Origin of the sequence: uncultured Lacinutrix sp. (genome assembly GCF_947500325.1) — a bacterium.
Taxonomy (GTDB): domain Bacteria; phylum Bacteroidota; class Bacteroidia; order Flavobacteriales; family Flavobacteriaceae; genus Lacinutrix.
The window spans coordinates 230686-288356 of the sequence record NZ_CANMRQ010000004.1; the positions used below are offsets into that span (position 1 = coordinate 230686).

The following is a 57671-nucleotide window of genomic DNA, read 5'->3' on the forward strand; positions in this document are numbered from 1 at the left end:
GCTGATTTAATTTTATTTGATAAAAATCCTTTTGATGATATTAATAATGTACGTTCAGAAAAAACTATAATTAAAGATGGTACTGTCCATATACCAACAAAATCTATAGGTCATGAGCTAAGAGCTGTTTTATTAAATGATGGAGTAGAAGCGGGGAATATTTGGTTTAATAATGCTACAAAAAGCAAAGCATATCCAGATGTTAAGGTGAGTGAGTTAAAAAATACAGTTAGAGAATTATTTGCAGGAGAAAAGCTAACTGAAGCAATGGCTGCTTTTAAGCTTTTTAAAAGTCAGTTTCCTAATAAATCTTATACAATGGAAAGTGCTGCTATAACCAATACAGCATACAGTTTAATTAGAAAAGGAAAAACTCATGAGTTAAAGCATTTTTACAAATTTTGTGATACAAATTTCACCAATGCTAAAAAGTATATTGGATTAGGATTATATATGACTATTTTAGAAAAAGGACTTCCTGCAGCCAAAACTTATTTTGCAACTAATAAAACAGATTCTAATTATATTTTAGAAGAAAACGAAATAAATGGACTTGGCTATTTATACTTACAATTTGGCAACATTAAAGAAGCTATAGCTGTTTTTGAAATGAATGCTAGCGCGTTTCCTAAATCATGGAATGTGTATGATAGTTTAGGAGAAGCTTACTTAGCTCAAGGTAATACTTCCAAAGCAAAACTTAACTACAAAAAATCTATTGTATTAAATCCTGATAATGAAGCTGGTAAAGCCGTATTAAATCGAATATAAAATTCTAATCTTAATAGTTAATATTTTTTATAAAGAGAAAGAACTGTTCATAAAACAGAACTTTCTCTTTGTTTAAAATTTACTTTTTAGTTTATATTAATAAATTCAGTAACTCCTAATACGTTGTATAACTTTGCAGTTATACTTAATTGCTTAATAAGTAATTTATTCTCTTTAAGTTGTGCATCTATTAATTTTTGCTCTCTTGAGTTAATTAAAAATAATGAACTCTCTCCTAAAAAAAATTTACGCTCTTCTGCTTTTACTAATGTTTGATAGTCTGACACAATAGAACGCATCAAATTATTTTGAACTGTTAAAGATTCCATCTCAGAATTTACATCAGAAATTTTATTTTTAATATATAAAGTGAAAGAAAGGCGCTCATAGTTGACTTCTTGGAGTTTAAGTTCTGCCAGTTTTAAATCACCACGTTCCTTTCTTAAAAAAAGAGGAAAACTAAAGTTAAGACTAGTTTTATAATTAGAAGTATTAAACGTATTAATTTGATCTATTTCTGGAGATAGAAAATTATATTGTAAATCTATTTTTGGCAATAATTTATTCTTTTTTAATCTTTTGTCTATAGTTAGTCTATCTATTTTAGCATCCAAACTAATCAGTTTGGGATGAGTATTAACTAAATCAGATATATTATCTATACTATTATTAATAATTAATGACGATTGTATACTTGAAAACTCTGGAACTATAGGTAATATATTATCTTCTATTTCCATAGGTATGTTGTTAAACCATAGATAATTACTCACTACTAACTCTGCTTTTCTCTTTTTTAATTTTGCTTTCTCAAAACTAAGTTGTCTACTCTGTAAAGTAATACGTGCTTCTGTAATATCTATTTTGGCTTTTTCTCCCAGATTAACACTTCTTTCTATAGCTTTAAGTCTTATTGAAGCATTATCTAAATAAGTATTATAAATACGTAACTCGTTTGTTGTTTCTATCCAATCAAAATAAGCCATACTAGCATCAAATAATATATTATTTACCATTAAATCTCTATCTGCTTTCGTTTGTTTAATAAAAAAACGTGCTTTTTTTATTGAAGCCATCCGTTCATTTATCAAAAAACCCTGTGCTAAAGACAATGAAACACCAGCGCTATATAACCCATTAGTTGGGGTATTAAGGTTAGGGTTTAAAAATTCGCCAGCATTATCTTCAAAATTTGCTTTAAATTCTATGCCATACCAGACTGGTATTTTAAAACGTGTATTAAACTCATCGAAATACTCGGTTTTTTTAAATTTCTTACGATTGTAGTCAACTTCTACCTTGGGATCAAAACCACCACGAGCTTTTAATAAATTAGCTTCTCCTGTGCTTAATATAAGTCCTGCTTGTTTTATAATTGGATGGTGTTGCTTTACATACCCTAAATATTCTTCAAAAGACAGAGTCTTATTTGTTGTATTCTCTATATTTTGTGCAAATCCTGTTTTAAAAAAAGCAAACAAGATAAACACTGAAACCTGTTTAATTATCCTTCTCATTTGCTATTTCTTTTTTGATGATATATTATTATTTGGAATGTAATAATTAGGAGGAAAGCCATTAAGTTGCCTCCATAATTCGTACCAAATAGAAACATTGTCTAATAATGCTATCGTGTAAGCACCAGAACCAACACGTACATTTTTTGGCCATGGACTACTGTCTATATCTGGAGCAATTAATATTCTAAATTTTCCATTGTTACTTATAAAAGTTTCTATTGCTACAACTTTTCCTGCATAAGTTCCAAATGAAGCATTAGGCCAACCGCTAAAAAAAATAGCAGGCCAACCATCAAACTGAATACGCACACTTTCTCCTATATGCATTAAAGGCAAATCTATAGGATCTACATAGGTTTCTACGGCAAGATCATAATTTGCTGGCATGATGCCAACTAATTTTTCTCCAGCTTTAAAGGTTTCTCCTAAACCACCTTTAATAGCTTTATTAATATAACCGTTTTGAGGTGCCGTAATATAATACATAGCATTTCTTATCTTATAACTAGATGATTGATTATCTAATTTAGAGACTTGAGCTTCTGCCTCAAATTGATTAGATTCTGCTGTAAAACGATCGCTTCGTGATTTTGCAATTTTATTAGAATATTCTGCCATTACACGACTTATTTCTAATTGTGCATTCACTACTAAGTTTTTACTAGATAATAATTTATTTTCTTGAGAAATCAACTTTGCTTCAGTCTCTTGTAACTTTAGACGTTTTGTTTCTACATCTGCCACAGATTTTAAACCTTCAATTTCAAGTAATACAGTTCTGTCATATTGTTTTTGCGCTATATTTAAATTAGTGCTAGCAGCTTTAAAATCAATACTATCACTTTTCACTTTTAAACGAGATTGTTTCAACTTGTTTTCCACTTGAGAAAGTTTTAAACTTCGTTCTTTTGTTAATGCAGATACTTGATTTTCAAGCACTTTTATTTTTTCTTGATAAGATAAAACAGAACGCCTTTTTGCATCACGTTGCTGGTTAGTACGCTCTACCAAACGTGGATCTTGGTATTCAGTTTTTATTTCTGAAATAAATAAAATAGTATCTCCTTTAGTAACAAAATCACCTTCTTTAACATACCATTTTTCAATACGACCAGGAATAGGTGATTGTATTGTTTGGGGGCGTTGATCTGGTGTTAATGTTGTAACATAGCCATTACCACTAACATTTTGCGTCCATGGTAAAAAAAGTATTATAACAAGTATTAGCGCAAATACTCCTAAAAAACGATTAAAATACCTATTATGTTTTGTAACAAACACTTTCTTAAAAGCATTATACTCCTTGAGAGATACTTTTTTATTTAATTGATTATGAGAGATATTAAGCATTGTTCTTGTTTTTTGCGTTTATTTTTCCTTCTGAAATTTTAATAGTTTGATTGCAATGTTTTTTCCAATATTCATTTCTACTAGAAACAACTAAAGCCCATGGTCTTTCTACTGCTGTTAAATATTTAACTATCTGTTGCGCCTCTTTTTTCTCAAAATGCTCTAAAGGATCTTTGAGTAAAAGTAATTTAGGATTATGTACTATAGCTCTAGCTAAAACAATGCGTTTAGATACTGTAAAAGGAATTTGTTGTCCTTCTGGATACAACATAGTATTAACACCATTAGGTTGTTTTTTTATAAATGCAAGTAATCCTAGTTCTTTAAGTACTGTATTAAGATGTTCTTGTAGAATATCTTTTCTACCAAATGTTATATTTTCAAGTATAGTACCTTCAAACGGATTTTGTGAAGGAAGTACTTGTCCAACATGTGCTCTATATTTATTTGGCCATATACCTTTAATGGATATATTATTTACATATAGAACACCATTTGAAGGTGTTAATAAGCCTGATAATATTTTTAATAATGTTGTTTTACCAGAACCAGAAGCGCCATCAAAAAGTATTCTATCTTTTTGTTCTATATTAAAATTTATATTGCTTAGTACCTCTTGACCTTCTTCTGTACTGTATTTAAGGTTATCAAGCTCTATATGTAAATCGGTATTATGTAAAAATGGATTTTCACCATCTTGAACTTCTAATTTTTTATCTACTACTTGACCTATCTTTTCCAATGAGGTTAATACATCATAAAAAGACTCTAATCCTTTTATTAATTTCTCTACAGAACTAATAACCAATAGGATAATGATTTCCGCAGCTACAAATTGTCCAATATTCATTTGCTGGTTAAGTACTAACAAACCGCCAATAATTAAAAGACCAGCAGTTACTAGAACCTTAAAGCCAATAAGCTGAATAAATTGAGTCACTAAAATTTTGAAATGACTTTCTCGCGCATCAAGGTAATTAGTCGTTAAATAATCGTTTCGTTCCATGGCAAGGTTAGTATTGCCTGACAACTTAAAGCTAATAAGCGCGCGCGATACTTCTTGTATCCAATGTGCTACTTTATATTTACTTTTAGATTCTACAAGACTTGTTTCCAACCCTTTAGTTGCTGTGAACTTAAATAAAATATAAATTAATAAAACCAGTAAGAATCCATAAATAATAAAAAATGGATGATAAAAAGAAAGCAACATTAAACCAAAAATAATTTGCAAACTTGCGGCAGGGAAGTCTATCAAAATTTTTGACAATCCTTTTTGAATAGTTAATACATCAAAAAAACGATTTGCTAACTCTGGTGGATAATAATTACGGAGTTGTTCTATTCTTATTTTTGGAAATCGGTACGCAAATTCAAAAGAAGCTCTTGTAAAAATCTTTTGCTGCATATTTTCTAAAATACGAATTTGCATTAGTTGTAAAATACCTTGAAAAGCAACACCAAGAGTTACTAATACAACAAGTACCATCCAAGATGTAGATACTTGAGCACCTTGTATTAGATTAATAATTGCTTGTATTCCTAAGGGTAATGTTAAGGCTACTAAACCAGAAAATATAGCATAGTAGAATATTTGACGAATGTCTTTTTTATCGAGTTGTAATAAGCCTGTAAAGCGTTTCCATGGGGACATAATTCCTTTCATAGTTACTTAGCCCGATTAAGTCGGGATATCTATTTAATAAGTGTGATTTTTGGACTAATTTTTAGTTAGTCTTAATATATTTTAGGTTTGCATCGCTAATAATAGCGTACAGTTGTGGAGTATATTTACCTAAAATCTGGAGGTGGAATATTGATTTTCATATTGAAATCACTATATATTGATAAGTAAAAGGCATCATTTAATTTAACACCTACATTAGATTCAAAATATTGATTAAAATCTATTATTACTATTTCTACTTTTTCTTCTTTAGTATTTTCTTGCTGCTCTTCTTCATCAGAATCTTGTTCATTATTTACATTAACACAGTTATAATCAAGATCCGATATAATAGCAAAAACTTGAATAGATGATTGCCCAACCATTGCAAAAAGCATTACTACAAAAGTAATGTGCTTAAAAATTGTAAATATTGAGCTGTTTACAAGATTCATTTTATAGTTTTAAATACTAAGTCTGTATAAAATCTAACAATGTTATTTTTACCATCTTCAACATCGGTTAATGCAGGTAAATGTTTTGAGAAATAACGTTGGTGATGAGCACCTTCAATAACAGTTGATACTAACATATGCGGAAATTCAAATGTTGTATTTATTTCAAGTACAATATCACTTACGCGTTGTACAACTCTTTTATACGTTTTATAATATCCTTTTTCATTTTCTTTATCTATATCTTTTGTATGGTATGCTTTAGAAGATTCTGCAATAATTATTTGATGCAATAGTATCTCGTTTATAAATGAAATAGAATTGTCTTCAGAAATATCTTCAGTTAATAACATAATACAACGTTTTAATCTTTCTTCTGCATCATCAATATTCATAATAGTAAAGACAATTTTGTATTCAATCCAGCTCCAATACCAACTTATTAAATACACTAATAGCGAATGTTTACTCTCAAAATAACGGTAAATAGAACTTTCATTAGAACCAATAGCTACACCAAGTTTTTTGAATGTAAAACCCTCAAATCCAAGGGTATTAATCATCTCAATACTTTTACTCACTATTTTCTTTCCAAGATCTGTAGACTCTGGATTTTTTAAATACAGATCTGAATCAATAGTTATATTTATTGGTAATTGTTTCATAATCAAAAACAAATATATAATAGTATTACTATTAAAAATAAAAGTTTAACATTTTATTCTGACAGTAACATGTTTATATATTAAAAAACCTCCAAATAGCGTAAACTATTTAAAGGCTTTAATTGTAAATAAACTTAAAACTATACTAGCAACATACAGTGCCTTGACATGTTCCTTGCATATAACGATAACCACAACTTGCGTGATGTGCATTTGCAATTTCATCTATATTACCAGTAAATAATTCGTACATAATATCTGCGACTCTTATAATCATAGGAGTAGCAGGAGATAGAATATGCCCGTGACTATCTATATATTTAAGTGTTCCTACTGGTTCATAATCCCATGATTCTGCACTTTTAAGCATTCTTTTTAATAAAGCAGGTAATGGTAATAATTCTAATTCTTTTATAAAAGATGTAGATGGTGGCATAAGCGGTACAATATCTAAATAATTTTCATAACGTAAATCATTAGTAAACATACGATTATAATATGATGCGAAATATAGATCTCCAGGTTTAGGGCCTGCAAATGTTACTGTTTGCGCTATTTTTAGCTTGTACCTATTTGTAAAATACATAGCCGCAATAGGAGCCATGCCACCACCTTTGCTATGGCCAGTAATATAAATAGGTGAATTATGTTCTTTCTGTAAAGTTTTTATTGCTTTAACAACGTTTTTAGATAATAATTTTAAGGCCAATAAAAAACCTGAATGGACTTTACCATGTATATAGGGATCTGTTGTTGGTACTGCAAAAAAATCTTGTAACCAATCGAAAAACGAATCCCAGTTTTTAGCAGGAGGTAAGGTGCCTCTAAAAGACACTATAATTTCACTTTTAGTTACACCAACTAAACACGCTTCAATTTGAGCAGCAGTGATAACGTAGGGATCTTCAACAAAACCAACGGCATTATATTGCTTAATCATATCTGGAGTAACATTTGGGTTGTTATCACATGGATTGTATTTACCAATTGGGTCTGTAGTTTGAATACAGTATGCTGCTTCTGCAGCACATAATAATTTACATGAAAGATCGATACCACTCATAATATTCTATATTTTAATTTACTCAAAAATAGATCAAATACGAAGTGTTTAACAGGGTATATATACGGGTTTAAGAATATAAGTATTTATAACATATACAGGAAAAACACCTAAAGTAAAAACAGGACTTTTCCTTGATATAAATAAGGGAATACCTGTTAATTTGAAGTAGTAGTTTTCTATAATTTTGCATAATAGCTACAAAAGAAATTCGCTATTAACTTCCTACATACTACTACATACTATTTTATAAACGTAAAAATAGAGTAGTAGTTGAGTAGGAAAAAAATTATCTATTATGAAAACAAATATCCTATTAATCGTAAAAACGATAGTCTTATTATTTCTCGTTCAAAGTTGTTGTACACCAAGTACAACAATAGGAAGCGTAAATAACACTTTAAGACCTCAAGAAACTAATAATTGGTGTTGGGCAGCCGTAACACAAATGATCGCTGAAAATGAAGGGCAAATTGTAACACAATGTGATCTCGCAAATCATAGGTTTGGTAAAACAAATTGTTGTGATTTTCAAAATGATGGCCAACCATGTCCAAAAACAAGTGACTGTAATAACCCAGGTTGGTTAGAATTAGATTATGCTGGCGTTAAGTTTACTGCTGTAGATGATGCTTTAAGTTTAAAACAGTTACGTAAGAGTATATATTGTTCTAAAGATGTGCTAGGTTATGCATATGGAACACCTGGAGTTGTTGGCCATGTTGTAGTTATTAAAGGCTATGTTACTGTTGCTGGCACAAATTATGTGGTATTAAATGATCCTTGGTCACCTTGTGTTGGTTCTGAGCGTTTAATTACTTATGACGAATATGTAGATCCAGCAGGAGCGAGGACACATTGGAAAACCTGGTACAACACAAGTAAAAAATAAGATTAACTTTATAATATAGAAATAATGAAACATTTAAAAACATATATAAGCATTTTAGCTATCATTTTAGCAATATCTACAAATGCACAAGATAACGACAGTTCTATACAAGAAGCTGTTAATAAAGGAAAAACAGATCTTATAGATGTACTATCTAAAGCTGGTAAGGATTTTAATTTTGGTATAGATGCAGAAAGCGTTAAAAGCGCAACAATGGCATCACCAATATCATATCAAGAAATGGATTTTAACAGGTTATTAAATTATAACCAACAAGGCCTTAACGGAACATTAAATAGTGAATTAAAGAAAATTGTGCCATTAGTAAATGGTAATAAAGTAATTACAACTATTGGAGTTTCTAATGCTAAACAAGGACGTTATCAAGTAACAGATTTAATTAATCATCAATATCATAATGAGTTAAATCAATTACCAAATGCTATTAAGCAAAATAACTTTAGCAATCTTAAAATTGTATATGTACCAAATTTAAATACTGTGGTGTATAGTTTTAATGGAAAAAGTTATACTTCTTATAAAGGCCGAAGCGTTAGACAAGCTATAGATGATGAAGCACTTTTACAATTATTAAAAGCTGATGCAGTTGCATTTCAAAATAAGTATGGTAGTCAATTAGGAGATAAACGATTACTTAATTAATATTTAATATAACAGATCTAGGAAAAGAGGTCTGTTATATTACTTTGAATCCTATTTTACAAGTATTTACTGTTGTTTGTCCATATAACTTTAAATACCCTATAAACAAAAGGAAAAAAATATAATATTAAAAAAAAGGTTCATAGTTTATGTTCATAATTAATTATGAATATCTTTTCTATGTAACCATAATTAGACCTACAACCCAAATTTTTTCTCTATCCAGTTAAAAGGTTTTTCAACTATTTTTGGAGCATTAAATCTATATCCAAAATAAATTTTGGCAAATACACTATCATTTGTAATATTGGTCATACTATCTTCATTGTACCAAGTATTTTGAAACTTAAGATTGGCTCCATAAATAAATTTATTAGAACTATAACCTAATTGTAATCCACCATCAAATGCTGCAGGCCAATACACATTTCGCTCTTTAATATCTGTTCCATCTTCTCCATCATTAGAAAAGCGAATACCAAAAGAAGGAGATGCAAAAAAGGAAACAAACCAATTTTCATGTATCACTAAAGTATAATAGTATTCAGGAGCGACGCTTATATTGAAACTATTTTCATAGGATTTAGAATCTTCTATAATTCCTGAGAAACGCGTGTAGCCATAACGTAGAGTAGGAATAAAACTTCCAGCACTTTTACGTTGCCATTCTGTATTGTAAACTACATTTCTTAAAGAAAAATTAGGGTTTAAAACAAAGGAGGTTGAGCCTCTCCAAAAAATAGTTTTAAAATCGGGAAACTGAATATATGCGTCTTGACCATCTATCCAATTTGGGATAAAATCGTTTGTATTTTCAACATAAAAACTTTGTACTTTTTTATATTGAATTTCTTGTGTCCACTTTCCAAGAAAAAAACGAAAAGTATAGTCTTGGAATGAAGATTCACCTTTTATGTTATTATCGTTATTACCTGGAAAGAATTTTGGAGAAAACCCAATACCAAAACCAATAAATTTATAATCTAATGATATTCCTAGTCTAAATTGATTATTTGTAGAAAGATTAAAATCTGAATCGTTTTCAGATTGAACAAAATAGGAGTCTGTTTGGGTATCAATATTAGCTTTTATAATAAGTTTGTCTGTAAATGATAATATTGATGTAAAATCTTCGCTTGTTTTGTTTTGACTTATTGCATTCGAAATATTCAAAAAAAAGATTATTAAAAAGCTTATTTTATTCAAATGATATTCAGTTTTCAAATTAATACTAACAACTATATATTTAATAAATATAGAAAAGACTGCTCAATGCTTACACAGAATTCATAATTAGTTTTTGTAATAATATTCATGTTAATGAATTTATTATGAGATGGTCTGTTTGATTTTTAATAGCTATATTTAGAGCGCAATTAATCTTAAGTATATATGAAAAGCACTTTTGTATCTATAATATCTCTTATTCTTCTATTTCAATTTAGTTACGCTCAAGACATAACAATAGGAATATTAACAGATAAAGATTCACCACAAGTTCAACCTTTATTAGAACAATTAAAAACAGAAATTAGAGCAGTTGTTGGACAAGATAAAGTGGTAGAATTTATAAAGCCACTACAAAATAACTACAATATAGAAATTGCAAAAGCTAATTACCAATCTTTGGTAAATGGAAGCGCAGATATTATTTTGTCTTTTGGTGTAGTAGATAATATTGCGCTATATCAGCAAAAAACATACGCAAAACCAACCATTGTTTTTGGATCAGTAAATTCAGACTTTATAAATCTTCCACCTGAGCAAAAAACAAGTCAGGTTAACAATATCACATACATTATAACACCATTGTCATATAAAAAAGACTTAGAGGCGTTTAAAACCCTTTACGATTATAAAAATATAGGAATTATAGTTGATGATTATGTTGCGAAATCGCTGCCTTTAAAAACACTTTTTAATTCTTATTTTGCTAGTCAAGGAAAGCAATACAAACTCATTACAATTTCAGAAACAGGTTTGCAGTCTCAACCATTGGTTGGTTTAGATGCCATATATTTAGCTGGTGGTTTTCAATTAAGTGATGCGAATTTTGACGATTTAGTAAACACAATCAACTCAAAAAAATTGCCTTCATTTTCAGCGAGTAGAATAGAAGATGTAGAGCGCGGTATTTTAGCAACCAACCAACCACAAACAAACCTCGAACAGTTTTTTAGACGTATAGCTTTAAATATTGAAGCTATTTCTAGCGGTACCAATGCTTCTGAATTACCATTGTTTTTAGAGTATAAAAATAAAATGACGATTAATTTTGAAACAGCTAAACAAATTGATTTTCCGTTGCGATATGCCATGTTAGGTTCTGCAGACTTTATTGGCGGAAACTCTAAACCAAATATTCAAGGAGCGATGTCTATTCTAGATATTATGAATGGTGTTTTAGATAAAAATCTTAGTTTATCTTCTACTAAAAAAGCAGTAGAGTTAACAGAACAGGATGTCAAAACAGCAAAAAGTGGTTACCTTCCAAATATAGGAGCTAGTGTTAATGGTTTGTATTTAGATCCAAGAGTTGCTGAAATTTCTAATGGAACAAATCCAGAGTTTTCCACATCGGGAGCTATTGTGGCTGAACAACTTATTTATTCTGAAAGCGCTTCAGCTAATATAGACATACAACAGGAATTACAGAAAGCGCAACAAGCTACTTATAATGCTAGTGAATTGGATGCTTTACTAAATGCTTCGGTAGCATATTTTAATGCTCTAATATTAAAAACAAATACTACCATTCAAAATCAGAATTTACAGTTAACAAAGCGTAATTTAGAATTGGCAGAACAAAATTTTGAAGGTGGTGCTTCGGGAAAATCTGATGTGTTGCGTTTTAGAAGTCAATTAGCACAAAACACGCAAAATCTTATTGATGCAGGTAATCAGTTAAGGCAAGCCTTTTTTACTATCAATCAATTAATGAATACTTCCATTAATAAAGAAATTGATATTGAAGATGCTGTGCTTTCCGAAGGTGTTTTTAAAAATTATAAATATGAAGATTTCTATGATATTTTAGATAATCCAAAACTACAATCGGCACTTATTGAGTTTTTAGTAGAAGAAGCAAAAAAAAATGCACCAGAACTTAAGAATATAGATTACAATTTAAATGTCACTAAGCGCAATTACAGGTTAAATGATACCGGTCGTTTTATTCCAACGGTTGCATTACAAGGCCAATATAATTTAGCATTGTCGCAATCTGGAAAAGGTTCAACGCTTCCTGTAGGTTTTCCAAGTGCTCCAGATGGTACTTATAATATAGGTTTAAACATATCATTACCAATTTTCAATCAAAATCAAAGAAATATTAATCGTCAAACTGCTAAAATTCAAAAAGAGCAATTGGGTTTTGAAAAGAAAAATATAGAATTAAATATAGAAAAGAATGTCAACGATATTATTCTCGATTTAATTAGCGAGATAGCAAATATTGAAATTTCTAAAGTAGCAGAAGACACGGCGAAAGAAAGTTTAGACTTAACACAAAATGCATATAAACAAGGTGCTGTTCCTGTGATTCAATTGATTGATGCACAAACCAATTATCTACAAGCACAATTAGGAAGAGCAACTGCCAACTATAATTATTTACTAACATCAATGCAGTTAGAACGTGCTATTGGGTATTTCTTCTTAGTACATACCGAAGCCGAAAACCAACAATTCATTCAAAATGTGAATGCTTATATTTTAAGCAAAAACTAATTCAACGACTATTATGAAAATAAAAAAGTATACACTAATCACACTATTAAGTTTAATCGCTTTTGTGTCTTGTAAAGAAGAAGAAAAAGTAAAAGAAACAGTATTAAGACCAGTTAAGTATGCTGTAGTTGGTGATGTAAATACTCAAAAAATTAGAACGTTTAGTGGTGTTGCCAAAGCTGGTGACGAAATAGGGTTGAGTTTTAGAGGCAGTGGTGTTATTACTAAAGTTAATTTTTGGAAAGGAGAAAAAGTAAAAAAGGGAGACATTATTGCTAAGCTAGATAATGTAGAAGCAAGCTTGGCTTACGAGCAAAGTGTTTCAGCCTTGAAAAGTGCTCAATCTTCTATGAACACATCTAAGTCTAACCTAAATCGTGTGAAGTCTTTATACGAAAAAGGAAGCAATTCTTTAAGTGATTATGAAAGTGCAAAAAATTCGTATCAAACCGCTTTAGACCAATTTGAATCAGCTAAACGAAATAAAAGTATCCAAGCCACACAATTAAGTTATGGTATTATTAGAGCACCAAAAGATGGGCTAATTGCAAGTACTGATGGAGGCGTTGGTGAACGTGTGAGTGCTGGTCATCAGTTTGCTGTTTTAAATGCAGGTAAAGAAATGAAAATAGATGTAGGTTTACCTGAATCTGTAGTTAATAAAGTCTTTATTGGAATGGAAACTAAATTAGAGTTTTCATCAATTGAAGGAAAGATAATGGATGGAAAAGTGATTGAGTTATCACCAAATATAGATCCAGATTCTGCAACATATAACACATCAATTGGAATAGATTCACCAGCAAAAGAAATTAAACCAGGAATGGCAGTTAGTGTAACATTCGACTTTACAGATGCTAATGCTACCGCTGATAAATCATTAATTATACCATTAAAGGCAGTAGGAGAAGATGGAAAAGGACGATTTGTATTTATAATTACAACTAAAAGTGAAACTACAGGAACAGTAAATAAAAAATATCTTGAATTAGGAGAACTCACAACAGATGGTTTTAAAGTAAAAAGCGGATTAGCTAGCGGTGATAAAATTGCTACTGCAGGTCTACAAACGTTGCTTGACGGTCAAGATGTAAGATTAAAATAATAACTACCAACCAAAACATTAAAGTATGAATCTAACCGAATTTTCAATAAATCGTAATCGTGTTGTTTTAAGTATTCTAGTTGTAGTTATGGTTATGGGTGCTCTTTTTTATGCGTCACTGTCTAGAGATAGTATGCCGCCTTATACTATTAGAGTAGCTTCTATTGTATCCTCTTTTCCTGGCGCAAGTCCGGAACGTGTTGAAGAATTGGTTAGCGATAAAATTGAAAAAGTTGCACAGGAACTACCAGAATTAAAAGTTGTAAAAAGTACCTCGCGCACAGGGCTTTCTGTAGTTCAAGTAGAGCTTAAAATGGAAGTGTCACCAGAAAAACTACAGGCTGTTTGGGATCGTTTACGTCGCAAATTAAGTTCAGTACAAGGTTTACCAAATAATGTAAGTCCTCACTTAAAAGATGATGGTATTGGTGAAGTTTTTGGTATTGCTGTAGGTTTAATTTCTGACGGATTTGCCTATGCTGAAATGAAAGATTATGCAGATGATTTAAGAGATGATTTAATTAAATTAGAAGATGCTGCAAAAGTAGAATTGAATGGAGTACAGTCAGAACGTGTCTTCGTGGAATTTGAAAACACTAGACTAAAAACCTATGGTTTAACAGCGAATAAGCTGCAAAATATTATTTCAGGAACTAATATTCTAAGCTCAGGAGGAACAATTAATGTAGAGGCAGAACGTATTATTTTAGAACCAACAGGAAATTTTAATGATGTAGAATCTATACGTGAAATGTTGATTCCAGTTGGTCAAAATGGGCAAGTAGTGGCATTAAAAGATATTACTACCATTAATAAAGGGTACATTAATCCACCAACGCAAAAAGTACGTATTAATGGTAAAGATGCTATTTCATTACATGTATCACTTAAGGAAGGAGCGAATATCATTAAACTAGGAGAGGAGATTGATGTCGTTCTAGGCGAATGGAAAGACAAATTACCTGTTGGCTTGGAAGTTTCTCGTTTAGCATCTATAGATCAATACATAGACTTGAAAATTAGCGATTTCATTGGTAATTTATTACAAGCCATAGCAATTGTATTGGCAGTCATGTTATTCTTTTTAGGTATAAGAACAGGATTAGTTATCGCCAGTTTAATTCCAATTGTGACCATTACAACCTTAATGATCATGGGATTAATTGATGTTGGATTAAATCAAATTTCATTAGCAGCATTAATTATGGCATTAGGTATGATGGTAGATAACGCCATTGTGGTTGCCGAATCTGTAATGGTGAAAATGGAAGCTGGTATTCCTGTGAAAAAAGCAGCCATAGATTCCTGTTCAGAATTATTTACGCCACTACTAATTTCAACACTAACCACCTCTGCAGCGTTTCTAGCCTTTTTTATGGCAGAATCCGTTATGGGAGATATTATGGGACCTATCTTTGTAGTTATTACGATAGCATTATTATCATCTTGGGTAATTGCTCTAAGTATTATCACATTATTTTGTGTGTTTTTCTTAAAAGTAAAACCAAAAGAAAAAGGTAAAGTTAGTTTTTTGGATAAGTTAATCAATGGATTAAAAAATAAGTACAAAAACCTTATTTTGTTTGCCTTATCGTGGAAGAAATTGGTTTTGTTACTAATTATTTTTATGTTCTTTTTATCCATTTTTGGGTTCGGATTTCTAGGTTTTGTATTTTTCCCAGATAGTGATCGTAATATGATTACGGTTGATGTAAATCTGCCAGAAGGAACTAATATTGAAAGCACAACTACTGTTGTAAAATCACTTGAAGACTTTATGCTTTTAGAGTTAAAAACAACAGAGAACAAATCCGATGGTATTGTAGATTGGTCAGCTTATATAGGCGAGGGACCTTCCGCTTATGATTTAGGTTATAATGCAGATGAAGCAAATTCAAACTATGCACATATTTTAATAAATACTTCTTCGTTTTTGGTGAATAATCAAATGGTTGAAAAATTAGACGCTTTTGGTTTTGAAAACTTCCCTAATGCAGATATAAAGGTTGGATTGCTAGGTTCTGGTGGTGGTGGAACACCTGTAGAAATAGAAGTATCTGGAGATAATCCAGATAAATTGGCAAGTATTGCCGAAGCGATAAAAGCCAAGCTATTCACTATTTCTGGCACAAAAAATATTAAAGATGATTGGGGACCAAAAGGGAAGAAGCTTGTAATTGATATAGATCCGAATAAAGCACAAACTGCTGGCGTTACTAATCAAGATATAGCAACTTCTTTACAAACGGTTTTAGATGGTTTTCAAGCAGGAGAATATAGAGAAGGTGACAAATCTATTCCTATAGTTATGAAGAGTAACCAAAGTAAACAACAATCATTGTCTTCATTAGAAACACTAAATGTTTATGCACAAAGTTCAGGTAAAAGTGTACCATTGTTACAAGTAGCTTCAATTGTTCCTGAGTGGCAATATTCTAAAATTAAACGTGTCGATTTAACACGTACCATTAAAGTATCAAGTGAATTAACGACTACAGGAAATGCTTCAGAAGTAACTGAAGCAATTACACCTTGGTTAGAAGAGCAAAAAGAGATTTGGGGAAAAGACTATAGTTACGAATTAGGAGGTGATGCTAAAAGTTCAGCAGAAAATATGGGTGCAGTTGCTAGTTATTTGCCATTATCTGCTTTTATAATTGTGATGCTTTTAATTATTCAGTTTAATTCGTTTAGAAAAATGATAATGATTGTATGTACCATTCCACTTGGTATTATTGGTATGGTTTTAGGCTTACTATTGTTTGGCGTTCCATTTGGCTTTATGGCATTTTTGGGTGTCATTTCCTTAGCAGGAATCGTTATTAATAATGCTATTGTTCTAGTAGATAGGATTGAAATTGAAGAAAATGAACTCAAACGAAAACCTCAAGATGCTATTATTGCTGCTTGTTTGCAACGTTTTAGACCTATACTATTAGCAACATTCACCACAGTATTAGGTTTAGTGCCATTATATCTTGGTGGAGGCGAAATGTGGGAGCCAATGGCAGTAACTATCATGATTGGATTATTATTTGGAACAGTAATTACATTATTGTTCATTCCAGCTTTTTACAGTGTAATGTATAAAGTAGATTATAAAGAATATGAGTTTAATGAAGAGCTATTAGATTAAAAAAATGCTAAAGAAACTATTTCCATATCGCTTTGAGGTTTTCTTTTTTAGTCAAATAGCAATACTTTTTGGTTCACTTATAGTGCCATCTTTTGTATTTGAAACCTATCTATCTCCACTACTTTTTTTAATTAATCTTTTTGCTGGAATTGTACTGTTATCAAAACAGAAAAAAACAATGTGGTTTTTAGTTGCTTTACTTGTTATTAGTACAGTAATACTTGGTTCGGAATTAATAGAAAAAACAAATGAAGCACTTATAGGTCCAATAAAAATGTTAACTTATTTTTTGTTTTATATAGTGGTGACTATAGAAATTATAAAACAAGTCTGGAAAGCTAATAAGGTTAATAAAAATGTGATTTTCGGATTAATAAGTGGTTATGTTTCGTTAGGATTAATAGGTTTTTTTATTTGCTTGAGTATCGAAATGGTATATCCTAATTCGTTTTTGGGTTTAATTGAAGGTATTTCAATTACAGAAAACTTAATGTATTACAGCTATATAACCTTATTGACTATAGGATATGGTGATATATTACCAGTTAGTGCTTTAGCACATAAAGCAGCTATTTTAATTGGCTTAATTGGGCAAATGTATTTAGTAGTATTAACAGCTATTGTGGTAGGTAAGTATATTAATCAAACAACTGTTAAAAATGAATAATTAAAATTAATAATCTGTATCTTTAATTTATTCAAAAACTCAAAATAGATCAATCAAAAAACACAGGTTATTCTTTAGAAAAATTATGAAGAAATTAAATAAAATTATTGTTTTAATAGTATTAAGTATTGTACTAACAAATTGTGCGACTGTTAAACTTTCAAACACTTGGTCTTCTGAAGATTTTCAAGATGCAAAAACTAAAAAAGTATTAGTTGTCGCTAGATCAAATGATAAAGAGGTACAAAAAGCTTATGAGAATGAATTAGTTTCAAAATTGAAAAATGAAGATATAAATGCCATATCAGCGCATAAATTATTTCCAGATTTAAAAGAAAAATCTAATCGCAGTCAAGAAGAAATAAATACTATTGTTAAGGACTTTTCTAAAGAAGGTATACAAAGTATATTGTTAACAGCTTTAAAAGGGACTAAAGTAGAAGAATCTATACCAGAAAAGGAAGATACGAATGCAAGTTCTATTGTTAATAGAGGACGTTATGGTTTTACTTTTACAGATTACTATAATGTACATTCTATAGAATACCTAAGTAGAGATTTAAGACCTAATTATAATGAAAATGATCAAGTTTCAAGTCAATTATTAAGTTCTACAACATATACCTTAGAAGCTGTATTCTATGATTTAACATTAGAAAAGGACAAACAATTTACAGGGTTTTATGAAGTAAAAATTACTGATCCATCGTCAGCAAAACAAATACTAAAAAAGTTCAGTAATATTATAATCAAGCAATTTAAAAAATAAAAATATGGAATCTAAAAGCCAATATTATGATGCTTATGCAGCAGTAATGAAAATTACGCTTAGAGACAATAACGCATCTGATGAAGAAAAACAATATTTACAAGCTTTCGGAAAGAAATTAGGAATAACCGATTCAGAATATTTTGAGGTCATTGAGAGTTATATGGAGTTTGATATTGTAGCTCCTTATACATATAATAGCCGCCTAGAGAACTTCTATACACTTACTACTGTTGTCGCAGAGGATCATAAAATGCCTCATAAAGATCAAGTGAAATGGCTAGGGCGTATGGCTACAGCTATGGGCTTTAATCCAAGTAATGTTAAATATATTGTTGCAAAATCTTTAGATTTAATAAATGCTGGAAAAGATATGAATGCATATAAAGAAGGAATAAAAGGCATTAATTCTTAAACGTTTCATAACACTAAGTAGGTTAAAAGAAGAGCAATAATTTAAAATCATTTAATGAATCAAATTAGAAAAGAATTAGTATTATTAATTCTACTCGTTTTAATATCAGGTTGTTCATCTGTAAAGAATACAAGTATTCAGAGCTCTAAAGATACTATTGAAGTAAACAAAGATACATTAAGCAAGTTTGAAAGATATAGCCAAAAGGGAGAAGCTTTGTTTAAAATTTTGCCTGTACCTGTACTTGCATATTCTACTGAATCTGGAACTATTTTTGGTTTAGCTAAATACAATTTATTAAACCTAGTGAAGAGTGATACTATTTCTCATGATTCTAAATTTGATGCTCTAGTTAGTTATGCCACAAAAGGGCAATATAAAGGTGTCATTTCTGGTGATATGTTCTTTAATGAGAATAAGTTAAATGTAACAGCTGGTGTTAGGTATATTAAGTTCCCATCTTTTATTTTTGGTGTTGGAAATACAATTTCCGAAGATAATATAGAAAGTGTAATTACTGAAAGTTTTGAATTTGACATTGGTGTATTACGTAGTATAAATCAGAAAAAAACATTATACGCTGGAGCTTTAGTGCAATTTAAAAATTACACAGCTATAGATACTGAACCAGATAGTTTTATTACAAGAACAAATTATCCAGGAGTTGATGGTGGAGTTTCATCAGGTTTGGGTTTAGGTATTATTTATGATACTAGAGATTTTAGGTTTAATGCTAAAAATGGGTTTTATCTTAAAACAAATTTCTTTCTTTTTAATAAGGCTTTTGGAAGTGATTATAAGTACAACTCATTTGAATTAGATATTAGAAAATATTTTAACCCATGGTTAGAACATGTAATCGCACTTCAAGTTTATACTCAAGCCAATTCAGGAAATGTTCCTTTTTATTCACTAGCACTTTTAGGTGGAGATCAAAGAATGAGAGGTTATTATAAAGGAGCGCTTAGAGATAAAGTTATCGGTGATGCGCAAATAGAATATAGGCTACCAATATGGTCAATTTTTGGAGCGACTGCTTTTGCTAGTGCTGGTAGAGTTTCTGCAGATTATAAATCGTTTGATTTTAATAATCTTCGTTATGGAGCAGGAATTGGATTACGTGTTTTGTTAGATAAAAAAAATAGAGGGAATTTAAGATTCGATTTTGGATACGGAGCTGGAGATGCTCAAACATTTTCTATTGGTTTTACAGAGGCTTTTTAATAAGACAAATTAGCCTATTTCACAAAACAAAGAGACCTAAATTTAATTTAGGCCTCTTTGTTTTTACATTTTCTTAAGCAATCTTAAAATTCACTAAAGAGCTAATTATAGGGTTATTCTTTTTTTGATTGCAGTTTATTGGTAAGAATTTTTTCAAATTCTGCCATTAACTCTAAATGTCTTTTATTTTGATCTATAGATAGAATAGGTTCTACACTCGAATTTAGTTTACTAATTTGTACTTTAATACTTTTTAAATATTCTGTTTTTGGTAAAACTTTTTCTTTGTTTTCTTTTTCCTTAAAGCGTCCTATTTTACCTAAATGAAAACCAAATAAGGTGTCATATTCAGTTTGCAATTTATCTCCCAACATCATTTTTTTTACTTGGTTGTCTACCCATATATGTAAATTTGAGAATTCTTCCATTGAAAAAATACCGTATCCATATTCCACTTTTTCATTCTCCTTTTCGGTTTGACCTTGAGCATTTAAACTTGATATTGCAAAAATGCAAACTATAATAATTAATGCTTTAATACTTTTCATAATTTTAATCTTTATTGAGTTAAAGTTTTAAGTTTCAGTTTATATTTATAGTATTACATTTTAAAAGTTAATACAGGTAATTTGGAATGATTTACAACATCTTCAGAAATACTACCACCAAAGAAATGACTTAAACCTTTTCTGCCATGAGTAGTCATTGCTATTGCTTTTGCTCCAGTTTTACTTGAGTGATTTAAAATACCGTCTTCAATAGAATAATCTGCAACATAATTAATTTTATCAGACCAATCTTTAGCATCTGCTTTTGCTAAGAAATTATTCACATTGCTTTCAATTTCTTGAGTACTTCTAAATTTAGCAGCACTTGGCGTATTTACATGTAATAAAGACGTATTACTTCCTAATTCTTTTAATAATTTAGACGCTTTTTTAAAGGCAGGCACGCTTTCTTCAGAAAAATCTGTGGCAAAGACCACATTATCAAAATCAATATTAGTGTTTTTGCCTTTAACAACAAGCACTGGAGTCTCACTATATCGTACTACTTTTTCAGTATTAGAACCCGTAAAAACACCATCGTGATTACTATGCCCACGAGATCCCATTACAATTAAATCGGCACCTTCCGCTTTAGCAACTTCGTCAACTTCTTTTAACACTTTATGATGCTTAATCATAGCTACAACATCTACGCCTTTTAAATAATCTTTATCTAAAAACTCCTCAAATTCTTTATTAGCAGATGCCAGCATAAACAACATTTCATTCTGCCTATCTGAAGATGATTCAGAAAATATAGATTCAGATAATTCTAGCATGTTCATAACAATAAGTTGAGAATTATGTTTTTTTGCTAATGCCGCAGCCGCTTCTAGAGCATATTCAGAATGCTTAGAGAAATCAACAGGTAAGATTATTTTTTTCATATCTTTTAAGTTGTTTTATTATACTATAAATTTACAAATAAATGAGTTAATATTAACTTTTAAAGTATCATTAATAGAGGTAATCTGCATAAATTTAAATGTTTGCAATACACATTGTTAATACTTGTCTTGATTCTTGAATTATCATTTTGAAGATTCATAATTATATCAAAATTGGTTATCTAATGGTTTTCTTTAAAATTAAAAAGGCCAAATTAAAGGCACTAGAACTAAAGATAGTATGAAGAATGACAGCAGTAATGGAGTTCCTACTTTTAAATAATTCATAAACTTATAATCGCCAGCAGCCATTACCATTGCGTTTGTGGTTGTTCCAACTGGTGTTAGAAAGGCAGTAGAAGCACTGATAGCAACAACAATCATAAAAGGCTGCGGAGAGATATTTAAAGACGTTGCTGCAATAATAGCTATAGGAGCCATTAAAACAGCAGTAGCAGAGTTATTAATTGCTTGACTAAAGCCTGTTGTCAATAAGAATATTCCACCTAATAAAACTATAGGATGTATGCTCCCTAAATTTGAAACCAAGCTATTGGCAGCAAGTTCTGCAATACCAGTTTTTTGAAGAGCAAGACCCATTGGGATCATAGCAGCAATCATAATAACACTTATCCAACTAATGCCTTTATAGGCTTTCGCCATAGGCACACCTCCGGTTAATAAAATAACGCCTGCACTAATCATAGCAGCAATTGCTCCAGGAACAATTTTAAAGACGAGTAATGCTATCATTACTAAAAGCATAGTTAATGCTATATATGACTTATATGTAAGCTTATTTACATCTTTAGCCATATTCTCTGGGCTTCCAGAAATAACAAGATTTTTATACACGCTTTTTAAATGTTCGATACGTTCCCACGTGCCACGAATAATAAAAGCATCACCAGCTTTTACAGCAATATTTTTATCTTTTAGAGGTTTGTTGTTTCTTGAAGCAGCTAATAATTGAATACCAGCTTGTTCTAAATACAATCCCATAGGAATATTGTGCCCTAAAAAAAGTGATTTTGGTGTCACAATCATTTCAGCCATACCAACTTCTTGATTAATAAATTCTTCTTTTAAGTTGTCGTCTTCATTTTTAAAAGGAATAATCCCAAGTTGAAAATCTATAATAAATTTATCAATAGCTTCAGTTTCTCCTTTAACAGTAATGATATCGTGGTATCTCATTTCAGTATCTATAGACGGAAATTCAACATATGTCTTAATACCTTTTAAAGGATTAGTTTTTCTTCTTTTTAATCTAATAATTGAAATATTATATTTCTCTTCAAAGTTCCATTCTCCTATTGTTGTGTTTAATAGTGGAGACATAGAGCGAATGCGCAAGCGATAAATATTTTCATCGATACTATAGTTTTCAATCCATTCGTGCATTTCAGAATCGATGTTTATAGGCTGATTTTCGGTTGTATTTTCTGGAAGTAATTTAGAGCCTATAAATCGAAAATATAAAACAGAAATTAATAACAATGGTATTCCAATTAAAGCAAACTCAAAAAATGAAAAGGCTTCAAAACCATTTTCTACTAATGCATTACTAGCAATAATATTTGGAGGTGTTCCAGTTAAAGTCAATAAACCACCAGTATTCGAACCAAATGCAACAGGCATTAATAATTTTGAGGGTACCGTTCCAATTTTATATGCTGCAGAAACTGTAACTGGTAATAGAGTTGCAACAGTTCCAGTGTTGCTTACAAAACCAGATAAAACACCAGAGCCTAATGTGACTAATACTAATAGTTTTGGAACACTTTTACCAGCCCATTGTACAAACTTTTGTCCTGCTAAAGCTGTCCAACCCGTTTGAGATAATCCTTCTCCAATAATAAAAAGGGAAGCAATCATTATAACTGTTGGGTTACTAAAACCGCTTAATGTTTCGTTTAAATCTAATATGCCGAATAAAAATAAGCTTAGCATTGACATTAAAGCGATAATATCTGGCGTAAATTTTCCCCAAACAAAAAGAATAATGGTTATTGTTAGAATAATTAAAACAGTAATCATAACTATACTTTTTTAGTTTGAAATTTTTTCGTTCTAATATAAGCCAAAACCGAAACTAGAATAACAATAGCTACTAACACATAAATAAACTTTGGAATAGGAATTGGGTCTCCAGCAGCATAACTGTGTAGACCAGATAAATAGTAATTTACTCCAAACGAGGTCATAATAATCGAGCCAAATGCAAATACACTAGCTGTGTTTAAAACATAGCGACTTTTTAATGCAGGAATAAAACGTAAATGCAAAACAATCACATAGACTATTATACTAATAAGTGCCCAAGTCTCTTTTGGGTCCCAAGCCCAATAACGCCCCCAACTTTCGTTTGCCCAAATACCACCTAAAAACGTGCCTACTGCTAAAACGAATAAACCTATCGTCATTGAGATTTCATTAATGTATGTGAGCTCTTTAATACGAATATTGATAGCGTCTTTCGTTTTTTCTGTTCTAAAAACATATAGCAACAATGCCATAAAACCTAAGACAGCAGATAGAGCTAAAGGAGCATAGCTACTAACAATAGTTGCTACGTGTACTTTTAACCAAAACGACTTTAATACAGGCATTAAGTTGGTTATTTCTGGACTCAACCAATCTAGATAGCTAACAAATAATAAAGCGCCAGAGAATAGCGTAGAAAGCGGTAAGGCAAAATCCGATTTTCTAAATGTCATTAAACCACAGAGTAGTAAAACCCAAGCTACAAATACCAACATTTCGTAACCGTTACTCCAAGGTGCGTGCTGCGCCACATACCAACGTAAAATGATGTTTCCTGTAAATAGAATAAAACTAATGAGTGTTAATAATATGAAGGTATTCCAAATGATTTCAACAGCTTTTTTCTGACTAAAAATTCTAACTATGGATAACACTAAAAGAATAGTGCCTAAAGTGAAAAACACCTGAAACAACCAGAAGTTTAGGTTTAACTGATTGTACCATAATTCGGCTTCTACACGTTTTCTACTCGGAATAATTTCTTTTCCTAAAACATCTTGAAACGTTTTAATATAGTCAAGTTTCTCACTAGCATCTACCCAGTTTTTTTCGTTGACGTCTTTAAAATAATTCGGAATTATTTGCTTTGCAAACTGACCGTCTTCAGCTGGGAAATCTTCAAAATGATGCGTTTGACTGTACCAAGTATTATTGTCATCATTACTATTGGGAAACACTTTTAAATAATTTCCAGAACAAACATTAAATAAAATATTAAAACGCTCGTCTACTTTTATAACTTCTTTGTCAAACTCACTGCGCTCGGCAGGTTTCTTTTTATTGGCTTGCTCAACAACTTCTCCTAAAAGGTATTTTCCTTTATCATCTAATAACCCAATAAAAGACACTAATCCATCCTCGCTAATGTCTAAATCTTTAAAAAGCACACCACCTTTTTTAGCATCTACTTTTATTATCGGAATGAATTGCCAAACATTTGCTGACGATTGCATTGCTAAAAAAGCTTGATTAGCAGTCAAGCGAATACTTTCTCCGTTTTTAGTGAATTTGAAATACGGTTTACGAGACAGCTTTCTTAAAAATTCAGAAGCCAGTGTATTAATTGGTTTTATACGTCCGTCTAAATCTTGAACCATCAAGCGCCCAAACAATTCGGCGTGTTGTACGTTAACCGTTTGTTGTTTTATAGTTTCAATGGTTATTTCTGGAATTTCAGGTTTTTCATTTTGTGAAAATGAAATACTTGAAATACTAAAAAAGAGTAGCAATAGAGTAGCGCTTTTAAGCTTCTTTAATTTCTTATTAATTAAAGTGAAACGCGAGGTTTTTCCGAAGAGTGTAAAAAACATACCTATCATCATTAAAAAATAACCTAAATACGTCACGTTTGTGCCTAAAGCATCGTGATTTACAGCCAAAACAGTTCCTAATTCATCAGTATCGTAACTGGCTTGAAAAAAGCGATAGCCTTTATAATCTAAAACGTTATTCATAAAAATACGATGTGGCGTTTCGGTATTATTATCAATCACTTTTACTTCACTTGCATATGCTGAAGGACTTGTAGAACCTGGATAACGCTCCAGTTGAAAATCGTCTAAATGAATAGAAAAAGGTGTGATTACAGGTTCTGCACCATAGGATAACGATACTTTAATATTTTCTATTTCAATATCGTGCATTGTTGGTAAAAAACCTTGTCTGTATAATAAAGTCGATTCTTTTTCGGTGTTATTTACTTTCACGTTTACAACTAAAGCATCGTCTTTTTGCTCGTCGTTATCTTTTGGTTTTTCTGCTTCGCTAATTAAACCAATAGTTGCTTTTGGATGAAATGATAAAGGCACAAAAGAGGCATCGCCATCACGATATAAGGTGCGTAATTGAATGGTATGTACGCTGTCTTTTTTAATCGTTCCAGCAGTTTCAGTAGCCATAACGAAAGTGCTTAAATTTCTAGGTGACAGAATACTAAACAGACCGTCTTTTTCCATGATATTAATAACACCTGGTTCATCAACTTCAAAACCAACTTTGTGTTGGTGTTGTCCAATAGCTTCAATTTCTCCTTTTTCTAAAAACACAGATTCTCGTCCATTTCCTGCAGAAACTACCATTTGAATCATCGGTTTTCCGTTAGGTTGATCGTCTTTTATCTGCGGAATCGCATCTGCTACAAACTCGTTATATGATACTGTAATTGATGTATTGTTAAATTCTGTAGTAATACTAAAATCATTATCACTTAAAGGCGAAAAGGTTAGTGGTTTTCTAACGGTTTTCGTTGTTTTTCCATCGGTTAAATGAATATGAAGGTAATTGGCATCAGAAATAATAACATTAGACGATGCACCTTCGCGAATACGCATAATACCGCCATAAGAATTGTAACGCGTGATGCTTGCACCAATTAGGATAACAATAAACGCCAAATGAAATAGTAATAATGGCCACTTCTCTAAACGGAAAAGTTTGTATTTGTAGATATTCATTATAAAACAAATACCTAAACCAACCATAACGAGTTCAAACCACCAAGCATCGTAAATGAGTTTCCATGCGGTTGCTGTACCAAAATCGTTTTCTACAAAGGTAGCGACAGCCATAGCGATTGCAAATACAAACAAGAGTAAGGTGGCTAATATTGGAGAAGCGAGTAGGCGATAGAGTTTATTCATTTATGGTGTTGTGGTTGTTTCAAATAATAAAGATACCTTCTGTAGTTTTACAGAATGGCATCTTATAAAATCTATTTTGGTTAAAAACTAATCTGTAGCTGAAACAGCTTTCTTATCGTCATATGTTGCTTCACGTGCTTTAGCTTCTTCTAGCCATTTTGGTAATAAGTTCTTTTTAAAGGCTTCTTTTTCAGCATGCAATTTTTCCATATCTAAGCCAATAAATTCTTGTGCTTTTTCTTTAGTAGACACATCTGGCATTTCAATTGGTTTGTTATGACCTAGAGTTGCCAACATACGTGCTAATTTTACACGAGCTTCTTGTGCAATAACTAAACCAGAACCAATAACTCTAGCAGTTTCAACAGGAGAATGAAAGGATGCTCCGTGAGATGCTGCCGAATAATCCCAACGCCATTGTGCGTGACGAATATCAGTTAAAATTGGTTTCATTTGTGCTTCAGTCGCACCTAAATCCCAACATTTTTTAGCTTCTAGATGAGATTTAACTAAAAGGTCTTCTAGTTTTAAACGGTTTTCAGTAGCCTTACGTTGTCTTTCATATACATTAGCTATTAGTTTACTAGATTCTTCTCTATGACAGACTTGACAAGCATTAGACGTATTACTTAAAGGAGAACGAATGTGATGATCTGTAAATTTTTGTCCGCCTTCACTTTTATAAGGCATATGACAATCTGCACAAGAAACACCTCTATCAGCGTGAACGCCAGTTACAAATGTTTCATAACCTGGATGTTGAGCTTTAAGCATTGGTGTTTTACTTAATTTATGTGTCCAATCTGAAAATTCGATGTTATCATAATAGTTTTCCATCGCTTCAACTGTGAAACCATCTTTCCAAGGAAATTTTAAATAAGGCACACCTTCTTTTCCTGGTATTTTTTTATCGAAATAATACTCAACATGACATTGCGCACAAACAAGAGAGCGCATTTCGTTATGCGTTGCTTGATTAATATCTTTTCCCATAGCATCAAACGCTTCAACTAAAGCTGGACGCGTAATACGTAGTTTCATACTATTTGGGTCGTGACAATCTGCACAACCAATCGGGTTTACAATTTCAGCACCTTTATCTGCCCATTTTCCGCTGTAAAATTCAGCAATACCAATCTCATTCATTAAACGTGGTACATCTGGACTTTTACATGTCCAACAGGTTGCTGGCATTGGTCCATCTCCTTTTCCTTCTGGACCACCAGTTCTTAATGTATTATGAATATCTTCAATTGCATACGCGTGACCACGACCTTGATTATAATCTTTAGAAAAACCATAACCTGCAAATAAAATTACTAAACGAGGATCTTCTTCAAGAACATCACGCATAACAGAACCTCCTTGATAAGATGCAAAAGTGGTATCTAAAGTTTGTAAAGACGATTGGTATTCAAGCGGAAAATTTTCACCCCAAACCTCGTTTCGAGGTTCATTTTCTGCAATATCAACTTTTGGTACAAATTGGTACTTTGCTTCAGATTTCCTGTTAATAATACTTGAGGCTAATAAGCCCAGCAGGAAAACTGCTATGATGGTTACGATAAATAATACTTTATTTTTCATCTTTTTTGGTTTTAATCTTTATTTCCAAGTTGGTCTTCCATCCAAGACGGAATAACTAATTCTTCTTTATCTGTTGGTAAAGGCGCCAAGTTAAATTTTACAGTTGTTAAACCGTGTAATTTGCCGTGAGGTACTTGTTTGTGGCAACTCCAACATTGGCGACCTGTTCTATTTTCGTTATGACCTTCTAACCAACCATCATATTTTGCTTGTGTTACTTGTTGTACGTGGCAGCGTATACAGTTTTGTTGTACTACTTTCTGAGAAGCTTCTTTCATTTTAATAACGTCTGGCTCGGCCCTAGCTGTAAAAACAGAAGCGTGATACAAACCATCTTTGGCTTTGAAGTAATACTTATTAAATACATTATTATGCGGTACGTGACAGTCATTGCATTTTGCCCATTCACGATGAGAACTATTCATCCAACTGTTGTAAACTGGTGTCATGACGTGGCAATTAACACAGGCTAAAGGATCATCAGATAAATAAGAAGTTATTCTTGATTCTCTAGCCATAAACAAGCCCATGCCAATAACAATAGCTATAAAAAACATTGCTGTTTTTCGCCATTTGGAATCCTTGGGTAATATGCTGATTTTTAGCTTCAAGAGATTACATAAAGATATTGAATATCAACTTTAATTTGTAGTATTATTTTGTTTTTTTTGCGCACTATTAAATAGGGTTGGTGTTACTTTTAATTGTACCCAAGCCCAATTATTGGTATTATCGTTTGGTCTTCCTGCTTTAACTAAACTCATACTATCTGAAGCAAATAGATGCGAATACCCAACATTAAGTGTAGCAAATGGCATTAATTTATGTGTGTAGACTAAGTCTAATTCAGTACCTAAATAGCTGTCTGCATTATTTGATAATGCTGCGTTAGCAGAAAAGTAGTGTCCTTTTACTAATAGGCTTGACTTTTCACTAGTTTTAAAAACTGCTTTAGCATATAGATCATTTAAACCAACATTATTAGCATGATTACCAACATAAAAATAGTCCATAAAGCCATTAAATTTATGATTTGTACCATATAATGGGAAGAACGATTTATTTTTAGAATCTCCATCTTGGTTTGTACCACTTAATAATTCTAATCCTAAACCGAAAAGTGTTTTATTAGGTTTATAATTTGCTTCTAAAGCGACTTGGTATGCCGCAAGATTGGTATTGTCATTAGCTTTACCAAACTGATAGTATGCAGAACCATTTAGTTTTACTGCGTCAATAGGGAAGGAGAAGTAGGTTCCAGTCGTTTGTCTGTAAAACACACCATCCGGAATATCGTTATCGTCTCCTGTAAATTTTTGAAATCCATTATTTAAGAATAAGAAACTTGCTGAAAGTTTATCCCAATCTTTTTTAAGATAAGCAAATTGCATAGCCTTATAAGTGAATGCTCCTGACAAGTTAAAATCTGTTCCTAATTGTCTTTGGTTTTCTTGACTAAAGGCAAACCCCAAATCTGCTTTAAAACTCCCTTTATTATACTTTATTAATGCTGCATCATGAAAACGACCTTGCATTGCCCAATCTAAGCCACCAAAAATTCTTTGGTCGTCATAAGACAGCACTTGCCTGCCTAACTTTGTAGACCAGTTGTCATCAAAATCATAATGTATCCAACCTTGAAATAGTGAAAACGAATTGTTACTATCTGCAGGATCTATTTGTCTTGTATCTCCCCAAGTACTCACGTCTTGAAAACTCATCATAATAGTAAGTTTGTCAATTTTGTAGTTTAAGTTTAACCGTGTTCTTTGTACTACAAATGCTGCAGGATCGGCATTGTCTGGAAATAAATTACCAAAACCGTGACGGTATTCAAAACGAGGTCTTATATCTGCATCTACTTTAAACTGCGAAAAAGCTTTAGAAAAGAAGAGAAAAGAACAAACGAGTAAGATGTGTTTTATAGTCATAGCGGATGGTTTTTGTGGTTTACTATGATTATAAATTTAAAGAATTATTTTTAATTAAGACGCACAATACAGATCTAATAATCAATTGATTATGAGTAACAAGTAACTTGTTGACTCAATATTAATATCTCTAGGGCTAATTATATACTATAATTTATTTTTTCATACTCTTCTAAAAACTAATGTATATGATTTAGAATGTATATATTTTGTTCTAAAGAATTTATTTTTCTGGTACAGAATAATATATCTTAGAAATAAATAATTTGGTATATCATTTTCTAATATGATTGGATATATATTATTATTTGAAAACTTAGATTTTATTATTTCTATTTTACATAATATTAATTATAGTACAAATATCATATTTTGATTATATCTTGTTGTTATGCCATTTGATAGCTATAATGTAATATTATGTAAAATATCCCATAAAGTCTTGTACACACAATAAACTGTAGTACTTGGGTCATTAAACATTAGACTCTTGGGTTTAGTACTAAATAAGAAACATTCTGCTGTTTGTAGCTATAATTAGCCATTATGTAAAATTGCCGCTGCCTATGCGCTCGATTGCTTTTTATAAATTAAACGCTTACTGGCGTTTATTTCTAAACTCAATTTCCAACCGCATAGCCACCGCCATAAAAAAGCTAACCTTTTAGATTCATTCAAAATTCGCGTATTCGATAATAATCCTGCAATATTTTTTTCTACGGCATTCTCGTAAAGGTTTCCGCAAGAGTATAAAATTTAAGAAAAATAAATTTCTATACACTTGCTCTAATTGTGCTATAATTCAACCTTTTTTGATTTGTGCTGTTTATGGTATTTAGAACTGAAATTTGAAATCGTGACAATAATAGTTAATGATTATCTTTTTTTCTTGATAAAAAAAGAAACAAAAAAATCAAGGCTGCACAAAACTTTGGAAACAATCACGGCTCAATCGCTATATTTTAGAAAACATTGGAACTATTATTATTGCTTTGAACTAGCCTTAAACCTTATTAATATTAAGAATATGTATTGCTAGACCTCTAAAATATTCACGCTCATTCGCCTATTGTTTTAACCAAAGTTTTCTAAGGCCGTTTTGCCAACGCTTCATCTGGGTAAAAACGCCGGTCTATTTTACATAATACTTAAGTGGTTAAATCATTAAGACATAATTCTATTCCGTGTAAAATCAATGATTTCTTATTCTTTTTTAAATCTGCTGCAACCCAATAATTTACTTTGTATATCCGGTCAATTTCTTTATCAATTTCTGCTTTAATTATTTCAATAATTTCAAAAGATGTTTTTCCATTGTAAAACTCTATTAAACCTATAGTTGCACAATTAATAAATGCATCAAGAAATTCATTATTCCAGATATAAACTTTTTTAGAGTGCCCAATATAACATAATAAGCCATTTTGCACAGTTAATTCATTTCCTAAAATTGCTCCTGTACTACAAGCAAAAGAATACATAAAACCACCTGTAAGTGCAGAACCATTTAAGTTATTCGTTATATATGGCTGATTACCTTTTATTAAAGCATTTGAAATTCCGTGGGAAAATGAACATATAATAAAGCTTTCTTTATTTTGAGCAAATGCAGTTATTCCTGTATGATGAATTTGAGGTGTTGTTAAGCTCGAATATGTAATATTTTGATTTTCAAAATATGATTCCATAACCTCTTTACAAGCTCTAAAAAAAAAGCCAGCTCTTCCGTCTTCATCGTCTGAGATAAGTAAAGTTTCTGCCATTATAACTTTTCTTTACCCCTAAGCAATAAATCTATAGTGAGTGAATTTAGTTTTTCCGCAAAATCTTTACCAATCTCAGTTTGATTTCTTACTTCGTTAGAAATATCATTCAAGGAAAAAGCTTCCCCTTCAGAAGAAAAATAAATTGGTTTATCCTTATCCTCATTATTTTCAATTACCCATTCATCAATTGCGCTAGCAATATTGTTTTTAATTTTATTTTTAGCACGATTAACTGATTCAATAAGTAGATCATCATATCCAACTTTACCTCTAACTATGTAATCAAAAGCTTCTAAACCAAATAGTTGATGTATTTTATCAAGTAGAGATGTTCCTGGCAAGTCTTGAGCAGATAAAATTATTACTTCTACTAAAAAACTATGCTCTCTTATTTTCTCTAATACATCATAACCATTTAGTCCATTTCCGAAATCGATATCTAAAATCACAATAGTCTTTCTAGTAAGATGATTTATAACAAAATTTAGACCTTCTTCTGGATCGTCTATTAATTTTACATTATTATACAATTCCTTAAGATTAGTTATAATTAAAGAATGTTCTTTAATATCATCGTGTATTACTACTACATCTACATCAGATTTCATCTTTTATAACTTTTAATGGTAAACAGATTTTAAATGTTGTACCAGTTGGTTTAAATTCATTCTCAATTAATTCTACACTTCCTTTCATAGCATTAATTCTAGTTTTAACAATATAAAGCCCCATTCCTGCTCCCCCTTCTGATTCGGTAGTTGTAAAATATATATTAAAAATTTTATTTTGGATTCTCTTAGGCACCCCTACTCCATTATCAGAAAAATAAATTTCATACATATCACCATTCAAGTTACCTGAACATTTAATGTGTTTTTTTCCTTTTATGCTTTTAAGAGCTTTTAAGGAGTTTCCAATTAAATTCTCAAAAATATCTTCAAAAAATTTCAGGTTATGTGTAAAAACAAATGAATCCTTCATTTCAACAGTATAATGAATATCATTTTTAATAAAACGATCCCGATAAGTTTTATTAAATAAATCAGAAATAGTTGCTCTTAAATCTATTTCAGTAAAGCCTACATTTGATTTTGCATAACTAAGCATAAAATCAATAGCAGATGAAAGTTTATTCATTTCGACTCCAATATGATCAGCGTGTTTTAAGTAATGGTTATTATATTTTTCATCTGGATAATAAACTGTAAAAAACTTAGCACTATCACTTATATTAGATATGGAAGTTCTTACTACGTGAGATATTTCAGAGGCATAATCTTGTAATGACATTAAGCTTAAAAATAAATTTCTTTGCTTAATTTGCTCTTTTTCTAATTCGTTATAGTCACTTATTCCTCTTTTAATCTGTACTTCAATTTCTCTAACATTCGATGTGACTTGAGTTAACTTTTCTTTTACTTCTGGCGTAGCAATTTTTCTAATGGCTCTAATAATTGCACTAGTTTTTTGCAAATCATTGTGAGCTATCTTTAATTTTGATTTTGTTTCTTCTCTTTCTTCAGTTTTTTGAGCAGATATTTTTTTCTCAAGTTCTTTGATTTGGTCAATAATAAAGGTTCTTAGCTCTCTATATTGTTTATTGTCTACAAAATCCTGTCTATTGGTAGATTCTAGTATAAGAGGATTGTTTTTGTCAGTAATTTCTATAAAGCCTAATAAATCTCTAGAGCTAATTTTATCAAAAAAGCCAGAGTATCTTCTCTTATCTATTCCAAGAATATCTCTTTCTTTATCTCTCTCTAATGCATATTCTGCGAATGGAGTAGTTATAAGCCCATCCCGATATATTTTGACTCCATCTATAATAGCCCCTGAGTAACTTTTATTAAATTTTCTTTTATCATTTTGATCAAAATAAAATAGTCGCATTTTAACGGGGCCCATACTATCATCATCATAATCAGATTCAATAATATCTAAATTATTGGTTTGCTCATTAAAAAATAATCTTTGCTGCTTTTTTCTTCTTAAATCAAAATCGATTTCTACTTCTAAAGTTGCAAAGCCTATAGAGTTATTTTGAACTAAAACATCATTTAATTCTTTATATTCATTAGATGATACATATATGTTAAATGGATAATCAAAAGTCTCGATTGGGGATATAAGTTTAGACAACTCTGTTGTTGCTTTTCTTATATCCTTTTCAACCCAAGGATCTGTAATGTTGTATATTTCTATTGAGGTTCCGTGAGTCTTTTTTTCTACTGTTTCTTCCCAATATTTATTTTCAATATCAGTAAAATATTGAAATTTTGAATCATCAAAACTAAGCTGAAGCTGTTTTGACTCTATCTGTTCATATTTAGTCCAATCTGTTTCAAGGCAGTGTCTGATTGTTGAGCCTTTCATTGTGGTTTTTAAAATAACTTTAGCTCCGAGTTTATCTACTGCAAAACGACCGACTCCTTTTTTACCAACAACTCTACGATTATATGGTGCGGGAGACCTTCTAGTTTCCCTTTTACTCATAGTCCCTATAACCATCCACTTATTTTCAAGATCAAATAAATCCATTCCAGAACCATCATCTTCTATTACAATTCTACTCTTATTCGACAAGGTATTTACATCGAAAAATTTAACACTTACATTTTCAGAATTTGCATCATAACTGTTTTTTACAATTTCAAATAACGCAGTAATCCTATCAGTAATTAATTCTCTACCTAGCAGACGGTAAGAACTAATATCAAAATTAAATTTTAGGTTTTTTATATTGGACATATTATACAGCTACGATTGATTGATAATCCTTTCAAAAATTACTTTAGCCAAAATAGGTGGCACAGCATTTCCTATTTGTTGCTGCATATACATTAATGTCCCTTTAAAAATAAAATCATCAGGAAAACTTTGTAATCTTGCAGCTTCTCTTACTGATAACCCTCTGTTTTCAAAAGGATGTATCAACATATTCTTTCTATAATTAGAAATTACTACAGATGGTTTTTCAGAATTTAAACGTTTATAAATTCCAGAATGACAGTTATTTTTGTCTGCATAATTTGTCATTAGCTCATCTGGTATGGCTCTCCAGTTTTGCCCCTGTTTTATATGCCTGTAGCGTTCTAGTACATAATCCCTATTTCTTGAAACATAATTTTGAGTTGAATAGTTGGAATTTGCCCTCATAGTTTCTGCAAATTCATTATTTGCTAAACCATTATAAGGCAAGGATTCAATGAAATCACCATTTTGTAAATTTGGTAAATCAAAAAATGCATCAGCTACTGTGAATTTATTCAGTATTGGCTCAGGAAATTTAAATTTTATTCCATTTCTATTACCAATCATAAAAAAACGTTTTCTATCCTGAGGAACACCATAATCAGATGCAATTAAAACATCAAAATTTACAGTATATCCTAAATCTTCTAATCGCTTCTTTAAAATTTTTACGACTTTACCTTTTTGGAAACTTCTAAAACCTTCAACATTTTCAAAAACACACCATTCAGGTTCAAGTTCTTCTATGAATCTTAAAAATTCTTCAAATAGACTATTTTTTTCATTCTTAGAATTTCGAGTAACAGTATTAGATAAAGAAAAACCTTGACAAGGTGGTCCTCCAAATAGTACAAATGGGTTTTTAGATATTAATTCTGTAGGTTTAACATTTCTTATGTCTTCTACAATAACTTTTGATGAGCTATGGTTCTTAAGAAAAGTCTCTGCAGCATATTTATCATTTTCAACAGCAAAAGAAATATTGATTCCAGCCATTTCTGCACCAAGACTCATACCTCCTGCCCCACTAAAGATATCACATCCTAGATGTGCATTATTATTCAAACAAGTACTGTTTACATCTGTCTGTAATGATAATTTATCTTCAATTAAAATATCCATAATTTATTTCTCGACAAGTTTTAATTCTTTACATACTTCTTCAAATATTTCACAAGGAGTTACATCAATAGCTAAAGCTATAAGGTATAACTCATTAGCTCTTAACTTCGTTCTTTTATTATTTGACAATTCACTCAGTCTAGTTTTACTAATTCCTGTTTTCCTAGATACATCAGACCTGTTTACAGATTTTCTAGATAAATAAAGTCCTAAATCAGTCATTTTTGTCCGTTTTTTAGATTATAAATCTAAAAAATAAGTCCGTTTATTCCGATTTTCTAAACAATTAGTTTTTATTTTATCCGATTTTTGATATATTTGTTCCGAAAAACGGGATATTTAATCTTAAAAACATATAATTTATGGGTAATTCAAGATATACAAAAGCAGATTTAGAACGTGTTGTTTATACTCAATTAGATAATTTAAATGCAATCCACGATTTACTTAGAGTTATGAAACTTCAAAATGAATTGATAGAAAATGCCAATAAGAAATTAAAAGATGAGATTATTGACTTTAAAAAGAGAGTTAATTATTCAACTGGCAAGAAATAAAGCCATTCCATACACATTTTGCCTCCACTCCTCTGCCCTTTCTGCAAAAAGAGTATTCCATTACATTTTTTAAAGAAGTTTTTAGAAAGAAAAAAATCCAAGAAAATTGGGTTAAAAAACTTCGCTTTTACCAAAGCAAAGTTACATAACGCAGAACATTATAGTACATTTTATAATAATTAGCGAAATAGCGCTTTTCAGCGATATTTGACATAATTAATGATATAACGTCTTCAGACTTATATCTAGTAATTTGTGTATAGTATTTTAAAATTCACATTCGATTTTTTTAAAATCAACATTTTTATTTAAGTAAAAAAACAAAACTTGTCTTAATACATAATTACCTAACGTTTATTTATTGTGTGAAAATAACGTGAATATTTCGTGAAAAAAGCTATAAAACGTGAAAAAACATATCAATTTTAAAATACTGGACACAAATATATTTTGTCGTTAACCATTTAAATTATGAGCGATTAACCATTTAAAATATGAAAAATAACAAAGTGTTTTACTCAAAAGCCTTATTAACATTAAGGTTGTGTTTTTAGTTTTATGAAAAACTCGTGAAAAAACAATAAAAAAAGCTTCATTTTTACAATATTATGTTAAATAGAAAAATGTGAGATTTTTTACTAACTATAGAAATCTCATAATTTTAATATTCTGCATATTTGCACATAAATTTTCAAATACACGATTCTCAATAGGTTTATAAAACAATATTCTGTGAATGGTATTTTAAAATCATCAATATCTATTCAAATAAAAACAGCATTTAGCATAATATCTAATCCTTAACTTTACTAGAATAAGAACGACTTTTTACAATAATTATTAATCTGTGAAATATTAGAATTCTTGACAAACTATAATCTTCAAAAGATATAGTATCTTACTTTAATCGCCTAGTTTGTGTTTATGTGGTTTAAGCTTAGGATGCTTGGGCATATTTGGAGGAGTAACTCTTCTCCTTCTGTCTGGTGTACCATCTGGTTTTTTTGGTTTTGGTCCAGGTTTAATAGCTTCAATTTTCATAATAATATTTTGTTTTTAGTAATTTATTTTAATGTGCTCTTGATTTGAAGCCTATACCATTTAGAATTTTCCTTAGTAATAATCTCTTCAATTCTTTGAACTAAAATTTGATACGATTCATCTTTATTATATGGTCCTGATTTACTCAAAAACATAAGTTTTTCAGATTTTAAATTTTCTGATGTAGATCTATATTCTACCCAATTTTCTTGAAATTTTAATAGAGATAATATACTTGCTATGAATGCAATTAATAGTCCTAAAACACTTATTATTCTTAATGTCCATGAAGATTCTTCAATGACGATATTGCTTAAAAATGGAATTGCTAAAGCAAAAACAATTTCTAATATTCTTAATCTATAATACCATTTTTTGTTTTTAGAGCTCTCATGATTATACCAGATAATTTGGTTATCAATTCTCTCTTTTATATAATTTTCCGAACTCATAAAAAATGATTAAAATGATTTCACTATTCTTTCTAATTCTTTCCATTTCCAGCTTATGATTTTAGAATTATTAAGCTCTGGTAGTATTGATTTTTGATTGTTTTTAAATATATGCATTCCTACTACTGGTATATTTTCTTCCTTAGCACATTTAACTTCCCATCTAGCACCTTGTGAATTCCAAGTTTTTCCACTGAGTAAGATTAAAACACCATCACAGCCTTTTATTTTTTTTCTACATTTTTCTTTCCAAACAGGCTTTGGCCAAGGCTTTTTAACAGACATATCTACAAACTCAAATGGTGATCTATTATCTTGCGCTTGCTCAACTAAATAATCTCGATAAATTTCATCTTTCATTGAAAAACTGATAAAAACACGCTTCTTATTTTTATGAGAATTTACTGTTTTTGTTTCCTTTTTTGGTTTAAAGATGTTGTACAATACAATTCCTAATACAACAGACCCAATAATTAAGTTACCAATTGAAACTTTATTGTCTTCTTTATTAGTCATTTATATTCTATCTTTTTTTACAAGATTCCAATAATGTTCTCCAAGGACTGTTAGTTTACAAGATTTTGACTGCATTGCAGCATGCCACATATGTGGCGCATCTACAGGAACTAATAGGTTAACTCTATTATATTTTTGTAGTATTTCAAACTTCTCTGTATTTTCCTCTATCGGTTCAGGATATTTATCTGCCTCCCCTTCTGCCCTTTCTGGCTCAAAGGTTGGATTTAGCTGGAAGTCTTCACCTTTTTTTGGAAATAGTTTTACTATTTCTTTTAAATCCGATAGAGATATAGAACTTTGTACTTCTCTCAAAGTTGTAAATTCTTTTACATTCGTCTTAAAAATTGGCCTCTGTCCCCAGCCACCAATTGCTTGATCGATATGTGCATATACACTTCCTGGAGAAATCTTCCCTATTAAGTTTGCACCACTACCATTTAATGCGTCCACAAGCAAATTTGTAAATACACCTGACCCATTTTCTTCCTTTGCATATTGATCTGGGTCAGATGCAGTTAAAATAGTCATTCCATCAGATAGAATAGCAGTTTCATCTATACCTGAAACATTTCCAAAAGCTCCTGAATGGCAACAATCTAAAATGATAACCTTATTGTTTGCTTTTGATTTATTTGCGATTTCTAATAGTTCACGCATATTAAGTCCAGCATCTCCTTCTGAACATTCTGAAGAAACTAGATATCCTCCTGTACTTTCAATATATCCATGACCTGCAAAATACAAAAGTGCAGTATCTGGTTTTCCATGAAATAATTCTTTAATATTTTGCTTTAGCTCTTTTCTTGATATCATTGAACTTTCTCCAGTAGCAGTTAATAATCTAATATCAAAGTTCTTTGTTCCATCACTATTTGTTGCTAATACTGATTTTACAGAATGTGCATCATTTACGCATCCAAAAAGGTCATTACCATGTTCATAATAATCTATTCCTACAATTAGTGCTTTTCTCATAATATATTAATGTTTTTATAATTAAAATCTGGTTGCCTATTATTCTTAACCCAATTACCAAAATCAACATAGGAATACGAAGATTCTACAGTATAAATGCGGTCAGAAAGACCATCTAAAGAAGCTAATTTTATATATGGATATAGTAAAAGATACTCTGAACGTTTAAAGGTTTTTTCTCCGTAAGTTTCACGTGTAATAGGAAAGATTGCACAACTATTTGTATTACCATCTACATAGCCTAATTCCCAAGGTATCCACTTTGACATACTTGCACTAGGTGATAAAGCGAGTAATAAAGTTTTAGAATATTTTAACCTATTTCTAACAAGTTCAGCACTTTCTTTTGTTACCTTATTTCTATTTAAATGACTATCCACAATCCAGTCCACATATACTTTATAGCCTCTATTAGATAATTCAATATATATTCCATATACTTCATCTTTATCTAAAAAACTATGAGATAAGAATATGTCAAATCTCTCTGTTTTGTTTATAGGTTTATTAGAAAATGTTCGTTTTGATTCATTAACAAATGATTGGCTATTTGAAGCAAGATTTTTTAAGTATTTACTTGTATAAAGTCCCATATCAATTTTTATTTATTCTTGCCTTCAGTCATACACTGATCAATAGCATTTGATATAGTACTCCATTTCCAGCTAATTGTTCTATTTCTTTGTAATCCATAAGGAAGACTCGTTTTAGAATTAGCTCCATCTACATACACTCCAAAAATTGGAACATCATTTTCCTTTGCAAAATTGATTTCCTTTATAACACCAGTTGCAGTATATGTTTTCTTCCCAACAAGTACAATTAACATATTACATTTGTTAACTTTCTTATTAATAAGCTCTTCCCACTCTTTTTGTGGTAATTCTTTTTTAGAAGACCAATCTTCTATATTAAAAGGTGTGTTACTATTTTTTGCTTGACCAACAAATAGGAGTCTATCCGACTTATTATTGTCAAAATCGAAGCTAATAAATGCTCTTGGGTTTGCCATTTTTTATGTTTTTTTGTTATGGTACAAATATTTGAAATGTGTGTTTAGGAAAAAACCTAATCTACATAGGAAAAAACCTATTTTATATATATGATTATTCAGGTATCACAAGCTATCATTGTGTTAGGTCGTTTTTTTTAATTTGTTTTGTTTCTAGAATTGAACAAATAATTGTTCAAATAAAACATATTATAAAAAACAATGACAATGAAGAAATCAAACTCTGCTAAAAAATTACCTTTCTTTTTTATTGGAAAGGAAACGACAGAAAAAAGAAAAGAAAATTTTATACGCAAGAAACATCCTGTTCTTTGTAAAGAATTGGGAAAAGTAGAAACAAAGAGTATATGGTATACAAGAGAACACATTGCAAAACTATTAGAAGAGATTGATTATGCAAATGGTAATGGGATTACACTTCACTTTGGTGCATACGAAAAAGGTCATGAATTTGAAGATCAGCTTTGTTTAGTAATGAATATTACACGAATAAATGTTAATGGTAAGGTCTCTTTTCAGGAAAATGTAGTATTAGAAAACGAGTCAGACTTTGCAGATCGCTCTAAGAACGATAGGTTACAACAAAGTCCAAATGAAAAAAATATTAAACGAGATTTTAATTTTGGGTCACCTTGCCCTCCAAGGTGTGATCAAAGCATTGATAATGATAGTAATTAAACAATTTACTATTAGTTTTTGTGTATATTTCAAAAGTGAAGAGTTTATTTAATTACGAATATATTTATCTAATTCCTATGACTTTATGTGCTATAATTAGCACTAGAAGCTTCTTAAGAAAGATGCCTATACATTTTAAAATATTCTCATTATTTATGATTATTAGCATAATCGTAGAAATTTTTGCTATTTCATGGAAATGGGGTTTACACGACACTAAGTATTGGAATTATAATCGTTCAAATCTTTGGATATATAATGCGTTTTTTATTATGCGGTATTTGTTCACAATTACTTTCTTCTTATGCATTATAAAGTCTATTTTTTTTAAAAAGATAATAAAGAAAATAACTGTATTTCTTACTGTTTTTTCGGTAATAAACTATTTATTCATTCAAACACCTTTTCAAATAAATAGCCATACAATTATTCTTGCTAATGTTTTATTAATTAGTGTTTCATTATCATTTTTCAATGAAATTTATGAAATAAAAAAGGGTTCAAAATTATATTCCATTCCAGAAATATGGATTGTCCTGGGCGTATTTATATACTATACTGGGACTCTTCCATTTTTTATATTATTTAATAGCCTTATAAATTCAAATTCACCAATGCTAAACTCATTCTTATTTATAAATGACACCTTGAATGTAGTTATGTATTCATTATATTTAACTGCTTATTTATGTCGACCTCAAATTCTGAAATAACCGTCACCATTGTCATATCAACAATTTTACTTCTATTATTTGTAGCTGTAATAATTTACTTTCTGTTTAAGCATCAATATAAACGCCATCTTCACAATAAAGAAATTATAGAATTGAAAGAGTCTTTTAATAAAATACTTCTAAATTCAAAAATCGAAATTCAGGAACAGACTCTTGATCATATTTCAAAGGAGCTACATTCAAATATTAGCCAATCTGCATCATTGATTAACATAAATCTATCAGAAATTTTAATGAAATGTAATGATGACAATAAAGAGAATGTAATTGAAACCAAACATTTAGCCAAACAATTACTCTCAGAACTTAAATCTATAAGTACAGCTCTTAACACTGATTATATAATGAAAATTGGATTTAGTAGAGCACTAGAGAAAGAGCTAGAAAGAGTTTCCAAATCAATGAAATATCCAGCAATAATTACTAAAAATGGAAATGCATTTAAATTAAATCCTGAAAAAGGAATTATTCTTTTTAGGCTTTGTCAAGAAGTTATCAATAATATAATAAATTATGCAAATGCAACAAGAATAATAGTAAATTTGAATTATGCAGCCAATGAACTTGTATTAGAGATTGAGGATAATGGTATAGGTTTTAATATTAATAATACAAAAGAACAAATTGATAAAAAAGGAAGCACAGGAATGATTAATATGAATAAACGGGCAAAGGTAATTAATGCAACTTTGAGTATTTCTAGTGAAATTAATAAAGGGACAAAAGTATCTATTAGGATTCCAAAATAAAATTATTTACAATGTCTGATAAACTCTCTAGCATTCAAATTGTCTTAGTAGATGATCATAATCTTTTTAGAAAAGGATTAGAAAAACTTATTAATATGAAGAACCATGATAATAAGTATTCTATCTTGTTTGAGGCAGATAATGGAATAGACCTCCAAAGCAAAATTAAATCAATTGGTATTCCCAATGTGATTTTTATGGATATCGATATGCCTTATATGGACGGTTTTGAGACAGTTAAATGGGTAAAACAGAATTTTTCAGAAGTTAAAATTATTGTAGTTTCAATGTTTGAAAGTGAAGAAGCGGTTATCAGAATGATACGTCAAGGTGTAGATGGTTACTTATCTAAAGACCTAGAAGTCGAAGACCTACACCAAGCACTTGAAGCTATCTTAGTAGAAAAAAAATATTACCCACATTTTGCTTCAAAAATTATGGCTGAAAATATTGAGAAGATAAGCTCTTCTGGGATTATAAGAGTAGGTCCTCTTGCTGGTATTTCTGAAAGAGAAAGAGAGTTTTTAGAATATGTTCCTACAGACTTAACTTATCAGCAAATTGCCGATAAAATGTACTTGAGCGAAAAAACAATTGATGGATACAGAAAAAATATGTTTAAAAAATTTAATGTTAAAAGTAGACAAGGATTAACTGCATATCTACTAAGAAATAAAATTATTAAATAAAACTAAATCCATAACTTTTCAAATCGACTACTAACTACTCTAGTATAGTTTACAGTATGCTTAGGGTCTCTATGTCCTAAATAATCTTGAATCAATCTTAAATCATAACCTTTATTGGCTAAATAAAACCCACAGGAATGTCTTAATATATGTGGATGCACGTTTTTTATTGCAGTTTTTTGAGAGGCAGTTTTAATTATATAATTTACTGCCTGTCTAGTAAGGGGTAAATTTCTTTCATTCACAAAAAGCCAAGGCAGATGATCTTTTCTAGCCCTTAAGTATCGTTTTATAGCACGAAGTTCATCTCCTACTATTGGATGTTCAACAGATAAGCCGTTTTTAAGCCTTTCTATCCATAACCTGGACTCTTTAAGGTTTACATCTGTTAGTTTAATATTAATCGCTTCAGAAACTCTTAAACCGTGTCTATACATCATTAATAATAACAAATAGTTTCTAATAGGATATCTACTTTGTTTTGAAGCCTCTAATAATTTTTTTACTTCTGCATTACTAAGAAAATTTTTAGAACGTTCGTGAGCATTTGTAGTTGTTTTTTCATTACTCTTTACATTTCGCCCTTTGGTCATAATTTAAAAGTTTTTAGCTAGGTCAATGGATTCAACGGTAGATTTTACTCACTCTTTACAAAATACACTTTTTGTAAAGAGTATGCAAACTAATTAGTTTATTCTAAAAGTGATTGAATTCTAACTTACTAAACTACCAACAATTAATACATTACTCATTAGCTTAATATGTCTTTCAATTTGTATTTCTTGGCCTTTTTGAATAATAAGTTCATACTCCCCTTTTTTACTAATTTCTTCTACATAACAAGCATTAGTTCCTTTAGGAACTTTTAATATCATTATGCAATCATTTTTAAAAGGTTTATAATTACATTCAAAGTCAAGTCTGGACGATAGATTTAAAGTAGTACTTATGAACCCTTTTTCTATATAACTACTTCCTTTTTTTATTTTAGGAATAAGTTTGCTCTTCGGAAATCTTCGCATTACTATCAAATTGTTCTTTAATTTAAATCTTGAAAGACTGTTTGATAATAACTCTATATTTTCCTCTACAAGCCTTGGAAAAGCTATATTTTCAGGTCCGTTTCTTAGATAATCATTTATTTGTATACTAACATAACCTGAGTAGTATAAATAAATTCTAATTTCTTCTTCTTCATCCTTTGTCGATCTCAAAGAATTAATTTTTTCTGTTTGTAATTTAAAAAAATGATTATAATCATAAGCCCATTTCTCAATACCATTAATATCTTTGAAATAATTATATTTATTAGGAATAAAATCAATCTTTACTTGTCTATTGACAAATTGTTTAAAGGCATATTCAAATAAAATATTTTTAAAATCTGGTGTTTTAAATTTTCTATTTATATAATTACTAAATTTTAAAATCATAAGGGATAAAATGTCCAGACGATATAATTCCTCCTAAAAACAATTGATCTAAAAAAAAGAAAGAGCTAGCTGTAGCTTTATCTTTATCATCGTCATATTGATTTTCAATTTCTTTTTGTTTATAAAGTAAATTCTTTTTGTAATATTTAGCATAATTTACTTCTATAATCTCAGATATTTTATCTGATAAACTATCAGATTCAATTTTAAGAATAACTTCTAATACTAAACTCGGAGCTAACTCCCCTAATTCATTATACGAATTCCATAAAGGGTAGTTATTATTTAAATGTAATACTACTTTAGCATAAATCTCATTTTTTTGATAACCTTTAATTAGCTTATTATAATCTTCGTTCATCTTATTAGCACTAATTAATTACACATAATAAATTGATGATTTTTAAAACCCTTTAAATAATTTATTGATAGAATTATCTAAATCTCTTTTAGTATTATTTTTTTTGGGGCATTTATAGCGCCACCCATCATTAGTTTTAATTAACACAGCTTTACGTTCATTATTCTTTATCTTAATTGAGTTATAAATATCTATAATTGGATTAGTTATTTTACATTCAAATTCTACATTTGCGATATTTTCATTTGGAATTTCATGTATTGATACAATTTCTTTAACAGACTCATGATAAGTCTTGATATTCAATTTACGTTGAATGTCAATTTTATTATCTGTATACTGTTCAAGATTACTTACATACTCTTTTATCTTTTCTTTGAGCTTTATATTATAATTTAATGAGTATTTACTCTCATTTACTTCTTCTAAAGCTAAGAAACCAGATGCTTCTAATTTTTGATAAAAGGTAATAGTCTTTGTGTCTTTTTTTGATATTTTAACATTGCCATAAAACATAGTTCTATAGTTAACATTTTCTTTTAAACACATATTTAATAAATCTTCAGCCTCATTATTTGTTAGCTTATCTGAAGAACATGAAATTAAGAAGAAGCTAGAGAATAATAATGTAATAAGTGATTTCATTTTTAATATCATTTAATATCATAAACCCAAATGATAAAGTTAAGATATAAAAAAAGGCGGGGGTTTCAAGCCTTGCCGTAAAAGAGGTATCGCCAGACACCTAACCACAAACAAGTACACCCTCGCCCAGATGGACGAGAGCATTAAACTTGTTGAATTTGTGGTTTTAAAAACTGGCGATTTTCTTCTACAAAACAACAGCTAACGCTATCTTAATATTTTCTGGTACAAATATAAATTAATATTTGTATTATGAGGGTGCTTAAATTAAGGCTACTGTAAAATACTACTTTATACCTTCATTAAGTTTGTAATTTATTTCTTGATAATTATGAATTAAACTTATTAGGTCTCCAATATTTTTAACAGATAAAAATTTCTCTTTAATTACCTGTATTGATTTAATATCATACTCTCCACAAACTGATATAATTTCATCTTTAGTTAGGTCTTTAAGGTTAACTTGTAAATTTATTCTTCTGAAAAACTCAGGAACTCCTTTTATTTTTTTTTCATTCCATTTATTTAATTCGTGAATAAAATATTCAGGACCAGCAAGAATAATACCTAATTTATTTATGGTGAGATCGCGTAATTCATGTATAAAACCATATTGTTCTGGTTTGAATTTCCCTCCTTCATCGATTATTAATAAATAATTATTAATTGATATTTCTAAATAGTCCCTAATCCAATTGATAGTAGTATATATTTTTTTTTGAGGATATCTATATCCAAATTGTTTAGCTACCTCCTTAAAGAAATCATGTGGAGTCATACTTTGTCTCAAGCATACATATTTTACAAATTCCCTATTGTGTGTATAAAAATATTCTAATGCAACAGTTTTACCACTTCCAGTCTCTCCAGCAATAGTGAAAAATTTTGTGTTTTCGAGAGATATCTTACAAGTCTCTTGTACCAAAGAAAAATTCATAAGTTTAAAAATCTCTTTTTTTGCTTCTTCAATCATAATAATTGTACTTTTTCAAGAATAAACTTTTTAATAGGTTTTTCTTGCTGAAACACCTTTAAACTACCTGAATAAGCGCTTCCAGTAGAATTGCTTGTTTTGGATAATTTGAGAACTTTAGAATTTTGTTCTAATTCTTTATCACCAGCAATTTTGATTAACTCTATTTTTTTCTTTGTTTCTTTATCAAGACTTACAATAGGTATGAGTTTAAATTCCTCCCTGCTTTCCTTCATCTCAACATAGATTTCTTCTAAATCTTTTTTTATTTTAATTTCATTTCTAATAGTATGACTTTGATATGCTTTTATATCTTCATCAGTATATGCAATTGGATAAGCTTTTTTATCTATTTTCAAATCCATTATATGAATGTTTTTTAAGTCAAATAAATGGATAATAGATAAATTAAAATCATCATAATATACGTTAACCTTTGTTCTGTTATATTTATTTGAAACTATTCTATCCCATATAGTATAAGTTCTTTTGACACCCAAAGATTTTATGGTAATCATTGAGTTTCTTATTTTTAAAGTCTTACATTTTCCAAATATTAGACTAATATCATATTTGTTAAATTTATTGCTTAGATCCTTTCTTTCTCTATTGAAAACTCTATTAGGTATATCGTTTATGGAATTATGTACTGTATCGTTATACTCATAAATTTTATTTCTTATTAATTTTATTAGTTGATTTTTTTCTAACAAATTTTTTAATTTTGTGTATTCTTTTTCTAGCTCGGGATTAACTCTTCCACCAAGTCTTTTAGTTTTAATACCTTCTCCTAAAAAACCTTTAGTGCCTTTTAGATATGATATCTGAAATACATTAAACCAACTTTCTATATAAGCTTTATCTTTTGCGTTTTGAGGTTTGGCATTTCTTATATTAATACCATAAAGCTTTAATTTATTTGTTAACTCTTGAAACTCAATACTTTTATAAGACGCATGATTATCTACAACTATATGCTTAGGAATTAGCTCGTTAGTCTCAAATGCATCTCTAATAGCCGATTTTATTAATTTAACGTTCTCTTTTTCGTCAAAACTGAATCCCACAATTTTCCTAGAACAGACGTCTATAATTGCACATATAGTTAAGTATTTTTTTACACCATCTTCTTTACATGCAAAATTTATTCTAGTTGAATCTATTTGATATAAATCACCTATTTGTTTTACGTTTTTTCGTGTTAGATATGGATCAATAAAATCTTTTGCAAATTTTTCACCAAATCTTAATCTGTCAACTTTATTCCTGAGTGTTTGATTATTACATATTTTTGATACAGTAGATAAGGAAACAAGGTTTAATCCTTTTAATTTTAATTCGATATTGACATATTTATGTATTTGAGCTATCGAGTAAGTTTTTTTATCGGCATAATATGCTCTAATAATACTTTTAATAATAGGAGTAACTCTATATGGTTTTCTTCCGTTAATTCTAAAACTATGTACGAGAGCTTCCTCAATACTATTTTTCTCACAAAAAATTAATTTATTACAGAAATAGGAATAATTATCTGTTTTAAAAATGGTTTTAGGGAGAATTTTATATGAAGAAAACAGTTCCTTTACTGTAAACCTTTTGTTATTTTTATAAATAATACAAAACTGTAAGTATGCATGATTAATAGCATAGTTATTAATAACTTCTATATCGAAAAAAAAATCTTTATATATTGGAATAAATTCAACCCAATATTGACTATCTAATTTAATTCTCTGAAAAACAATATCAATTTCTGGGTTTGATTCTTCGTCCTGATTTGGCACAGCTGTTTGTAAAATATCACGAAGTTTTTTTGAATTTTCTGGAAGTTCTAATTTTTTAATTAGTTTTATAGGAATGCTATTATACTCTATCCAAACAGTACCATTAACATCTTTGAAAGAATTAAATAACTGTGATTTATTATTTCTCGATAATGATAATCTGTTATTTAAAGTTTTTTTCTCGTAACCATTATTAATTAATAATCCTTTTGAGACATAAACGGAACCGTTTACAATATTTAGATAACCTAAAGACATAAGACAATAATTACTTTTAAGCTATAACAATTAATAGTAATAGCATGTTATAAATCAAATAAGTAATTAATTGTTCTTTCACTAAAATAATAAAAATTAGTCAAATAAATATTCCCTTTTAGAAGAATTTTTAGATGTTAATCTTCTTGAGTTCCTTCTTTAATTCTTTAAATTATTTTCGTTTCTATCTTATTTGTAATGAATTCGTGAAAAAATAATATTAATTTTAAAATACTGAAAGTGATATATATAATGATTATATAAAATTTAAAAAAATCAATAAAATCTATAAAACCATCATTATACAAGGAGTAATTTTATATTAACTGAATCTCTAGTTATTAATTTTAAAATACTGGACACAAATTATGTACAAGCTAATTGTGGCTTCGTTAGAATAATTTAGATGTGTAGCTATAATGTTATATTATGTAAAATATCCCAGAGCGTTTATAGTTTCATTATAATGTTTTTTATTTGGGTCATTAAACATTTGCGTTTTTGCCTTTAGTTTAAATTGAATATCCTGTACAATGGTTCAAGAATTTTCAAATACGCGATTTATCAAGAAACATTTGAACTACATTTTTGTACTATAATTAGTCGCTATGTAAAATTGCCACTGCCAAACGCTCGATTGCTTTTTAAAAATTTAAATGCTTATTGCATTTATTTTTAAACACAATTATCCATCGCTTGCCAACGCCAAAATAAAAGCTAACCTTTTTGCACTTATTAAAAATCGCGTATTCGATAAAATGTACGTAATAAAAAAAATTAGACGATTCTCGTGGATTGCCACAAGAGCATAAATTTTAAGAAAAATAAAATTCTATGCACTTGTTATATTTAGAACTTCAATTAATTCTTTTTTTTAATGCTTCATTATCTTTTGTCTTGAAACAAAAGAAACAAAAATTCAAGGCTGTATATAATTTTGGAAACAATTAACGGCTCATTCACTATATTTTAGGAAACATTCGAACTCGTTAACATTGCTTTGAAATCCCTTGTATAATTGAAACTCTTAAGATACTTTATTGCTAAACCCCTAAAATATGCACGCTCTTTTCGCCTATTGTTTTGACCAAAATTTTATGAGGCAAAGTTTAACATTGAGATTCTATTTTACATAATAATTTTAATCTTCAAAAGCATTAAATAATTGTTCTTTAACATTATAAAAGCTTACTAATTTAAATGGCAATTCTTCTTTTTTAAGAAACTCTGTAGCCAATTGTTCTGATGTTAACATAATTGGAATAACATCAAATTCGTTCAAATCAGTATTATATTTTGCTCCAAGTAAATCTTTATTAGCTATTACCCATTCATATCTTTCTTTATGTTTTTTTATCCATCCTTTTTTTGATTCACTTCCAAATAAGTTATTTACTTCTTCCACTAACTGTTTAATGTTTTTTGCAGCTTCTGTATTTTTACACTCAAGTAAATAGATTTTTTTTGATTCTTTATTAATAACCAAAACATCAATATCACCAATGTCTTTTGAATGTTTTAATTGAGATTTAGTGTTTATTTCAACTTCTATATCAATTATACTATTTTGAATATTATCATTAAAATAATCATGCACTTCATTAGTAAAGGCTTCTCCTTTTTTATCTAGATTTTTCCCAATTAATTTATTCAATTTCCCTTCTGGTTTAGTTCTTAATTTCCCTGAATAAAATAAATAAAGCAAAAACCTTCCTGACTTAATTAATTGCCTAGGGCCTACATAATATTTATTTTCCTTTTTTTCTGTATCAAAAACTTTTACTAGAGGTTTTTGATTCAAGGAAAGTCTTCTATTAAATCTCCAAGGAAATACATCATAGGTTTCCATTCCATCTGGAAGATCCATAATATGCTTTCTTTTGCTCAGCGAAAAATGATTTAATAATGTTAATATTTCTTCTTTAACTAATTCTGGTAATATTTTTTGTATTTCAGATATTAACTCATCCTCATAAAAAATAGTACAACCAGGATCTTTTAAAAAACAAATTCCACTTAAAACTTGACTAAATTGGATTAATTGAGTCAAGTTAACACCATATTCGTATTTAAATGCTTCTTCAGTTTTTTTAGTAAATATTTCTTTTCCATCATCTTCAGATAAATCTTCATAATTGTTTTTATAAGAATTTATTGCATCACTTACATTTTCACTTGATTTAGACAACCTAAAAGGTTTAAAGACTTCCTCTGATAATTTTTTATCTGTTCCAATTCTTCCAGACTTTAAAACATCTATTTTAATATCATATAATTCATAGTTTACTTGATCACCAATCATTCCCCAATTAATTATTTGATCCATCTTAGCTAATAAATTATCAATATCTTCTTGACTTGGCAATAAATTTCCATTTCCAGGACACGCTGCAATATGTTCAATTAAACATCTAATTGATAATGTAGTTCTATCGATATTTTGAAAACTTTCATTTAAATCTTCTATTTGCTTTTCCTTACTTATAAAGCAAGCTATCATTGTAGGAGTGTTTAATATTTTCCTATTTCTTTTATAAATTAAAGATTCATTCAATCTAATAAAATGTTCTAATAGAAAATGGCTATCATATTTTTCAATTTCATTTATTAATTCTGGCAGGAATATTTTAGAAGACATTTTTTTTATGAAATTGTTTTTATCTTCAATATCTACCGTTTTATCTGTTATAAGTTTATGTTTTATAAGTTTAGGAATAAGCTCATCTAAATTCTTATTTATATTGTATTCTTGAATGTATCTGACTGCAGAAGTTCCTCTTGGGTCAAGCAGTAAATTATTATTAGTATTTAAAAGGTATATCTTCTTTTTATGTGGAATATTTACAACATTTTCTATTATTTCATTTATACTTTCTGGAGTTAATATAGCTTTCTCTATTTTGCTATTTGAAAGCATATTAAACCCTTCCAAAATTTTTCTAACCAAAATTTGTTCCCCTAAATTATCCTCACCAAATAAGTATGGTAAAATTTTATGTGGAATAATTATAGTAATTAAGTTACCTGTAACGTTAATCTCAAAATCATCTTCTACTCCCTCTTCCCTATCAAATGTAAATTCTATTTCATGAAACTTTGATTTTTCTTTAAAATCAAAGTTTATAGTTATTGGTTGGTAATCAATATTTTCTAAAGCAATTGACAAATGTTTAGTCATTTGCCAAATCCAATAACTAATTGCATCAAGAAATTCAATATAGATACCTTTAGATTCTATTGGTACTTTAGATAAATTATCCAAAGATTCTACCCAAATAGGTTGCTTATATCCTGTTATTGCTTTTGTAAGTCTCTTACCTAAATCGGCAAGAGAATAGTATAGATTTTCCTGTCCTTTTATTCTTACACAAGGTATCTTATAAACTCTTCCTTTATCATCTTCACGACTTATTGAATGAGAATCTTCATCCTCATATACTTTTTGTATAAATTTCTTGGCATATCCTAATTGAACCCACATCATATCTGGCTGAGCATCATCATTCATATAAAATGAATCATCTAAATCTTTGTACATTGAATACAAATCGATTTCATCTGTAAAGGGAGAAAATCTAGTTTTTTCAACGAATCGTTTCTTTGCTTGAGAATAATTCCAAAGATCAAGAGCTTCGTATTCTCTTGTATTCATAATGAGATCAAAATAATAAGCAGGAAAAGCCAAAACTTCTACATCAGCATGTTTTTTATAAGTTCTATAATACTCTCTTCCCAATCCTGCAAAAATCTGTATTAATAAAATTTTATCATCTGGGAATTGGGTTTTTAAGCTTTTAATAACTTGATCAATGTGTTTTTCTATCTTCGATGCATTCTTATTTTTTCCCTGAGAACCAAATGGGTTAGAAATATCATAATTGCTACCATCATCATATTGCATACTTACATATACAATTTTATCTCTGTCAATTCTATTGAACTCTTCATATATATCTAACCCTGAATTATCAATAGGTTTGTATCTTTCTAACCTAATATAATCTGAGTAGCCAAGATGAACATTAATGTTGTTCCAAATTATTGAGGTATAAATAGTTATTAATTCTTTTAAACAGTTTTGAGAAATAGACATTTCAATTATTGCATGTAATAGCGCAATATGAAAGTTTCCTAAAGAAATTATTTTGTAGCCACCATCTACTTTTAATAATGGCTTTCCGATAACTGGATTTTTACTTTCTTCAACGGTTGTTAAATCTTCATCTTGAATATCCAAAAGGATTAGATTAATGATTTCCTTTTCGATTTTATATATTTCACATAGTTTTAAAAAGTCCTCTTCAACAATGCTAATTGCATTTATGTAATCAATAGCTTCTTCTTTTTTAAAAACACTAATCTCATTATTTACAATATCTGCTTCTAAATATCTTTGGAGTCCAACATCTCTAATCGCTATATCAGAAATATTTAACATTAATAAACTTAATTGACTAACTAAGCTTTTGAAAGTGTTTGGTAGCTTGTTTTTAGTGTGAAAAATTGCACCAAGCATATTTGATAATATAAAATCTCCTCCTTCAGATATTCCAGGTAATATTAAATAATCTCCTCCAAAAAAGGTAATTATTTTTGTAAACGGATTAACTGGAGGATCTTCAAAATGATGGTGTGCATAATTAGTGTTTAAAACTTTTATCAATTCAATTATATTTGCTGAACCAGTATCTTTTTTACCATGTAGCAAGCTTTCTCTCATTAATAATTCTAGGCGAATGTTTTTCCCATGATTGTTTGGAAAAAGAAAACTCGAACTAAATACATCAATTAAAAAATTAATATTAAACTTTGATAAAGGATGTGCATTTGAAGGTCTCGGTATTTTTACATTGCTAATTTTACCGATACAGCACTTTTTGTATTTTTTACCACTTCCACAAGGGCATTTATCATTACGTCCAATTTTATTACCCATAATAAATTAATAGAATATTGAAAAGATTATTTAACAAATAGGGAGAGTTTAAATTTACAAATTATTGTAGGAATAACTTTGAGGGAAACCGTAAATGTTTGAAAATTAATCAACCTATAGTCATTTCACACACATTATGCTTCCCTCCTACGTCGTCGCATAAAAAGTGTTCCATTAACATTGTAGAAGAAACTTTTGGAGTAAATTTTTTCAAGAAACTATAGTAACAACTTTCGCTTTTAGCCAAAGCTCAAGTTACATAACGCAGAACATTATAGTACATTTTACAACAATTAGCGTAATAGCGCTTTTGGGCGATATTTGACATAATTAATGATATAATGCCTTTAGGTTTATATCTAGTAATTATGTACAAGCTAATTGTGTCTTCGTTAGAATAATTTAGATGTGTAGCTATAATGTAGTATTATGTAAAATATCCCAGAAAGTATTGTACACACAATAAACTCTAGAACTTGGGTCATTAAACATTTGGCTTTTTGGTTTAGTACTAAATAAGAAACATTCTGCTGTTTGTACTATAATTAGCCGTTATGTAAAATAGCCGCTACCAAGCGCTCGATTGTTTTATAAAATCAAATTGCTCTGGCAATTTATTTTACACACAATTATCCAACGCTTGCCAACGCCAAAATAAAAGCTAACCTTTTTGCTCTTATTAAAAATCGCGTATTCGATAAAATACCTGAAAGAAGTAAAACAAAGCGACTCGCACTTGTCTTCTCCTCTCCTTCTCCTTTTTGCTTTAATAAACCTAAACCCTGTCACTCTTTTTGATTAAACCAATTACAGTTAAAAAAGCAATTGAAAAGAAGATTGTTGGCAGTAATATTATAAATGTTTTTATTTTAATTGTTGTTAGTTATTTCGATTTCTGATATTAATATTGGTTGTAAATTATTATTTTTTTCATCAAATACTGTAAAGCGAACTAAATTTGTTTTACTATTCAATTCAACTTTTTCTTTATTAGTAAATGAATTCATTTTTTTAGGAATTAATAACTCTTTAACACCATGTGTTGTTTTTTGAAACTCTTCTATAGTAAAATTAAATATTTCCCACTCTCCTACTTCCTTTTCAAAATCCTTTTTATTATAACGTATAGCATCATCATTAAAAAATAGTTTTTCATTTCTTAAATATTGTAATCTAGGAATTAACGTTCCCGGATAGCTTACCCAAGGAGATTTAAATTTAAAGTCTTCATTGAGTTTTTCATCATCAATTTTTGAATTACGAGTAACCTGCATCTTTAAATCAACCGATTTTCTTAATTTTCCTTTTCTTAAAATATTAAACTCTCCTCCTCCTATAGTAGATAGACTAAATTTATAAACACCTTTTTCAACTTCTTCTATTTTTCCATTATCATTAGATTCCTTTTTCCATTTGTCTTTTTTAACCATTTCGAACATAACAGAAACTTTATTCTCACCCTCTTTTGAGCTTTTTAGAGCATTAGTATTAGCTATATTTAAGATCGGATTTGTAAGTATTTCACCTAATGTTAATGATTTTTTTTGATTTCCAAGAAAAGCAATTGCTCCAAAATTTAAAGAGTTAGAATGATTCGAAGATTTTTTTGATATTTTATTGGTTTCAAAATTTAAATTAAATTCGATTATATCACCAACTATAGCATCTCTATAAGTAAACTCACACTCAAGTTTCCAACTACCTAAGTCATTCCCATCACTTTTACTTATTATACAATCTTTAATAGTAGGAGATTTTGGAAATCTTCTTACTATAACGGGAATACTTATTTCTTTTTTACCTTCAATTTTAATTGGTTTATATAATTTTATCCAATCTGATGATTTAGGAGCATCGTTGTTTGTATCATTAAGACTAAAATTATGTTCAATATGTGTTATCCTATTTTTTAATTTTAATTGTTGTATAACACTTCCTTCAGCTTGTTGATTATTTTTTGCGTAATCTAATAGTAAACTTAAATTTTTATCTTCCATTTTACCTGGAATAGCTTTAAAATTATCATCATCTGTATTGGTTTCAATTAAAAGCTTTGTTCTAGGGTAAGGATTATTACATGTAAAATTCACTACATTGTCAAGGTTATGAAAATTTGTAAGGTTCTGCAGCATCATATTTCTAAAATCCATATTACTTTTAGAATCAGATTCGCTTTTTAAAGCATCGCCAAGATAGGTTTGAAGGACACCGGCTATTTCCATTTTATAATTAAGAAATTTGTTAATATTATCTATAGAAGCCATAGAAATAGATTCTTCTAATATGTTTTCAGGTTTTAGCAGATCTTCAATTCTTACAAGTATTTTTCTTAAACTTGCTTCTAAATCTGTATTGTTTTTAATTTCTGTATTGCTTTCAATTTCTATATTGTTTTCAATTATTCTATTTTCATAGTCTCCAGTATATAAAGAATTGCTTATTGGTTTAATACTTAAAACTTGAGTCCCTTCATTTTTAAATGTTATCTTTTTTTCAGGAATAAGATATATATATTCTTTTGCATATTTACGATTGTAACCTATTCCTAGTTTTGTATTTGTCTTGTTTTCTATACCAGAGATCAAAGCATTATTGTTCTTATCAATAAAAACGGGAGAATTCACTTCATAAACTTGCTTATATAATTTCTTATCATTATCTGATTTAAGTAAAAATGTTTTCGGTACATGGTCAAGATTTCTTGTTAATTTAATTAAAAACTCCAAAGGTATTATTTCAGATTTATCAATATTTTGAATATTAGAATTAGTAGCTTCATAAATATTGAATTTTTTAATAATGTTGTTGTACGAACTTCTTAAAGTAGTTGTTTTCTTACCATTATCATCAATTAGTGATTTAACATAGAAATAAGTGGTTTTACTAAGTTTTTGTAGACTAGTATCCGATAACTTCACTTTTGCCTCCTCAATTAGAGCAAATAATTCGCTATGAATATCATCATTAACAACATGTTCTAGATTATGAGATTCTTTATTTACAAGTTCAACCTTTCCTTTGTTATTTTTAATATCTTCTAGTTGATCATAAATTAGGCTAACCTGATCTAAAATTCCAGGGTCATTATTAATATCACCTAAGAAGTTTCTTTTTAATGCTATAAAGAATTCATTTTCATCTGTTACTTCATATCTTATATTATCATTAGATACTGTTTTTATTACCCAACTATTAGATTCCTCCTCCTCTAAAAGATCTTTTGGCACTTCTTTTTCTAAAAGATCTATAATAGCTCCTCTAATATCAATAGATAATTCAACTTTTAAATTTTTATTTAAGATTGCTTTAAAATATGGATATTCTGCAGGTGGAATAATTTCATCAAAATATTGATGAGTATATATTTGAGATTGTTCTAACTCTACTCCTCTTAATCTGAAACCAAGTTCATTTCTCCAATTTCCTTTAATCGTAAACTCTTTACCTATACTATCATATCTGTTTTGTTCTCTATCTATAGGAATTATTTGTTTATAGATCCATTTTTCTGAATTATCCGATTCTAGAGGTAAAATAGGGATAACGTTATTAAAGTTTACATTATCTAATTCAGAAATATCATATTCTAATAATCTATAATCATTTAGAACAATATTATCATTTTCAGGAATTGTTCTTTCTAGACTAAATCCAATTGTATTTGGTAACCTAGTAGTTGTATAATCTTTAAATATGCTATTATTCTCTGTGTTTCTTCGGTTTTCTGTTTCTTTTAGGAAGAGTTTAGAGTTATCATTTAGATCATCAACTGTATTTAAAACAAAACAGTTATGAAATTCTTCAAAAGAAATATCTATGTTATAGCCAGATTGTACTATTTCTTTAGCGTTTTTATAAAAAACAAACGTTAAATTAAATTCCTCATCCTTTTGACCATCGAACAATAATGATGTATCATCGTTACCTTTTTCTTTTATTTGACCAAAATAACCGCCATTATTAGTTAACCCAGCATCTCTTAAAAGTTTTACAAAATTCTTCTT

General features: G+C 29.4%; 47 protein-coding genes (2 of these 47 only partly in view). 14 read left to right on the forward strand and 33 right to left on the reverse strand.

All coding sequences use genetic code 11. The features are described 5' to 3' along the window. A protein-coding gene (locus Q0997_RS07510) for an amidohydrolase family protein (RefSeq protein WP_299886842.1) crosses the window boundary here: on the forward strand, positions 1–771 show its 3' end. 1290 nt of this gene lie to the left of the window's left edge; only the last 771 of its 2061 coding nucleotides appear in the window; its start codon lies off the left edge, out of view; the stop codon is at positions 769–771. Between the two features lie 86 nt (positions 772–857). Here the strand turns inward: Q0997_RS07510 and Q0997_RS07515 are convergent, their stop codons facing one another. From Q0997_RS07515 to Q0997_RS07540, 6 genes are all read right to left on the reverse strand, one after another. After that, positions 858–2288: a TolC family protein gene (locus tag Q0997_RS07515; protein WP_299886845.1), complete on the reverse strand. Its 1431-nt coding sequence runs from the start codon at positions 2286–2288 to the stop codon at positions 858–860. A 3-nt stretch (positions 2289–2291) separates the two neighbouring features. Further along, positions 2292–3641 (reverse strand): HlyD family secretion protein, encoded by a 1350-nt coding sequence (locus Q0997_RS07520; protein WP_299886847.1) that lies wholly within the window; start codon positions 3639–3641, stop codon positions 2292–2294. Beyond that, the gene (locus Q0997_RS07525; RefSeq protein ID WP_299886849.1) at positions 3634–5307 is read right to left on the reverse strand and encodes a peptidase domain-containing ABC transporter; all 1674 of its coding nucleotides are present in this window, start codon (positions 5305–5307) and stop codon (positions 3634–3636) included. The genes Q0997_RS07520 and Q0997_RS07525 overlap by 8 nt, the downstream gene beginning before the upstream one ends. A 125-nt stretch (positions 5308–5432) precedes the next feature. Continuing rightward, positions 5433–5762, reverse strand: coding sequence for a hypothetical protein (locus Q0997_RS07530; protein ID WP_299886851.1), 330 nt, complete (start codon positions 5760–5762; stop codon positions 5433–5435). Beyond that, a complete protein-coding gene (locus Q0997_RS07535; RefSeq protein WP_299886854.1) occupies positions 5759–6427 on the reverse strand; it encodes a TetR/AcrR family transcriptional regulator in 669 nt (222 codons plus the stop codon). Before Q0997_RS07535 ends, Q0997_RS07530 begins: the two co-directional genes overlap by 4 nt. 145 nt (positions 6428–6572) lie before the next feature. After that, positions 6573–7490 (reverse strand): Mbeg1-like protein, encoded by a 918-nt coding sequence (locus Q0997_RS07540; protein ID WP_299886857.1) that lies wholly within the window; start codon positions 7488–7490, stop codon positions 6573–6575. 298 nt (positions 7491–7788) lie between these two features. On the opposite strand from Q0997_RS07540, the gene Q0997_RS07545 reads away from it, so the two are divergent. Both Q0997_RS07545 and Q0997_RS07550 read left to right on the forward strand, forming a co-directional pair. Continuing rightward, complete coding sequence (locus tag Q0997_RS07545; protein WP_299886860.1) at positions 7789–8382, forward strand: papain-like cysteine protease family protein; 594 nt, start codon at positions 7789–7791, stop codon at positions 8380–8382. A gap of 24 nt (positions 8383–8406) precedes the next feature. Then, positions 8407–9045 (forward strand): hypothetical protein, encoded by a 639-nt coding sequence (locus tag Q0997_RS07550; protein ID WP_299886863.1) that lies wholly within the window; start codon positions 8407–8409, stop codon positions 9043–9045. Between the two features lie 198 nt (positions 9046–9243). On the opposite strand, the gene Q0997_RS07555 is transcribed toward Q0997_RS07550, so the two are convergent. After that, entirely contained in the window at positions 9244–10218 is a 975-nt protein-coding gene (locus Q0997_RS07555; RefSeq protein WP_299886866.1) for a DUF4421 family protein, read from the reverse strand. A 219-nt stretch (positions 10219–10437) separates the two neighbouring features. Here Q0997_RS07555 and Q0997_RS07560 point away from each other — a divergent pair, with 219 nt between their 5' ends. The 7 genes from Q0997_RS07560 to Q0997_RS07590 all read left to right on the forward strand — a co-directional run bounded on the left by Q0997_RS07560 (position 10438) and on the right by Q0997_RS07590 (position 20090). Then, positions 10438–12774 (forward strand): TolC family protein, encoded by a 2337-nt coding sequence (locus Q0997_RS07560; RefSeq protein ID WP_299886869.1) that lies wholly within the window; start codon positions 10438–10440, stop codon positions 12772–12774. A 13-nt stretch (positions 12775–12787) separates the two neighbouring features. Next, positions 12788–13879 (forward strand): efflux RND transporter periplasmic adaptor subunit, encoded by a 1092-nt coding sequence (locus Q0997_RS07565; protein ID WP_299886872.1) that lies wholly within the window; start codon positions 12788–12790, stop codon positions 13877–13879. A gap of 25 nt (positions 13880–13904) precedes the next feature. Next, the gene (locus tag Q0997_RS07570) at positions 13905–17015 is read left to right on the forward strand and encodes an efflux RND transporter permease subunit (RefSeq protein ID WP_299886876.1); all 3111 of its coding nucleotides are present in this window, start codon (positions 13905–13907) and stop codon (positions 17013–17015) included. Positions 17016–17019: 4 nt separating this feature from the next. Next, on the forward strand, positions 17020–17682 hold the full coding sequence (locus Q0997_RS07575) for an ion channel (protein WP_299886879.1): 663 nt from the start codon (positions 17020–17022) through the stop codon (positions 17680–17682). A gap of 85 nt (positions 17683–17767) precedes the next feature. Beyond that, positions 17768–18451, forward strand: coding sequence for a hypothetical protein (locus Q0997_RS07580; protein ID WP_299886882.1), 684 nt, complete (start codon positions 17768–17770; stop codon positions 18449–18451). A gap of 4 nt (positions 18452–18455) precedes the next feature. Further along, complete coding sequence (locus Q0997_RS07585) at positions 18456–18866, forward strand: hypothetical protein (protein ID WP_299886885.1); 411 nt, start codon at positions 18456–18458, stop codon at positions 18864–18866. A gap of 54 nt (positions 18867–18920) precedes the next feature. Continuing rightward, complete coding sequence (locus tag Q0997_RS07590) at positions 18921–20090, forward strand: BamA/TamA family outer membrane protein (RefSeq protein WP_299886887.1); 1170 nt, start codon at positions 18921–18923, stop codon at positions 20088–20090. Positions 20091–20203: 113 nt separating this feature from the next. On the opposite strand, the gene Q0997_RS07595 is transcribed toward Q0997_RS07590, so the two are convergent. The 12 genes from Q0997_RS07595 to Q0997_RS07650 all read right to left on the reverse strand — a co-directional run bounded on the left by Q0997_RS07595 (position 20204) and on the right by Q0997_RS07650 (position 36090). Then, a complete protein-coding gene (locus tag Q0997_RS07595) occupies positions 20204–20638 on the reverse strand; it encodes a hypothetical protein (protein ID WP_299886890.1) in 435 nt (144 codons plus the stop codon). Positions 20639–20691: 53 nt separating this feature from the next. Continuing rightward, entirely contained in the window at positions 20692–21525 is an 834-nt protein-coding gene (locus Q0997_RS07600) for a universal stress protein (RefSeq protein WP_299886893.1), read from the reverse strand. A 201-nt stretch (positions 21526–21726) separates the two neighbouring features. After that, positions 21727–23565, reverse strand: coding sequence for an SLC13 family permease (locus tag Q0997_RS07605; protein WP_299886896.1), 1839 nt, complete (start codon positions 23563–23565; stop codon positions 21727–21729). Positions 23566–23567: 2 nt separating this feature from the next. After that, positions 23568–26711 (reverse strand): cytochrome c biogenesis protein, encoded by a 3144-nt coding sequence (gene ccsA / locus Q0997_RS07610; protein WP_299886898.1) that lies wholly within the window; start codon positions 26709–26711, stop codon positions 23568–23570. Between the two features lie 87 nt (positions 26712–26798). Continuing rightward, positions 26799–28298, reverse strand: coding sequence for an ammonia-forming cytochrome c nitrite reductase (gene nrfA / locus Q0997_RS07615; RefSeq protein ID WP_299886901.1), 1500 nt, complete (start codon positions 28296–28298; stop codon positions 26799–26801). Between the two features lie 11 nt (positions 28299–28309). Beyond that, positions 28310–28909: a cytochrome c nitrite reductase small subunit gene (gene nrfH / locus Q0997_RS07620; RefSeq protein WP_299886904.1), complete on the reverse strand. Its 600-nt coding sequence runs from the start codon at positions 28907–28909 to the stop codon at positions 28310–28312. Positions 28910–28939: 30 nt separating this feature from the next. Then, the gene (locus tag Q0997_RS07625; RefSeq protein ID WP_299886907.1) at positions 28940–30229 is read right to left on the reverse strand and encodes an alginate export family protein; all 1290 of its coding nucleotides are present in this window, start codon (positions 30227–30229) and stop codon (positions 28940–28942) included. Positions 30230–31377: 1148 nt separating this feature from the next. Beyond that, on the reverse strand, positions 31378–31992 hold the full coding sequence (locus Q0997_RS07630) for a hypothetical protein (RefSeq protein ID WP_299886910.1): 615 nt from the start codon (positions 31990–31992) through the stop codon (positions 31378–31380). Next, on the reverse strand, positions 31992–32603 hold the full coding sequence (locus tag Q0997_RS07635; RefSeq protein WP_299886913.1) for a response regulator: 612 nt from the start codon (positions 32601–32603) through the stop codon (positions 31992–31994). Before Q0997_RS07635 ends, Q0997_RS07630 begins: the two co-directional genes overlap by 1 nt. Further along, complete coding sequence (locus Q0997_RS07640) at positions 32593–34743, reverse strand: sensor histidine kinase (protein ID WP_299886916.1); 2151 nt, start codon at positions 34741–34743, stop codon at positions 32593–32595. Before Q0997_RS07640 ends, Q0997_RS07635 begins: the two co-directional genes overlap by 11 nt. Before the next feature lie 9 nt (positions 34744–34752). Continuing rightward, positions 34753–35868, reverse strand: coding sequence for a DNA cytosine methyltransferase (locus Q0997_RS07645; RefSeq protein WP_299886919.1), 1116 nt, complete (start codon positions 35866–35868; stop codon positions 34753–34755). A gap of 3 nt (positions 35869–35871) precedes the next feature. Beyond that, positions 35872–36090 (reverse strand): helix-turn-helix transcriptional regulator, encoded by a 219-nt coding sequence (locus Q0997_RS07650; protein WP_299886922.1) that lies wholly within the window; start codon positions 36088–36090, stop codon positions 35872–35874. Positions 36091–36230: 140 nt separating this feature from the next. Between Q0997_RS07650 and Q0997_RS07655 the strand changes: the two genes are divergently transcribed. Next, positions 36231–36425 (forward strand): hypothetical protein, encoded by a 195-nt coding sequence (locus Q0997_RS07655; protein WP_299886925.1) that lies wholly within the window; start codon positions 36231–36233, stop codon positions 36423–36425. Between the two features lie 903 nt (positions 36426–37328). On the opposite strand, the gene Q0997_RS07660 is transcribed toward Q0997_RS07655, so the two are convergent. The 6 genes from Q0997_RS07660 to Q0997_RS07685 are packed head-to-tail and all read right to left on the reverse strand — an operon-like array spanning position 37329 to position 40424. Then, entirely contained in the window at positions 37329–37466 is a 138-nt protein-coding gene (locus tag Q0997_RS07660) for a hypothetical protein (RefSeq protein ID WP_299886926.1), read from the reverse strand. A gap of 23 nt (positions 37467–37489) precedes the next feature. Beyond that, entirely contained in the window at positions 37490–37918 is a 429-nt protein-coding gene (locus tag Q0997_RS07665; RefSeq protein WP_299886929.1) for a DUF4231 domain-containing protein, read from the reverse strand. A gap of 9 nt (positions 37919–37927) precedes the next feature. Continuing rightward, the gene (locus Q0997_RS07670; protein ID WP_299886932.1) at positions 37928–38434 is read right to left on the reverse strand and encodes a TIR domain-containing protein; all 507 of its coding nucleotides are present in this window, start codon (positions 38432–38434) and stop codon (positions 37928–37930) included. After that, complete coding sequence (locus Q0997_RS07675) at positions 38435–39412, reverse strand: caspase family protein (protein WP_299886935.1); 978 nt, start codon at positions 39410–39412, stop codon at positions 38435–38437. Beyond that, positions 39409–40005 (reverse strand): TIR domain-containing protein, encoded by a 597-nt coding sequence (locus Q0997_RS07680; protein ID WP_299886938.1) that lies wholly within the window; start codon positions 40003–40005, stop codon positions 39409–39411. Before Q0997_RS07680 ends, Q0997_RS07675 begins: the two co-directional genes overlap by 4 nt. Positions 40006–40013: 8 nt before the next feature. After that, a complete protein-coding gene (locus Q0997_RS07685; RefSeq protein WP_299886941.1) occupies positions 40014–40424 on the reverse strand; it encodes a TIR domain-containing protein in 411 nt (136 codons plus the stop codon). Between the two features lie 207 nt (positions 40425–40631). Between Q0997_RS07685 and Q0997_RS07690 the strand changes: the two genes are divergently transcribed. From Q0997_RS07690 to Q0997_RS07700, 3 genes are all read left to right on the forward strand, one after another. Then, complete coding sequence (locus Q0997_RS07690) at positions 40632–41102, forward strand: hypothetical protein (RefSeq protein WP_299886944.1); 471 nt, start codon at positions 40632–40634, stop codon at positions 41100–41102. A gap of 688 nt (positions 41103–41790) precedes the next feature. Further along, a complete protein-coding gene (locus Q0997_RS07695; protein WP_299886947.1) occupies positions 41791–42585 on the forward strand; it encodes an ATP-binding protein in 795 nt (264 codons plus the stop codon). Positions 42586–42596: 11 nt separating this feature from the next. Continuing rightward, positions 42597–43274 carry a response regulator transcription factor gene (locus tag Q0997_RS07700; protein ID WP_299886950.1) on the forward strand — a complete coding sequence of 226 codons (678 nt, stop codon included), beginning with the start codon at positions 42597–42599 and terminating at the stop codon, positions 43272–43274. A gap of 2 nt (positions 43275–43276) precedes the next feature. Here Q0997_RS07700 and Q0997_RS07705 read toward each other — a convergent pair whose 3' ends face one another. From Q0997_RS07705 to Q0997_RS07740, 8 genes are all read right to left on the reverse strand, one after another. Next, on the reverse strand, positions 43277–43867 hold the full coding sequence (locus Q0997_RS07705) for a tyrosine-type recombinase/integrase (RefSeq protein WP_299886953.1): 591 nt from the start codon (positions 43865–43867) through the stop codon (positions 43277–43279). Between the two features lie 120 nt (positions 43868–43987). Beyond that, positions 43988–44707: an ADP-ribosyltransferase gene (locus Q0997_RS07710; RefSeq protein ID WP_299886956.1), complete on the reverse strand. Its 720-nt coding sequence runs from the start codon at positions 44705–44707 to the stop codon at positions 43988–43990. Beyond that, the gene (locus Q0997_RS07715; RefSeq protein ID WP_299886959.1) at positions 44691–45068 is read right to left on the reverse strand and encodes a hypothetical protein; all 378 of its coding nucleotides are present in this window, start codon (positions 45066–45068) and stop codon (positions 44691–44693) included. Before Q0997_RS07715 ends, Q0997_RS07710 begins: the two co-directional genes overlap by 17 nt. A 42-nt stretch (positions 45069–45110) precedes the next feature. Next, positions 45111–45713, reverse strand: a complete 603-nt coding sequence (locus tag Q0997_RS07720) for a hypothetical protein (protein ID WP_299886962.1) — start codon at positions 45711–45713, stop codon at positions 45111–45113. Positions 45714–45999: 286 nt separating this feature from the next. Continuing rightward, entirely contained in the window at positions 46000–46686 is a 687-nt protein-coding gene (locus Q0997_RS07725; RefSeq protein WP_299886964.1) for an ATP-binding protein, read from the reverse strand. Then, positions 46683–48731 (reverse strand): transposase family protein, encoded by a 2049-nt coding sequence (locus tag Q0997_RS07730; protein WP_299886967.1) that lies wholly within the window; start codon positions 48729–48731, stop codon positions 46683–46685. The genes Q0997_RS07725 and Q0997_RS07730 overlap by 4 nt, the downstream gene beginning before the upstream one ends. A 1141-nt stretch (positions 48732–49872) precedes the next feature. Further along, the gene (locus tag Q0997_RS07735) at positions 49873–53667 is read right to left on the reverse strand and encodes an SEC-C metal-binding domain-containing protein (protein ID WP_299886970.1); all 3795 of its coding nucleotides are present in this window, start codon (positions 53665–53667) and stop codon (positions 49873–49875) included. Positions 53668–54536: 869 nt separating this feature from the next. Then, positions 54537–57671, reverse strand: partial view of a hypothetical protein gene (locus Q0997_RS07740; RefSeq protein WP_299886973.1) — the end only. Its footprint extends 5520 nt past the window's final position; only the last 3135 of its 8655 coding nucleotides appear in the window; its start codon lies beyond the right edge, outside the window — the gene reads right to left on this strand; its stop codon occupies positions 54537–54539.

Excerpts from the sequence above, each read along its gene's own strand:
- Q0997_RS07515 (WP_299886845.1), bottom strand. The coding sequence starts at position 2,288 with ATGAGAAGGATAATTAAACAGGTTTCAGTGTTTATCTTGTTTGCTTTT.
- Q0997_RS07520 (WP_299886847.1), bottom strand. The coding sequence starts at position 3,641 with ATGCTTAATATCTCTCATAATCAATTAAATAAAAAAGTATCTCTCAAG.
- Q0997_RS07525 (WP_299886849.1), bottom strand. The coding sequence starts at position 5,307 with ATGAAAGGAATTATGTCCCCATGGAAACGCTTTACAGGCTTATTACAA.
- Q0997_RS07530 (WP_299886851.1), bottom strand. The coding sequence starts at position 5,762 with ATGAATCTTGTAAACAGCTCAATATTTACAATTTTTAAGCACATTACT.
- Q0997_RS07535 (WP_299886854.1), bottom strand. The coding sequence starts at position 6,427 with ATGAAACAATTACCAATAAATATAACTATTGATTCAGATCTGTATTTA.
- Q0997_RS07540 (WP_299886857.1), bottom strand. The coding sequence starts at position 7,490 with ATGAGTGGTATCGATCTTTCATGTAAATTATTATGTGCTGCAGAAGCA.
- Q0997_RS07545 (WP_299886860.1), top strand. The coding sequence starts at position 7,789 with ATGAAAACAAATATCCTATTAATCGTAAAAACGATAGTCTTATTATTT.
- Q0997_RS07550 (WP_299886863.1), top strand. The coding sequence starts at position 8,407 with ATGAAACATTTAAAAACATATATAAGCATTTTAGCTATCATTTTAGCA.
- Q0997_RS07560 (WP_299886869.1), top strand. The coding sequence starts at position 10,438 with ATGAAAAGCACTTTTGTATCTATAATATCTCTTATTCTTCTATTTCAA.
- Q0997_RS07565 (WP_299886872.1), top strand. The coding sequence starts at position 12,788 with ATGAAAATAAAAAAGTATACACTAATCACACTATTAAGTTTAATCGCT.
- Q0997_RS07570 (WP_299886876.1), top strand. The coding sequence starts at position 13,905 with ATGAATCTAACCGAATTTTCAATAAATCGTAATCGTGTTGTTTTAAGT.
- Q0997_RS07575 (WP_299886879.1), top strand. The coding sequence starts at position 17,020 with ATGCTAAAGAAACTATTTCCATATCGCTTTGAGGTTTTCTTTTTTAGT.
- Q0997_RS07580 (WP_299886882.1), top strand. The coding sequence starts at position 17,768 with ATGAAGAAATTAAATAAAATTATTGTTTTAATAGTATTAAGTATTGTA.
- Q0997_RS07585 (WP_299886885.1), top strand. The coding sequence starts at position 18,456 with ATGGAATCTAAAAGCCAATATTATGATGCTTATGCAGCAGTAATGAAA.
- Q0997_RS07590 (WP_299886887.1), top strand. The coding sequence starts at position 18,921 with ATGAATCAAATTAGAAAAGAATTAGTATTATTAATTCTACTCGTTTTA.
- Q0997_RS07595 (WP_299886890.1), bottom strand. The coding sequence starts at position 20,638 with ATGAAAAGTATTAAAGCATTAATTATTATAGTTTGCATTTTTGCAATA.
- Q0997_RS07600 (WP_299886893.1), bottom strand. The coding sequence starts at position 21,525 with ATGAAAAAAATAATCTTACCTGTTGATTTCTCTAAGCATTCTGAATAT.
- Q0997_RS07605 (WP_299886896.1), bottom strand. The coding sequence starts at position 23,565 with ATGATTACTGTTTTAATTATTCTAACAATAACCATTATTCTTTTTGTT.
- ccsA (WP_299886898.1), bottom strand. The coding sequence starts at position 26,711 with ATGAATAAACTCTATCGCCTACTCGCTTCTCCAATATTAGCCACCTTA.
- nrfA (WP_299886901.1), bottom strand. The coding sequence starts at position 28,298 with ATGAAAAATAAAGTATTATTTATCGTAACCATCATAGCAGTTTTCCTG.
- Q0997_RS07625 (WP_299886907.1), bottom strand. The coding sequence starts at position 30,229 with ATGACTATAAAACACATCTTACTCGTTTGTTCTTTTCTCTTCTTTTCT.
- Q0997_RS07630 (WP_299886910.1), bottom strand. The coding sequence starts at position 31,992 with ATGGCAGAAACTTTACTTATCTCAGACGATGAAGACGGAAGAGCTGGC.
- Q0997_RS07635 (WP_299886913.1), bottom strand. The coding sequence starts at position 32,603 with ATGAAATCTGATGTAGATGTAGTAGTAATACACGATGATATTAAAGAA.
- Q0997_RS07640 (WP_299886916.1), bottom strand. The coding sequence starts at position 34,743 with ATGTCCAATATAAAAAACCTAAAATTTAATTTTGATATTAGTTCTTAC.
- Q0997_RS07645 (WP_299886919.1), bottom strand. The coding sequence starts at position 35,868 with ATGGATATTTTAATTGAAGATAAATTATCATTACAGACAGATGTAAAC.
- Q0997_RS07650 (WP_299886922.1), bottom strand. The coding sequence starts at position 36,090 with ATGACTGATTTAGGACTTTATTTATCTAGAAAATCTGTAAACAGGTCT.
- Q0997_RS07655 (WP_299886925.1), top strand. The coding sequence starts at position 36,231 with ATGGGTAATTCAAGATATACAAAAGCAGATTTAGAACGTGTTGTTTAT.
- Q0997_RS07660 (WP_299886926.1), bottom strand. The coding sequence starts at position 37,466 with ATGAAAATTGAAGCTATTAAACCTGGACCAAAACCAAAAAAACCAGAT.
- Q0997_RS07665 (WP_299886929.1), bottom strand. The coding sequence starts at position 37,918 with ATGAGTTCGGAAAATTATATAAAAGAGAGAATTGATAACCAAATTATC.
- Q0997_RS07670 (WP_299886932.1), bottom strand. The coding sequence starts at position 38,434 with ATGACTAATAAAGAAGACAATAAAGTTTCAATTGGTAACTTAATTATT.
- Q0997_RS07675 (WP_299886935.1), bottom strand. The coding sequence starts at position 39,412 with ATGAGAAAAGCACTAATTGTAGGAATAGATTATTATGAACATGGTAAT.
- Q0997_RS07680 (WP_299886938.1), bottom strand. The coding sequence starts at position 40,005 with ATGGGACTTTATACAAGTAAATACTTAAAAAATCTTGCTTCAAATAGC.
- Q0997_RS07685 (WP_299886941.1), bottom strand. The coding sequence starts at position 40,424 with ATGGCAAACCCAAGAGCATTTATTAGCTTCGATTTTGACAATAATAAG.
- Q0997_RS07690 (WP_299886944.1), top strand. The coding sequence starts at position 40,632 with ATGAAGAAATCAAACTCTGCTAAAAAATTACCTTTCTTTTTTATTGGA.
- Q0997_RS07695 (WP_299886947.1), top strand. The coding sequence starts at position 41,791 with ATGTCGACCTCAAATTCTGAAATAACCGTCACCATTGTCATATCAACA.
- Q0997_RS07700 (WP_299886950.1), top strand. The coding sequence starts at position 42,597 with ATGTCTGATAAACTCTCTAGCATTCAAATTGTCTTAGTAGATGATCAT.
- Q0997_RS07705 (WP_299886953.1), bottom strand. The coding sequence starts at position 43,867 with ATGACCAAAGGGCGAAATGTAAAGAGTAATGAAAAAACAACTACAAAT.
- Q0997_RS07710 (WP_299886956.1), bottom strand. The coding sequence starts at position 44,707 with ATGATTTTAAAATTTAGTAATTATATAAATAGAAAATTTAAAACACCA.
- Q0997_RS07715 (WP_299886959.1), bottom strand. The coding sequence starts at position 45,068 with ATGAACGAAGATTATAATAAGCTAATTAAAGGTTATCAAAAAAATGAG.
- Q0997_RS07720 (WP_299886962.1), bottom strand. The coding sequence starts at position 45,713 with ATGAAATCACTTATTACATTATTATTCTCTAGCTTCTTCTTAATTTCA.
- Q0997_RS07725 (WP_299886964.1), bottom strand. The coding sequence starts at position 46,686 with ATGATTGAAGAAGCAAAAAAAGAGATTTTTAAACTTATGAATTTTTCT.
- Q0997_RS07730 (WP_299886967.1), bottom strand. The coding sequence starts at position 48,731 with ATGTCTTTAGGTTATCTAAATATTGTAAACGGTTCCGTTTATGTCTCA.
- Q0997_RS07735 (WP_299886970.1), bottom strand. The coding sequence starts at position 53,667 with ATGGGTAATAAAATTGGACGTAATGATAAATGCCCTTGTGGAAGTGGT.